49 protein-coding genes and 1 pseudogene (2 of these 50 cut by a window edge) are annotated in these 56,434 nt (G+C 72.5%); 20 read left to right on the top strand and 30 right to left on the bottom strand.

Annotation, left to right across the window (positions count from 1 at the left end; all coding sequences use genetic code 11):
- From ABZ822_RS19155 to ABZ822_RS19115, 9 genes are all read right to left on the bottom strand, one after another.
- Positions 1-547, bottom strand: partial view of a sugar isomerase gene (locus ABZ822_RS19155; RefSeq protein WP_360854941.1) — the 5' portion only. Its footprint begins 401 nt before the window's first position; 547 of the gene's 948 nt are visible here — the first part of the coding sequence; the start codon lies at positions 545-547; its stop codon lies off the left edge, out of view.
- Between the two features lie 478 nt (positions 548-1,025).
- A complete protein-coding gene (locus ABZ822_RS19150; RefSeq protein WP_360854938.1) occupies positions 1,026-1,817 on the bottom strand; it encodes a DeoR/GlpR family DNA-binding transcription regulator in 792 nt (263 codons plus the stop codon).
- 291 nt (positions 1,818-2,108) lie between these two features.
- Positions 2,109-3,197 (bottom strand): cytochrome P450, encoded by a 1,089-nt coding sequence (locus ABZ822_RS19145; RefSeq protein ID WP_360855109.1) that lies wholly within the window; start codon positions 3,195-3,197, stop codon positions 2,109-2,111.
- A gap of 74 nt (positions 3,198-3,271) precedes the next feature.
- Positions 3,272-4,702 carry a cytochrome P450 gene (locus ABZ822_RS19140; RefSeq protein WP_360854935.1) on the bottom strand — a complete coding sequence of 477 codons (1,431 nt, stop codon included), beginning with the start codon at positions 4,700-4,702 and terminating at the stop codon, positions 3,272-3,274.
- A gap of 168 nt (positions 4,703-4,870) precedes the next feature.
- Positions 4,871-5,473, bottom strand: coding sequence for an ATP/GTP-binding protein (locus ABZ822_RS19135; RefSeq protein ID WP_360854932.1), 603 nt, complete (start codon positions 5,471-5,473; stop codon positions 4,871-4,873).
- Positions 5,454-5,771, bottom strand: coding sequence for a DUF742 domain-containing protein (locus ABZ822_RS19130; RefSeq protein WP_360855106.1), 318 nt, complete (start codon positions 5,769-5,771; stop codon positions 5,454-5,456). Before ABZ822_RS19130 ends, ABZ822_RS19135 begins: the two co-directional genes overlap by 20 nt.
- A gap of 47 nt (positions 5,772-5,818) precedes the next feature.
- Entirely contained in the window at positions 5,819-6,241 is a 423-nt protein-coding gene (locus ABZ822_RS19125; protein ID WP_360854929.1) for a roadblock/LC7 domain-containing protein, read from the bottom strand.
- Positions 6,238-8,001, bottom strand: coding sequence for an ATP-binding protein (locus tag ABZ822_RS19120; protein WP_360854926.1), 1,764 nt, complete (start codon positions 7,999-8,001; stop codon positions 6,238-6,240). The genes ABZ822_RS19125 and ABZ822_RS19120 overlap by 4 nt, the downstream gene beginning before the upstream one ends.
- Positions 8,002-8,357: 356 nt before the next feature.
- Complete coding sequence (locus ABZ822_RS19115; protein ID WP_360854923.1) at positions 8,358-9,641, bottom strand: YcaO-like family protein; 1,284 nt, start codon at positions 9,639-9,641, stop codon at positions 8,358-8,360.
- A gap of 834 nt (positions 9,642-10,475) precedes the next feature.
- Here ABZ822_RS19115 and ABZ822_RS19110 point away from each other — a divergent pair.
- The 3 genes from ABZ822_RS19110 (at position 10,476) to ABZ822_RS19100 (ending at position 12,878) form a co-directional block, all read left to right on the top strand.
- Positions 10,476-10,964, top strand: coding sequence for a GNAT family N-acetyltransferase (locus tag ABZ822_RS19110; protein WP_360854920.1), 489 nt, complete (start codon positions 10,476-10,478; stop codon positions 10,962-10,964).
- A 177-nt stretch (positions 10,965-11,141) separates the two neighbouring features.
- Positions 11,142-11,744 (top strand): extensin, encoded by a 603-nt coding sequence (locus ABZ822_RS19105; RefSeq protein ID WP_360854917.1) that lies wholly within the window; start codon positions 11,142-11,144, stop codon positions 11,742-11,744.
- Between the two features lie 141 nt (positions 11,745-11,885).
- On the top strand, positions 11,886-12,878 hold the full coding sequence (locus tag ABZ822_RS19100) for an NAD-dependent epimerase/dehydratase family protein (RefSeq protein ID WP_360854914.1): 993 nt from the start codon (positions 11,886-11,888) through the stop codon (positions 12,876-12,878).
- Positions 12,879-13,007: 129 nt separating this feature from the next.
- Here the strand turns inward: ABZ822_RS19100 and putP are convergent, their stop codons facing one another.
- Together putP and ABZ822_RS19090 are read right to left on the bottom strand one after the other, a co-directional pair.
- Complete coding sequence (gene putP / locus ABZ822_RS19095) at positions 13,008-14,534, bottom strand: sodium/proline symporter PutP (protein WP_360854911.1); 1,527 nt, start codon at positions 14,532-14,534, stop codon at positions 13,008-13,010.
- 236 nt (positions 14,535-14,770) lie between these two features.
- The gene (locus tag ABZ822_RS19090) at positions 14,771-15,079 is read right to left on the bottom strand and encodes a GNAT family N-acetyltransferase (RefSeq protein ID WP_360854908.1); all 309 of its coding nucleotides are present in this window, start codon (positions 15,077-15,079) and stop codon (positions 14,771-14,773) included.
- 240 nt (positions 15,080-15,319) lie between these two features.
- Here ABZ822_RS19090 and ABZ822_RS19085 point away from each other — a divergent pair, with 240 nt between their 5' ends.
- Positions 15,320-15,880, top strand: a complete 561-nt coding sequence (locus tag ABZ822_RS19085) for a hypothetical protein (RefSeq protein ID WP_360854905.1) — start codon at positions 15,320-15,322, stop codon at positions 15,878-15,880.
- A 104-nt stretch (positions 15,881-15,984) separates the two neighbouring features.
- Here the strand turns inward: ABZ822_RS19085 and ABZ822_RS19080 are convergent, their stop codons facing one another.
- On the bottom strand, positions 15,985-16,419 hold the full coding sequence (locus ABZ822_RS19080; protein ID WP_360854902.1) for a nuclear transport factor 2 family protein: 435 nt from the start codon (positions 16,417-16,419) through the stop codon (positions 15,985-15,987).
- A gap of 429 nt (positions 16,420-16,848) precedes the next feature.
- Between ABZ822_RS19080 and ABZ822_RS19075 the strand changes: the two genes are divergently transcribed.
- Positions 16,849-17,955 (top strand): PP2C family protein-serine/threonine phosphatase, encoded by a 1,107-nt coding sequence (locus tag ABZ822_RS19075; RefSeq protein ID WP_360854899.1) that lies wholly within the window; start codon positions 16,849-16,851, stop codon positions 17,953-17,955.
- Between the two features lie 77 nt (positions 17,956-18,032).
- On the opposite strand, the gene ABZ822_RS19070 is transcribed toward ABZ822_RS19075, so the two are convergent.
- The 3 genes from ABZ822_RS19070 to ABZ822_RS19060 form a co-directional block, all read right to left on the bottom strand.
- The gene (locus tag ABZ822_RS19070; RefSeq protein WP_360854896.1) at positions 18,033-18,845 is read right to left on the bottom strand and encodes an SAM-dependent methyltransferase; all 813 of its coding nucleotides are present in this window, start codon (positions 18,843-18,845) and stop codon (positions 18,033-18,035) included.
- Positions 18,846-18,962: 117 nt separating this feature from the next.
- The gene (locus ABZ822_RS19065; protein ID WP_360854891.1) at positions 18,963-19,205 is read right to left on the bottom strand and encodes a DUF397 domain-containing protein; all 243 of its coding nucleotides are present in this window, start codon (positions 19,203-19,205) and stop codon (positions 18,963-18,965) included.
- Positions 19,206-20,066 (bottom strand): helix-turn-helix transcriptional regulator, encoded by an 861-nt coding sequence (locus ABZ822_RS19060; protein ID WP_360854887.1) that lies wholly within the window; start codon positions 20,064-20,066, stop codon positions 19,206-19,208.
- A gap of 425 nt (positions 20,067-20,491) precedes the next feature.
- Here ABZ822_RS19060 and ABZ822_RS19055 point away from each other — a divergent pair, with 425 nt between their 5' ends.
- A complete protein-coding gene (locus ABZ822_RS19055) occupies positions 20,492-20,983 on the top strand; it encodes a hypothetical protein (protein ID WP_360854884.1) in 492 nt (163 codons plus the stop codon).
- A gap of 231 nt (positions 20,984-21,214) precedes the next feature.
- Here the strand turns inward: ABZ822_RS19055 and hemC are convergent, their stop codons facing one another.
- Complete coding sequence (hemC, locus tag ABZ822_RS19050; RefSeq protein WP_360854881.1) at positions 21,215-22,153, bottom strand: hydroxymethylbilane synthase; 939 nt, start codon at positions 22,151-22,153, stop codon at positions 21,215-21,217.
- Positions 22,154-22,467: 314 nt separating this feature from the next.
- Here hemC and ABZ822_RS19045 point away from each other — a divergent pair, with 314 nt between their 5' ends.
- Positions 22,468-23,394 carry an aminoglycoside phosphotransferase family protein gene (locus ABZ822_RS19045; RefSeq protein WP_360854878.1) on the top strand — a complete coding sequence of 309 codons (927 nt, stop codon included), beginning with the start codon at positions 22,468-22,470 and terminating at the stop codon, positions 23,392-23,394.
- A gap of 212 nt (positions 23,395-23,606) precedes the next feature.
- Positions 23,607-25,508, top strand: coding sequence for an ABC transporter ATP-binding protein (locus tag ABZ822_RS19040; protein ID WP_360855103.1), 1,902 nt, complete (start codon positions 23,607-23,609; stop codon positions 25,506-25,508).
- Positions 25,509-25,581: 73 nt separating this feature from the next.
- Here ABZ822_RS19040 and ABZ822_RS19035 read toward each other — a convergent pair whose 3' ends face one another.
- From ABZ822_RS19035 to ABZ822_RS19020, 4 genes and pseudogenes are all read right to left on the bottom strand, one after another.
- On the bottom strand, positions 25,582-26,478 hold the full coding sequence (locus ABZ822_RS19035) for an SMP-30/gluconolactonase/LRE family protein (protein WP_360854875.1): 897 nt from the start codon (positions 26,476-26,478) through the stop codon (positions 25,582-25,584).
- Between the two features lie 318 nt (positions 26,479-26,796).
- Positions 26,797-27,942: a galactonate dehydratase gene (dgoD, locus tag ABZ822_RS19030; protein WP_360854872.1), complete on the bottom strand. Its 1,146-nt coding sequence runs from the start codon at positions 27,940-27,942 to the stop codon at positions 26,797-26,799.
- Between the two features lie 215 nt (positions 27,943-28,157).
- Positions 28,158-28,904, bottom strand: a pseudogene (locus ABZ822_RS19025) (FCD domain-containing protein); the annotation flags it as partial.
- A 109-nt stretch (positions 28,905-29,013) separates the two neighbouring features.
- On the bottom strand, positions 29,014-29,787 hold the full coding sequence (locus ABZ822_RS19020) for an SDR family NAD(P)-dependent oxidoreductase (RefSeq protein WP_360854869.1): 774 nt from the start codon (positions 29,785-29,787) through the stop codon (positions 29,014-29,016).
- 404 nt (positions 29,788-30,191) lie between these two features.
- Between ABZ822_RS19020 and ABZ822_RS19015 the strand changes: the two genes are divergently transcribed.
- On the top strand, positions 30,192-30,401 hold the full coding sequence (locus ABZ822_RS19015) for a hypothetical protein (RefSeq protein ID WP_360854866.1): 210 nt from the start codon (positions 30,192-30,194) through the stop codon (positions 30,399-30,401).
- Between the two features lie 172 nt (positions 30,402-30,573).
- On the opposite strand, the gene ABZ822_RS19010 is transcribed toward ABZ822_RS19015, so the two are convergent.
- Positions 30,574-31,863 carry a damage-control phosphatase ARMT1 family protein gene (locus ABZ822_RS19010; RefSeq protein ID WP_360854863.1) on the bottom strand — a complete coding sequence of 430 codons (1,290 nt, stop codon included), beginning with the start codon at positions 31,861-31,863 and terminating at the stop codon, positions 30,574-30,576.
- Between the two features lie 323 nt (positions 31,864-32,186).
- Here ABZ822_RS19010 and ABZ822_RS19005 point away from each other — a divergent pair, with 323 nt between their 5' ends.
- Positions 32,187-32,552: a hypothetical protein gene (locus tag ABZ822_RS19005; RefSeq protein ID WP_360854860.1), complete on the top strand. Its 366-nt coding sequence runs from the start codon at positions 32,187-32,189 to the stop codon at positions 32,550-32,552.
- 285 nt (positions 32,553-32,837) lie between these two features.
- Positions 32,838-33,362, top strand: a complete 525-nt coding sequence (locus ABZ822_RS19000; protein ID WP_360854857.1) for a pyridoxamine 5'-phosphate oxidase family protein — start codon at positions 32,838-32,840, stop codon at positions 33,360-33,362.
- An 86-nt stretch (positions 33,363-33,448) separates the two neighbouring features.
- Here the strand turns inward: ABZ822_RS19000 and ABZ822_RS18995 are convergent, their stop codons facing one another.
- Positions 33,449-33,664: a hypothetical protein gene (locus ABZ822_RS18995; protein ID WP_360854855.1), complete on the bottom strand. Its 216-nt coding sequence runs from the start codon at positions 33,662-33,664 to the stop codon at positions 33,449-33,451.
- A 777-nt stretch (positions 33,665-34,441) separates the two neighbouring features.
- Between ABZ822_RS18995 and ABZ822_RS18990 the strand changes: the two genes are divergently transcribed.
- Complete coding sequence (locus ABZ822_RS18990) at positions 34,442-35,356, top strand: S1 family peptidase (RefSeq protein ID WP_360854852.1); 915 nt, start codon at positions 34,442-34,444, stop codon at positions 35,354-35,356.
- Positions 35,357-35,762: 406 nt separating this feature from the next.
- Positions 35,763-37,190 carry a DUF1996 domain-containing protein gene (locus ABZ822_RS18985; protein ID WP_360854849.1) on the top strand — a complete coding sequence of 476 codons (1,428 nt, stop codon included), beginning with the start codon at positions 35,763-35,765 and terminating at the stop codon, positions 37,188-37,190.
- Positions 37,191-37,269: 79 nt separating this feature from the next.
- On the opposite strand, the gene ABZ822_RS18980 is transcribed toward ABZ822_RS18985, so the two are convergent.
- Together ABZ822_RS18980 and ABZ822_RS18975 are read right to left on the bottom strand one after the other, a co-directional pair.
- Positions 37,270-38,169 (bottom strand): cytochrome c biogenesis CcdA family protein, encoded by a 900-nt coding sequence (locus ABZ822_RS18980; RefSeq protein ID WP_360854846.1) that lies wholly within the window; start codon positions 38,167-38,169, stop codon positions 37,270-37,272.
- An 18-nt stretch (positions 38,170-38,187) separates the two neighbouring features.
- Positions 38,188-38,754, bottom strand: coding sequence for a redoxin family protein (locus ABZ822_RS18975; protein ID WP_360854843.1), 567 nt, complete (start codon positions 38,752-38,754; stop codon positions 38,188-38,190).
- A gap of 259 nt (positions 38,755-39,013) precedes the next feature.
- Between ABZ822_RS18975 and ABZ822_RS18970 the strand changes: the two genes are divergently transcribed.
- The 3 genes from ABZ822_RS18970 (at position 39,014) to ABZ822_RS18960 (ending at position 43,552) form a co-directional block, all read left to right on the top strand.
- Complete coding sequence (locus ABZ822_RS18970) at positions 39,014-39,340, top strand: hypothetical protein (RefSeq protein WP_360854840.1); 327 nt, start codon at positions 39,014-39,016, stop codon at positions 39,338-39,340.
- Positions 39,341-39,829: 489 nt separating this feature from the next.
- On the top strand, positions 39,830-40,159 hold the full coding sequence (locus ABZ822_RS18965; RefSeq protein WP_360854837.1) for a GH36 C-terminal domain-containing protein: 330 nt from the start codon (positions 39,830-39,832) through the stop codon (positions 40,157-40,159).
- Positions 40,160-40,321: 162 nt separating this feature from the next.
- Entirely contained in the window at positions 40,322-43,552 is a 3,231-nt protein-coding gene (locus ABZ822_RS18960; protein WP_360854834.1) for an amidohydrolase family protein, read from the top strand.
- A 79-nt stretch (positions 43,553-43,631) separates the two neighbouring features.
- On the opposite strand, the gene ABZ822_RS18955 is transcribed toward ABZ822_RS18960, so the two are convergent.
- Positions 43,632-44,963: an MFS transporter gene (locus ABZ822_RS18955; protein WP_360854831.1), complete on the bottom strand. Its 1,332-nt coding sequence runs from the start codon at positions 44,961-44,963 to the stop codon at positions 43,632-43,634.
- Positions 44,964-45,071: 108 nt separating this feature from the next.
- Positions 45,072-45,569, bottom strand: a complete 498-nt coding sequence (locus tag ABZ822_RS18950) for a MarR family transcriptional regulator (RefSeq protein WP_360854828.1) — start codon at positions 45,567-45,569, stop codon at positions 45,072-45,074.
- 727 nt (positions 45,570-46,296) lie between these two features.
- Between ABZ822_RS18950 and ABZ822_RS18945 the strand changes: the two genes are divergently transcribed.
- The 3 genes from ABZ822_RS18945 (at position 46,297) to ABZ822_RS18935 (ending at position 50,940) form a co-directional block, all read left to right on the top strand.
- A complete protein-coding gene (locus ABZ822_RS18945) occupies positions 46,297-46,440 on the top strand; it encodes a hypothetical protein (RefSeq protein ID WP_360854825.1) in 144 nt (47 codons plus the stop codon).
- A gap of 242 nt (positions 46,441-46,682) precedes the next feature.
- Positions 46,683-48,161 carry a glutamate--cysteine ligase gene (locus ABZ822_RS18940; RefSeq protein WP_360854821.1) on the top strand — a complete coding sequence of 493 codons (1,479 nt, stop codon included), beginning with the start codon at positions 46,683-46,685 and terminating at the stop codon, positions 48,159-48,161.
- Positions 48,162-48,339: 178 nt separating this feature from the next.
- Positions 48,340-50,940 carry an ATP-dependent Clp protease ATP-binding subunit gene (locus tag ABZ822_RS18935; RefSeq protein WP_360854818.1) on the top strand — a complete coding sequence of 867 codons (2,601 nt, stop codon included), beginning with the start codon at positions 48,340-48,342 and terminating at the stop codon, positions 50,938-50,940.
- Positions 50,941-50,978: 38 nt separating this feature from the next.
- On the opposite strand, the gene ABZ822_RS18930 is transcribed toward ABZ822_RS18935, so the two are convergent.
- Positions 50,979-51,779 carry a DeoR/GlpR family DNA-binding transcription regulator gene (locus ABZ822_RS18930; protein WP_360854815.1) on the bottom strand — a complete coding sequence of 267 codons (801 nt, stop codon included), beginning with the start codon at positions 51,777-51,779 and terminating at the stop codon, positions 50,979-50,981.
- Positions 51,780-51,982: 203 nt separating this feature from the next.
- Between ABZ822_RS18930 and ABZ822_RS18925 the strand changes: the two genes are divergently transcribed.
- Positions 51,983-52,543: a GNAT family protein gene (locus tag ABZ822_RS18925; protein WP_360854812.1), complete on the top strand. Its 561-nt coding sequence runs from the start codon at positions 51,983-51,985 to the stop codon at positions 52,541-52,543.
- Positions 52,544-52,719: 176 nt separating this feature from the next.
- On the opposite strand, the gene ABZ822_RS18920 is transcribed toward ABZ822_RS18925, so the two are convergent.
- The 3 genes from ABZ822_RS18920 to ABZ822_RS18910 form a co-directional block, all read right to left on the bottom strand.
- The gene (locus ABZ822_RS18920; RefSeq protein ID WP_360854809.1) at positions 52,720-54,186 is read right to left on the bottom strand and encodes an FGGY family carbohydrate kinase; all 1,467 of its coding nucleotides are present in this window, start codon (positions 54,184-54,186) and stop codon (positions 52,720-52,722) included.
- On the bottom strand, positions 54,186-55,217 hold the full coding sequence (locus tag ABZ822_RS18915; protein ID WP_360854806.1) for an ROK family protein: 1,032 nt from the start codon (positions 55,215-55,217) through the stop codon (positions 54,186-54,188). Before ABZ822_RS18915 ends, ABZ822_RS18920 begins: the two co-directional genes overlap by 1 nt.
- 724 nt (positions 55,218-55,941) lie before the next feature.
- Positions 55,942-56,434, bottom strand: partial view of a UbiA family prenyltransferase gene (locus ABZ822_RS18910; RefSeq protein ID WP_360854803.1) — the 3' portion only. The gene runs 404 nt beyond the window's last position; 493 of the gene's 897 nt are visible here — the last part of the coding sequence; its start codon lies beyond the right edge, outside the window — the gene reads right to left on this strand; it ends in the stop codon at positions 55,942-55,944.

The following is a 56,434-nucleotide window of genomic DNA, read 5'->3' as shown; positions in this document are numbered from 1 at the left end:
CGCCCCCACTGGGGGCCAGGGGCTCGGACAGGGCCTGCGCCCCCTGGCCCGCGAGGTGGCCGAGATCCTCGCCGAGGAGGGCGCGCAGCAGGACCAACTCGGTGGTGGCGAAACGGGTCTGGACGACCGACTCCTCGTCGGCGAAGTCCAGTGCGACCGTCACGCCCGCGAGCGCCGCCAGAGGGCTCCGCGGGTCCGCGGTGACCGCGGTGACCGCGACGCGCGGTGTCACTCCGCGCAGCCGGCGGATCGCGTCCAGCACCTCGGTCGTGGTGCCGGAACGGCTGAGCGCGACCACCCGGTCGTAACTCCGGCCCGGCGGGACCTCGGAGGCCGCGAACGCGTCGGTCTCGCCGTGCCCCGCGGCTTCGCGCAGCACGGCGTAGGAGTGGCCCATGAACCAGGAGGTGCCGCATCCCACGACGGCGACACGCTCGCCTGGGCGGGGCATTCCGGTACGTGCGGGGCCGTCGGGCCGTGCCGCCAACTCGACAGCGCGGCGCCAGCATTCGGGCTGGGTGGCGATCTCGGTCTCGGTCCGGCTCATGGCTGGGCACTCCCGTCTCGGCCGTCGTGGCGCACCTCGTGTCACCGCATCCCTGAGCATGGATGAACAACCCTGTTTGTTTCCAGTGCGATTCACGCAGAAACAAGCATCAGGGGGGTGGTCCGCCAGAGCCGTCCGGCGGGGCACGGTGCGGACAGGGGGATGCGCGAGGGCGGCCAGGGGTGACGATGGAGTGCCGTCCGGGACGCGGGCGGTCACGTGCGGGGCGGGGTAAGGGGGTTGGGTACGGCTCGCCCCGAGGGGTGGACCGGCGTGCCGCCTGGCGCTCTGCCGTGAGACGTTCAGCCCCTGATCAGAGGCGAGTACGCGGCGGGGCTCGGGCCGGGCAGGCTCAAGGGCTGGGGCCCGGGCCCGGCAGGGCTCTGTCCCGGCAGGGCTCAGGCTCGGGGTCGGGCTCGGCAGGGCTCAGACTCGGGCTCGGGAGGCGGTCAGGCTCGGGCTCGGGCTCGGGAGGCGGTCAGGCTCGGATGACCTCGACGCCGGCCGCGGCGAACGGGTCCGTCAAGGCGCGGGGCGCGTGCTGGTCCGTGACCAGGACGTGGATCTCCTCCACCGGGCAGATCCGCGCGAAGGCCCGCTCCCCCAGCTTCGAGGTGTCCGCGACGACCACGACCTGCCGGGCCCGGCGCGCCAGGGCCCGGTTGATGCTCGCCTCGCCCTCGTGCCCGGCCGTCGCCCCCTGCGTGGCGTCCAGGCCGTCGACCCCGAGGAAGACGTGGTCGAGGGTGATCTCGACGAGCAGGTCGGTCGCCAGCGGCCCGATCAGCTCGTACGAGGCGGGGCGCGCCACGCCGCCGGTGACGACGAGCTTCACATGGCGGCGTACGACCAGCTCGTTGGCGATGTTGAGGGCGTTGGTGACGACGGTCAGCGAAGGGTCCTCGCCGGACTCCATCAGGTCGCGCCGTGTCGCAAGCGCGCGGGCGACCTCGGTGGTCGTGGTCCCGCCGTTGAGGCCCACGACCGCCCCCGCGCCGACCAGCCCGGCAGCCACGTGCGCGATGCGCTCCTTCTCGCGGGCGTGCTTCGAAGCCTTGTAGCGCAGGGGGAGGTCGTAGGCGATGGCGTTGATCACGGCTCCGCCGTGCGTGCGGGTGACCATCTGCTGACGTGCGAGTTCGTCGAGATCACGGCGGATGGTGGCGGCGGAGACGCCCAGGTCGGCCGCCGCGGTCTCGACCTCGATCCTGCCGTCCCGGGTGGCCTTCTCCAGCAGCGCGCTCCACCGGGCCTGCGCCGATCCGGCCATGCGATCGCCCCCCCCCTGTACTGCGGCGTGCGCCCCCGGAGCGGCAGGCCACCGGGCCTGCGCTTCCGAGCGAGGGCGGCCATTGAAACACGTCGTCGTGCGGTCACCAACACGTTCGCACGGCCGTCCCGGAAAGGGCCGTGCACGGTGCCGTACGGGCCGGTCACCGGCGGCGCGGCCGGATGCGCCGCCGGTTCCGTATGCCGCGCCGCGAGCGTCCGCGGACACCGTGGGTACGGTCCCCGTACGCCGCGGGCTCGCCCGCCCCCTGCGCAGCCCCCGTACGGTCGGCTACCCGACCGGCGCCTGGTCCGCGCTCCCGTGGAGGCGTACCGGCAGGACCTGGTGTCCGTTCGAGATGAACGAGGGGACGGGGACCAACGTGTCCTGTTCCACGGCCAGTTCGAGGTGCGGGAAGCGATCGAACAGGGCGGACAGGGCGATCCGGCCCTCCAGACGGGCGAGTTCGGCACCGAGGCAGTAGTGGACGCCGTGCCCGAACGCCATGTGCTCGCGGCGCGAGGAGCGGGTGCTGTCGAAGACCTCGGCGTTCTCCCCGTGGAGGTGCGGATCGCGGCCGACGGCCGCGTAGTTGATGACGATGGCTTCGCCTTGACGGAACGTCAGACCGCTCTCGGCGTCGTGGACGTCCTCGACGGGGAACCGCATGATGATGTTGGCGATCGGCGCCTGGTGGCGCAGGGTCTCCTCCACCACGTCGCTCCACGCGACGTCTCCCCGGCGGACCGCGGCGAGTTGTCCGCGGTCGCCGAGCAGGTTGACCACGGCGTGGTCGAGGAGGTTGACGGTGGTCTCGTGCCCGGCGCCGATCAACAGCAGGAGTGAGTCCAGGAGTTCCTGGTGGGAGAGGCGCGAGTCGGTCGCGTCGTCGTGGGCGTCGATGAGTGCGCTGGTGACGTCGTCGCCGGGCGTACGGCGCTTGGCGGCGACGAGGTCGTCGAGCAGCGCGTAGACCGCCAGGGCGTTCGCGGTGGCCTCCTCCTCGGAGAGGTTGGTGGCGAACAGGCCACCGATGGCACGGCGGAAGTCCTGATGCGTCTCGTCGGGAACACCGAGCAGGGTGTTGACGACCATGAGCGGAAGCACCCAGGCGTACCGGGCCCGCAAGTCCACCTCGGTACCGGCCGGTTCGTCCTCCAGCCGGTCCAGGAGGCCGGAGGCGAGGGACTCGATCACGGGGACGAGCGCACGGACGCGGCGGGTGGTGAACGCCGAGCCGATGAGACGGCGCAGCCGGGTGTGCTCGTCGCCGTACGCGGTCAGGGCGTTGCGGACGTCGACCCACGGGCGCAGCGGCCAGGCCGCGGGGATGTGTTCGTCGATGTGGTCCGGCCAGTGCCGGTGGGCGTCCTTGGATATGCGGGCGTCGGTGAGGAGCCGTTTGATGAGTCCGGTGTCGGTGACCGACCACGCCTGGACTCCGCCGGGCAGCTCTACCCGGGTTGCCGCCCCCGCGGCACGGAGACGTGCGGTCTCACCGTGGATGTCCGCGGCGTGGGGGTCGAGCCGGAACGGGCACCCGGATCCCGGTGCGGGTACGGATGAGGATCCGGGTGTGCGCCGGTTGTCGTCCATGGGGTCTCTCCAGAAGAGGGTGCGACGGGCGGGAAGGTGACGGGCAGGGCGGTCCACCCGGAGTGGAACGTGCCCGGCCTCCGGGTCAGTTGGTCGCGGCGGCAGGCGAGCGTGAGGTCGGGCAGGCGGTCGAGCAGGCGCTCGACCGCGGTCTCGGAGATGACCCGTGCCAGATCGGGCGCGGGACAGCCGTGCACACCGGCGCTGAAGGCGAGGTGCGCGCGGTTGCCCCCGCGCAGGTGCCGGCCGGCGGCGAGGGCCGGATCGCTGTTGGCGGCGGCGAAGCTCACCAGCACGGGTACGCCGGGCTCCAGCTCGATCCCCTCGTACGTCTCGTGGTTGCGCGGATAGAGGGGGCAGTAGTTGGCCACGGGCGGGTCCTCCCACAGCACATGGTCGAGGGCTTCGCCGACCGGCTGGACACCGTCGTGGACGTTCCCGCCGAACTGGTCGTCGTCGATCATCAGCAGCAGGGCGTTGGAGATCAGATCGGTGCTGGGCTCCGTACCGGCACCCACGACGAGCAGGATCTGCTGGATCATCTCCGCGTCGGTCAGCCGGGCCGGATGGTCCAGCAGCCACGACGTCATGTCGGCGCCGGGGCGCCGGCGTTTGAGGTGGGTCAGCTCCAGACAGGCCGCCTCCAGCTCGGCGTTGGCCTCAGCCGCGTCCTGAGCGGTGTCGAACAGCTTCGCGATGGCGTGCACGATGCGCCGCCCGACCTCGGGCGGGCTGCCGAACATGCTGATGAGCACGCGCATCGGCAGCGGCGCGGCGAAGTCCCGTACGAGGTCGGCCTCTCCGTCCGCCGCGAAGCCGTCGACGAGGAGGTCGGCGATCCGCGTGACGGTGTCGGCCAGCGCGTGGGAGTCGACGAGGTCGAGGCTGCCGGTGATGGACTCCCGCAGCCGCGCGTGGTCGGAGCCGTCCATCCACAGCGCGTTGTCCCGCGGCTGCATCATCATCAGCGCCGGACTGTCGGCCGGTACGCGCCCCTCGCGCAGCGCCTGCCAGTTGCGCGGGTCCTTGGCGAACCGGCCGGGGGTGTTGCGGAGGAGGTGGAGCGCCGCTCGGTAGGTGGTGGTGATGCGGCCGTGGACGTGTGGGGCGATCTCGACGGACGCGATGGGCCCCTGTGCGCGGAGGCGGTCATACGTGGTGCGGGGATCGGCGCTGAACTCCGGCCCGTGGATCGGGATCGGCCGGGCGGACTCCGAGGGGCGGCTGCTGCCGCGGGGGCAGGCGGTGGGGCGCGGTTCGGGGTGGGAGGACGGCGGCGGACTGGTCATCGGACGGGCTCCGGGTCGTGGGGCGGGCACGGCACGGTCAACGGGCGGGCCGGGGGCGGACGAACGGAATCGTGGACGATCGACGGGCGTGACGAGACAGGCCGTCACCAGGCGCGCGGACGGCAGGCAGGCACGCGGGCGGGGCACCGGCACGGCGCGCAGGGACCGTCAACAGGCGGGCTCGGGTTCCAGCGTGAGCAGATACTCGACGAGCCGGATCAGGGCTTCCTTGGAGCTGTCCCGGTCGCGCGCGTCGCAGATGACGAGCGGGGTGTCAGCTGCGAGGTCCATGGCGTCACGGAGCTGCTCGGTGCCGTGGTCGGGGGCCTCGTCGAAGTCGTTGATGGCGATGGCATAGGGCACGGAGAGGTCCTCCAGCAGGCCCATGATGTGGTAACTGTCCGCCAGACGACGGGTGTCGGCCAGCACGAGCGCCCCCATCGCGCCCCGGGTGAGATCGGCGAACACCGACCAGAACCGCGGCTGTCCCGGCGCGCCGAAGAGGTACAGCACATGGGAGTCGCCGAGCGAGAGCCGGCCGAAGTCCATCGCGACCGTCGTCTCGGTCTTGTCCGGCAGTCCGGAGACGTGGTCGGTCCCCACGCCCGCCTCCGTCATCCGCTCCTCGGTGCGCAGCGGGCGTATCTCCGAGAGCGTGCCGACGAACGTGGTCTTGCCTGCGCCCAGATGACCGGCGATCACGATCTTCGCCGGTATCTCGTCGCCGCGCAGATAGGTGCCGGCGGCCGGATCAGAGTGCGCGGAGTCCACTGAGGACAGCCTCCAGAAGCTCTCGGTTGCGGATCGGCCGGTCCCCGGTGGACGGGATCCGGGTGCGGGAGGTGACATGGCCGCTGTCCAGCAGATCGTCGAGCACGATGCGCAGGACGCTGGGCGGAAGGCCGAGATGAGAGCTGATCTCGGCCACCGACAGCGCCCCGCGCAGGCATAAGTCGACGACGCGGCGCTCCTCGGGCGTGAGCCCCGTCGTCGCCGCGTCGCGCCTGGACATCACCAGCGTGATGAGGTCGACGTGTCGACGGCTGGGTGCGGACCGGCCGCCGGTCACCACGTACGGCCGCACCAGTCCCCTGTCCCGGCCGCGCCGGGGCGGGGTCACGCCGAGCTGCCGGCGGAGTCCCGTGCGGGGAGGCTCATCTCGTGCCCGAGCCGGTCGATGGCCTTCTCCATGGCGTAGGACACGGCCTCGACGTCGGCGTCCGCGGTGGTGGCCACCGCGAGGAAGGTGCCGGGGCCCGCGGCCATGGTGAAGATGAACCCGTCGGTGTACTGAATCATCGTCAACTCCCAGGGGGATTCCTGGCAGTCGGCGAACTCGGCGGCCTCGCGGCTCAGGGACTGCATCCCGGAGACCGCGGCGGCCATACGGTCGGCCATGTCACGGTCGACCCCGTCGGAGGAGGCGGCGGTCAGACCGTCGGCCGACAGCAGCAGGGCACGGAGCGTGTGCGGGAGTCGGAGGATGTTCTCGTCCAGGATCCAGCCGAGGCCGCTGAGATCGGTGCCGGGGGTGGTCATGACTCCGGGTTCCTTTCGTTCTGGTCTTGCTGTCGCTGTGCGGCTCGGCGCCGGCCCCGTACGACCGCACCCACGCTGCCCGCCGGGTTCGACGGCGTCTGCATCGCGGGCCGGGGCGGCGCGGCAGGACGTCGGGGCCGGTTGCGGCGGCGCTGCGGGAGGCCGTCGGGGCGCAGGGGGAACGACGGGTCGGCGGCTGCGGGGGCCACGGCCGCGGCTCCGGACTGCGGCTCGGTGACGGGGGCGGGGGTGTGCGCGCGGGGCCCGGACTGCGGCTCGGTCGCGGGCTGTTGCTCGGCAGCAGGCTCCTGTGCGCCGGGCCCGGACTCCCGCCCGGCGGCGGGCTCCTTCTCGGCCGCAGACTGCCGCGCGGCGGCGGGCTCCTGCGCACCGGGCTCCGGGCGCTGTTCCCGCACTGCGTCGGGACGCGGATCATGCCCGCCGGAAGCGCCCGTCTCCGGCGCGGCGGTGTCGTCCCCCGTGCGGGCGGTGGTGTCCGCGGTCCGCGCCGGGGCCCCGGACCCCTCGGCGGTCTCGTCGGATCCGCGGGCCTCGGCCTCGTCCGCCGACGTCCCCGTCGCGGACTCCGCGTGGGGCACCCCGACTGCCGGAGCGGGAGCGGCGCCTGCCTCTGCGGGCGCGGAACCCCGCGCTGCGGACGGGGGCTCATCCGCGGGCGCTGCGCCGTTCCCGGCCCCGGCGGTCCGGGTCCGTGCGGCGGACGACGACTGCCCGTCGAGGTCGGTGGTCAGAAGCTCCTTGGGGAGGTAGACCACGGCCCGTACGCCGCCGTAGTCCGACTCCTGCTCGACGCTGGCCCGGAACCCGTACCGGGCGGCGAGCACGCCCACGGCCGAGAAGCCGAACTTCGGGGGGTTGCGGAGCTGTGTGAGGAGGACCGGTTCCCGGCCGGAGAGCTGACGCGCCGCCAACTCCCGGTCCTCCGGCTTGAGTCCGACCCCGGCGTCGTCGATCACGATGCTGACGCCGTTGTGGCCCTCGACGAACCACACCCGTACGTCCGAGCCAGGCTCGGAGTGGCGCGCGGCGTTGTCCAGCAGCTCTGCGACGGCGAGCACGACGGGCTCGACCACGCGGCTGACGACCGCGGCGGCCGGCCGTCCCGTGACCTTGACCCGCTGGTAGTCGCGGATGCGGGAGATGCCTCCGCGGACGACGTCCTCGAGCGGCGAGTTGGTCCGCTGCCGCAGCGGCCTGGACCCGGTGAGGACGCCGATGACCTGGGTCCTGCGGCTCAGTTGGCTGCTGGCGTGGTCGATGGCGTTGGCGTCGTACAGGACCTTCTCGTCGTGGTGCCGCTCCAGCATGTCGAGGATGGCACGCTGCTGTTCGTTGAGCAGGGCCTCCATCGACCGCGTGACGGTCTTCACCGCGGCGCGCGCCGCGGACTCCGCTCGTTCGGACGCCTCCGCGGGCACACCGCTGAACATCTCGAGCACCGTGTACTGGGCCTGCGCGAAGGGCGTGCCCGCCAGCTCGTCGTGCAGCAGCCCCGGCGTCTCGGTCGGCCTGCCCTGCCACAGGCCCTTCATCAGGGCCGGTACGCGGTGCTCGACCAGGTGGTGCGCTTCGGCGTCACGCATCCGAATGGCCTGTTCGCGGTCCTGGACGGTTGCCTCGAGAGCCGCGATGCGCTTCGCGCGGGCGGCGGCGATGCCGCGGTAGCGCAGAGCGACCGCCCCGGCAGCGGCCAGGCCCGGGAGCAGGAGCCAGATCGGTGCGTCCGGTATGGGTGTCATCAATTCCTCGGACAGGAGCGGAGGGCGGGCCCGGGCGGGCGCGCTCCCCGTGCGGAGCCCGTGAGGACGCCCCGTCCTCACGAACTCCCGACGCGCCGCCGACCGGTCGTGAGATCGATCTTGCGGGTCGCCTCAACGATACGGATCCGGACGGGTGTCGTGGTGCAGCCCGGGTGAAGGATCGTCAAGTTCCGGCCAGATATGACCAGTTGAACGCCCCTGGAGTGGACACCTGTCGCAGGATTCCCACGCAGCCCTGCCCGGCGCTCGCCGAGAGACACCGCCCGGCCCCGGCCGCATACCGTCCGGCTTCCCCGGAGGAAACGGTTCAGCACCGCGCGACCCCGACAGGTCCGCTAGACGAAGGGGTGCGGCACGTCCCCGGGCAGGATCCGTCCGAAGCCCCCCGACGCCCCGAAGCCGAGCAGACGCGGCGTGAACACCCGCAAAGGCTCGGCGAGATGCATCGGCTGCAGATCCGGCACCACGACCTTCACCACGGACACCCCCATGTCGCGCAGGTCGTCCGTCGTCACATCGCAGACCACCACATCCCCGACGCGGTCGAGGACCTGGGCGACCAGGCGTCGCATCGACCCGGCCCGCGGTTCGAGGTCGGCGGGGTCCAGCGCGGGGCCTTCCAGGTGCAGATACGGGAGTTCGCGGGACCGGCCGGGCTGCGCCCAGTAGCCGATGCGGTCCTCCCGGCAGCCGATGTCCATGCCGGTGGTGACCCAGGTGTCGGCGTGGCGCACGGCGTCCTCGTAGCGGTCCCGCAGTCCGCGGCGGAAGCAGAGCGCCTCGAGGACCGCACCCGCCATCGCGTCGTTCAGCGACAGGGACGCCTTGGCGCCGAGCGTCATCTCGGGGCCGGTGCCCGACGGGCCCGTCACCTGGGCCACGGCCACATGGGCGGGGAGATCGGTGGGGGCGCGGAACAGCCGGACCTCGAGGCCGTCGCGCCGCGCCGCGGCCAGGAGTTCACCCAGCCGTCCTTCGCGACAGCGCCGGAGGTCGAGCCGGTCGGGCGAGAGCTGCAGATAGTGCATGATCATCAGCGCGTCCCGCTCGATCACTTCGAGGAGCCCGCGGCGCGCGGCGGCCGACCAGGAGAGTCCGGACGCGGCCCCGGTGGCGACGGGGTCGCGGAGGTAACCCTCCCCCTCGGGCGCGAAGTACGGGAGGTGGACGGACTGGGCGGGGACCAGGCAGTCGGAGCCCGTCGAGAGCGAGACACCACGGACCCACGACCGCGTCACCGCGTCGGCTCTCCGCCGGTCGGCCACGGACGAACTCCGGGCACACAGGAGCCGGGAGGGCGCGACCGCGTCGAAGAGCTGCTCCTCCAGCGACCAGTAGCTCTCGGTGAGCATCAGGTCGTCACGGTAGACCGACAGACTGTGGCGCTCGAAGACCTCGAAGGCGGCGCCCACGACGGTATCGGCGTGCTCCGCACCCCGGTCCTCCGCATGGCGCAGCAGCATCGCGCTGCCGCTCTCACCGCAGAAGTCGTGCTCCTCCTCCAGGAGGCCCGTGCCGCCCACGAGCGGGCCCATCGCCGTCATGAACATCGGGACCAGCTCCCCGGCATCGGGCTCGTCGCCGCTGCAGAAGCACTCCATGACCTTCTGACCTTCCATCAGGCCACCTCCCGCCGCTCCGCATACGTCATCGCGTTCCCTGCTCGCGGAATTCCGAACTCTTTCCGCCGCCCCGAATCGGGATCAGGATTTCTCCGGGCCGCTAGGGATCTCCGTGCCACCCGGCGCTCTGTTCGGGGAATGGCGACTCCGGCGTTCGGCCCATGAAGAAGAGTGTCGGCGAAAGGAATGCGGAAACCGCGGTCACCGCACTCCGTAAAAGCGGCGCACGCTCCGGCTCCCGGGACTGAGTGGGACCGCAAGAGCCTGTCTCCTCGTCTCGATCAGTTGATGTGAGCGCGCGTCATGAAGCAGTCGAAGCCTTCACTTGTTCACCTGTTCCCCGGCATCGGGAATGGATGCCGAGGTGAGGATCGCAGTTCACCCGAAGATCCACAACCCCCGGGAAGGGCCTGCCGACTACACCCTCTTGACCGGTCTCGTGAGGTTCCTGTAAGTCGCACCGAACTGCACCGTCAGGCCCGGAGATCAGCGGGTGGCGGCACTTGTGAACGTTGTGATCACGGATGGTTCACGATGGAAACGCCGTGAATCACCGAGGCGCGCGTTACCGTGAGTAGCAAACGGCACGTCAACATACGGTGCGTGACCACGAGTTCGCAAGTGTGGCGCGAATCATATGCGGTCGGCCCATGCCCCGGTCCGGCCCTCTTCGGACTCCGCCGCCATTTCATTGCACGGAGAAATACTGACCGTTGAAATTCTCCGCTTCCCCGGCAGCCCGGGAAACGGACCCCCGGCGCAGGAGCCCGGGCACCGGACGCGCAGGGAAAGCACTGGCTTCCCGGCACCCGTCCCGACATGCTGGAGCACATGCTGATCAAGGAAGCCACCGCGGAGGACTGGCCGGACATCTGGCCGTTCTTCCGCCGCATCGTCGCCGCGGGTGACACCTTCACCTTCCCGCCCGGCCTCGGACGGGAAGAGGGCCGCGGATGGTGGATGCTTCCGCCGCCCGACCGCACCGTGATCGCCGTCGACGACAGCGGCACGGTCCTGGGCTCGGCCAAGATGAACCGCAACCAGCGGGGCAACGGCGCCCACGTGGCCAGCGCCAGCTACATGGTCGACCCCGAGCACGGCGGACGCGGAGTCGGGCGGGCCCTGGTCGAGCACACCCTGGAGTGGGCCCGCGCCGCAGGCTTCCGGGGCATGCAGTTCAACGCCGTCGTGGAGACGAACACACGCGCCGTGGAGCTGTACGAGTCGCTGGGCTTCGAGGTGATCGGCACCGTCCCGGAGGGCTTCCGGCATCCCGAGCATGGCTACGTCGGGCTGCACATCATGTACTGCGCCCTCTGAATTCCCGCATACGGCGCAGGTCGCCACAACCACGCGCATCCCCCGGAACGGAATGCTCCGTTTCATTCCCCGACCTGTAACGACTCTGTCTCGGAACGGTGTTCGGCGCCCCTCCTCGGGCTTTACTGGGGCGCCGCCCCGCCCAGCCCAGCGACGTCACCGGGAGACACGAGCGAGATGGGCAGACACAGCCGACCCAGCCGCATACGCCAGACGCGCTCCACCGCGCTCAAGACCGTCGTCGCCATGAGCGCGGCGGGCGCCATCGCCTTCGCGCTCCACTCGACCGCCGGGGACGACGCGCCCGCACAGGCACGCCCGGGCCTCGACTCCCGTCAGGCCGAGGACTCCGGCCAGGACGAACTGCGGGGCGCCGAACCCACCGCGGCGGATTCCACCCCGGCGCGCCCGGCGCTCGAACCCTCGCACTCCGCCGAGCCCGAGCTGGTGCGGGAACACGGCGACGCGCCGCGGACGAGCAGGTACGCATCGCACCCTCAGGCCGACGCGGGGACGCCCACCGCGGCCGCCACGCCGACCGCCACCCCCACCCCGGCACCGGCTGCCCGCCCCTCCGAGCGGGATCGCGGCACCGGTTCCTCCACCGCCGGAGCACCGGGCAACGAGAACCCGGCCTCCACCGGCACGCCGGGCGGCGGACAGCCGGATGACGAGAGCGACGAACGAGGCGGGGGTCTGGTGAACGGTCTCGTCGACGGTGTCGGCGGCACGCTCGACGACGTGGTCGGCGGGCTGGTCGGCGGACTGTCCGGCACCTGACGCCGCACGCCCCTCGTCTGACGTAGCCGCGCCCGGGACGCCTCCGTACACCCGTACCCCGGTGCGGAGTCCGCCCACGGCGAATCTGCTGACAGCAGGACGACGTTCCCGGGGGCGCGGCGAGCGGGCAGAGTCTGCGGCATGAAGCTACTGATGCTGGGCGGAACGCACTTCGTCGGACGCGCGGTCGTGGAGGAGGCCGTCGCCCGGGGCGCGGAGGTGACGGTCTTCCACCGCGGACACCACGAGCCGCCGGACGGTGTCACGGTGCTCCACGGCGACCGCCGGACCTCCGGCGGCCTGGCAGCGCTGGAGCACGGCGCGTGGGACGTCGTCGTCGACACCTGGTCGGGGGCGCCGTCGGCCGTACGCGACACCGCCCGGCTGCTGGCGGGCCGGGTCGACCGGTATCTCTACGTCTCCAGCCGGTCCGTGTACCGCTTCCCGACCGCCGCCGGACTGGACGAGGGCGCCGCACTGGTGGACGCCTCACCGGACCTCGACGGCGACGACGACTACGCGGAGGCGAAGCGCGGCGGGGAGATGGCGGTGACCGATGCGTTCGGCGACCGCGGACTGCTGGCGCGCGCGGGGCTGATCCTCGGCCCCTGGGAGAACGTCGGACGGCTCCCCTGGTGGCTGAACCGGATCGCGCGCGGCGGCCCCGTCCTCGCTCCCGGCCCCCGCGACCTGCCGTTGCAGTACATCGACGGGCGGGATCTCGCCGCCTGGCTCCTGGACGCCGCGGATGCCGGGCTCGGCGGGCCGTACAACCTCGTCAGCCCTCCCGGCCACGCGACGATGGGCGAACTGCTCTGCGCCTGCACACGCGTGACGGGCAGCGACGCCCGGCTCCGCTGGGCGGACCCGGAGGCGGTACTCGCTGCGGGCATCGAGCCGTGGACGGAGCTCCCGGTCTGGCTGCCGCCGGGCGATCTGCACGACACCCTGCACGGCGCGGACGTGTCCAAGGCCCTCGCGGCGGGGCTGCGGTGCCGGCCCGTCGGGGAGACCGTGGCCGATACGTGGGCCTGGATGCGGAAGTCGGACGTTCTGCCGCCTCGGCGGCCCGGCCGCCCCGCCATCGGGCTGGCCCCGGAGAAGGAGGAGCGCGTCCTGCGGGACCTGACCTGACCCCTGGCCTGATCCCGGCGTGCGTGAGCCGGGGGCGCGTGAACCGGGGGCGCGGAGACTTCTCCATGAGCCCGGAGTTCTCCTGCCCTCAGGCCAGGGCCACGGGCCGAGGCTCCGGTCGCGGTGGCCTCAGCCCACCATGACCTTCGTGCTGCTGCGGTTCTGCATCGGACCCGACCATGCGCGCATCGGCGGGCGGCCGACGAACCGGCCGAAGAACAGCGCGGCGAGCGTGGCGGCGATCACGCCCGGCACCATCTCGTAGACGCCGGTCTGCAGCGGCCCGAGGAGCGGGTCGATGTCCTTCCAGAAGACGACGGTCAGGGCGCCCGTCACGATGCCGGCGAGCGCCCCGGCCCACGTCATGCGCGCCCAGTAGAGCGAGAGGATGAGCACCGGGCCGAAGGCCGCGCCGAAGCCCGCCCACGCGTACGCGACGATGTCGAGCACCGCGCCGCCGCTGAGAGCGATGATGTACGCGACCACGGCCACGACCACGACGGTGGCCCGGCCGACGAGCACCAGCGTGGCGTCCGAGGCATTGCGCTTGAGGAACGCGCGGTAGAAGTCCTCGGTGAGCGCGGTCGCCGACACCAGGAGCTGGCTGTCGGCGGTGGACTTGATGGCGGCGAGCACCGCCACCAGGAGCAGACCCGCGAACCACGGGTTCACCAACTGCGCGCACAGCGCTATGAAGACGGTCTCGGGGTTGTCCAGCGGTTCGTCGAGCGAGGCGATGCCGACCAGGCCCACGAGCGAGGCCCCCGCCAGGACCATGATCACCCAGGTCGTGCCGATGCGGCGGGCGCGGGGTATCTCGTTCGTACTGCGGATACTCATGAAGCGGACGAGTATGTGGGGCTGCCCGAAGTAGCCCAGGCCCCAGGCGAGGAGGGAGACGACCGCGACCGCGGTGAGCGGCTTGCCCGACGCCCACTGGCCGCCGTCGAAGCTCGCCTCGGCCCCCATGTCCAGCAGCGCCGGGGTGTTCGCGTTGATCACGTTCTCGAACGCGGTCCAGCCGCCCAGGAGTCCGATGCCGATCGCGGGGAGGACGACGGCCGCGAAGCACATCACGCTGGCCTGCACGGTGTGCGTCATACTCACCGCGCGGAAACCGCCGAGGATGGTGTAGGCGACGATCACCACGGCGAAGACGGTGAGCGCGAACTCGAAGCCGCCGCCGAAGATCTCCTCGAACAGGACGCCGCCCGCGAGCAGGCCGCTCGCGACGTAGACGGTGAAGAACACGACGATGACGGCCGCCGAGATGAAGCGGAGCAGGCGGGTGTTGTCCTCGAAGCGCTCCTCCAGGTAGGCGGAGAGCGTTACGGAGTTGCCCGCCAGTTCGGTGTACGTGCGCAGACGGGGCGCCACCAGGCGCCAGTTGAGGTAGGTGCCGACGACGAGCCCGACGGCGATCCACGTGGCGCCGATCCCGGTCGCGTACACGGCGCCGGGCAGTCCGAGGAAGAGCCAGCCGGACATGTCGCTCGCGCCCGCGGAGAGCGCGGCCACCGGCGCACTCAGCCGACGGCCGCCCAGGGCGAAGTCGGAGAAGGTGGTGGTCTCCTGGTAGGTCCAGATACCGACGAGGATCATGGCGAGCAGGAACAACCCGAAACTGATCATGACCGGTACGGTCAGGATGGTCATCCGCCTCTCCCTTGGTGCTGGCGCTGCCGTCACATGGAGCCGTCACACGGAGCCGTCACGTCGGGAATGGCCTCTCCGGTTCGGAACCCCAGAGATTAGAGACCCCCGGGCGAGCCGACAATATGGAGGCGGCCCCAATATCGGGTCCAGGTTTGACCGATGTCCAAGCTGGGAATCGCGCTGATCCGGCGGTAGGCCGGACGAGGATCACCGAGGCCGGATCCGCTCGTACGGAGTCACCAGCCGAAGCGGGCCCGGTGCTCCTCCCGGACCAAGCTCTCGTACGCCGGGTGCCGTTCCATCCATCCCCGTACGAAGGGGCAGTGGGGCAGGACGGTCAGGCCGTCCTCGCGGGCGGCGTCGAGCGCGGCGCGGACGAGCCGGCCGCCCAGGCCACGACCCTCGAAACGCGTGTCGATCTCGGTGTGGAGGAAGGCGATCTCGTCGTCACCGAGCCGGTACGTGAGGAACCCGGCGATGTCGCCACCCTCCTCATGGATCTCGAACCGCGAGCGCTCCGGATTGTCCGTCACTCCTGGCTCCATGACGTTCCTCCCGTCGCGGGGGGGGGCCGAGCCCTGCCGTGGGGCGGGCGCCGGGTGCGGGACCGCGGTCATGATCGCACGCTGCCCGTCCGAGGCACGGTAGGCGGAACCGGCGGCCGTGAAGGGGGACGACCCGTCACCCGGCATGGGAGAGGACTCCCGCGCAGCCTCCTTTCCTCCGGGCCCGGAACGGGGCAGAGTTCGGCTCGACCCCCCATGACGCCATCTCAAGGAGCGGCCGTGAGCGTGAGATTCCGGAGCGGTACGGCGGTCGCGCTGGCGGCGGCCGTCGCGCTCCTCGCGTCGAGTTGCGGCGACGGTCCCGACGCCTCCGCGACGCCGAGCGCGTCACCCGACCGGCCCTCGGCCACCGCCTCCTCCCCCGCTGCGTCGTCCCCGGACGGCAAACAGCCCGGTCCCTCCGCATCCCCGAGCGCCTCCGATGACCGCAAGGTGCCCGCCCCGGTCCTCGTCGAGATGTTCGTCAGCGGTGGTTTCGCCGGACGGAAGGAACAGCTCCGCGTTCTCGACGACGGCACGTACACCACCGTCGAAAAGGGGAAGGCCGGACCGGACGGCACCCTGGACGCCCCGGGGCTGCGCTCGCTGCGCCGGGCGCTGGACGCCGCGGACTTCCCGAGCCTCCCGCCGCGCACGATCAACGAACAGGCGCGGGACATGATCAACTACGTGGTCGTCCACGATCACGTCACCGTCACGACCGACCAGTCGCGGCCGGTGGACGGGCTGGACCAGGTGATCAGCCTCCTCTCCCCCCACCTGCCCGGCCGCTCACGCTGACCGGCCCGGCGGTCCGGCGGTCTGGCGGCCGTTCAGCGGTCAGCGGTCAGCGGTCGACAGGCGGCGAGCACCGGCTGGGAGGGATCGGCGCAGCGGTCCGCCGCTCAGGGGGCGAGGTCGAGTGCGGCCTTCCCGGAGCCGTCCATGTAGAACGGGGTCGACTGGTGCTCGTGCGTGATCAGCCAGCGGCCGTCGACGCGCTGCAGTCCCAGCGTCGTCCGGAACCACAGATCGGTCGTGGCCCCTGACTGGCGGCCGGACATGTGGTCCAGGCTGTGGGTGAACGCCACGTCGCCCGCCGCCGAGACGGCGAGTTGCTCGACCTCGTAGCCCAGCGGCCCGTCCCAGGTGTCCAGCCATGTCGCGACGGCGCCCGCGTCGACTCCGGTCGTCGCCAGCGGAGGGGCGAGGTCGAAGGCGACGACGCCCGGTGCGTAGTGGGTGACGATCCCTTCGGGGTCCTTCTCTCGCAGCGCGCGCGTGCGTGCGTCGATCACGTCGTGGATGGCCGCGACATCGGCGGAGATTCCGGTGGTCATGGTTCGAGCCTCCTTCTGCGTACGGTCTGCTCATGTGCGTCCGGTCGGGTCCGGTGGGTCCGGTGGGTCCGGTGGGTCCGGTCGTGCTGGGGCGCTCCTCTGCCGCGGAGCCCTTGATGCGGCGCCCCGCTCCGGAGGCCCCCTGCTCTCTAGGACCCCGCCCGACCGACCGACTCATCGGCGGCCCGTCCGCGGGAGGGGGACGGCGCCGCTCCGCCGCAGGTCAGGGTGGTGATGCAGGATCCCGCCCCGCAGCCGGGGTCCCGGGTTCCTTCGGGACCTTCGGCCCGGTCGTCACGGTCTTTCGGCCGGTCCGCCGCCCTGCGCGTCCGTCTAGCGTGGTGGCGTCCCTGATGCCCGTACGCGTCGCTCACCCATGGCGGCTGTCCGTACGCGTCCGCACACCCCAGGCGGTTGGAGGAAGACCCCGTGTACGAGAGCACGGCGCCCCCCGCCGCCGGCACCCCCGCGACGCAGACCTGGCTGCGGCGGCTGACGCCCCTGTCGCCCTTCGCGCTCCTCGCTGTGATCGCGCTGGTGGAGCTGGTCACGCCGGACTGGCTGCGGCTCGGTCCCGTCCTCGCCGCCGTGCCCGTGCTCGCCGCCGCGATCTGCGGGGTCCGCGCCACGGCGGCCGTCGCCGCGTCGACCATGGGGGTCAACGCGCTGCTCGACGTGGCCGACCACCGCCTGGGGTCGTCCTCGTCGCAGATCACCGACATCGCGCTCGTGGCCGTCGGCCTGATGAGCCTCCTGGCCTCGTCCATCCGGCAGCGCCGCGAGCGGGAGCTCCTGCAGGTGCGCTCCGTGGCCGAGACGGCGCAGCGCACGCTGATACGCCCCCTGCCCGGCCGCGTCGACTCCGTGCTGCTCCGGGGCACGTACATGGCGGCCGAGTCGGAGGCCCGGATCGGCGGAGACTTCTACGAGGTCCTGCACACGCCGCACGGCGTGCGCCTCCTCATCGGCGATGTGCGCGGCAAGGGCCTGCCCGCCGTCGACGCGAGCGCCGCGCTGCTCGGCGCCTTCCGGGAGGCCGCCCACCACGAGCCGTGCCTGGGCGATGTGGCGCGCTGGCTGGAGGGCAGCGCCCACCGCAACATCCAGCGGCTGTACGGGGAGGAGTTCACCGAGCGGTTCGCCACCGCGCTGCTCGTGGAGATCCCGGAGGAACCCGTGGTGCGCCTCGTCCACTGCGGGCATCCGGAGCCGCTGGCCATCCGGGACGGCATCATCCACGGCTGCGGCTCCGCGGAGCCCGGACCGCCGATCGGACTGGCCGGGCTCGTCGACGGCGGGCCGGTGGTGGAGACCGTCCCCTTCGACGGCGGGGACCGTCTGCTGCTCTACACCGACGGGGTCATCGAGGCACGGGACCGGTCCGGGCGGTTCTACCCGCTGCCCGAAAGGACGGCGCTGTGGGGCGCCGATCCCCTGGACCGGCTCGTGGAGCAGGTACGGGCGGACCTCCTCCGGCACGCCGGTGGTGACCTCGACGACGACGCCGCGCTGCTGGCCATAGAGCGTCTGCGGTAACGAGCGCGTCCGGAGTCACGGCGGGCGCACTGCTGTCACAGAGGGCGTTCTGCCGTCACGGCGGAAGCGGCGGGCGGTCAGGGCTTCCGCGCCACCGCCGCGTACACCGGAACCGGCTCGCGTCCCGGCGCGTCCGGCCGCCCGTCCCCCAGTTCCGGGTGCCAGTGCGGGGCGGGTGTCAGTCCGGGGTCGACGAGTTCGAGGCCGTCGAAGAACACGGCGACCTCGGCACGCGTCCGCGGTCTGAGCGCGACGCCGCCCTTCCCGTACAGCGCGACCACACGCTCGGCGGACGCGGGGTCGAAGTCCCCCGTGACATGGGACAGGACGAGATGACTGCCGGGCGCCAGGGCGTCGAGGAGGCTGCGCACCAGTCCGTACGCGTCGTCCTCGTCCGGAACGAAGTGCAGCAGCCCGATGAGGGACAGGGCGACGGGGCGGGATAAGTCCAGGACGCGTCCCGCCAGTTCGGTCAGCAGACCGGGGTCGCGCACATCGGCCTGGATGTAGTCGGTGGTGCCCTCGGGCGCGCTGCGCAGCAGCGCCTCGGCGTGGCGGAGGACGATCGGGTCGTTGTCCGCGTACACGATGCGCGCCGCCGGGGCTATGCCCTGCGCGACCTGGTGGAGATTGGGTTCGGTGGGGATCCCGGTGCCGATGTCGAGGTACTGGCTGATTCCGGTCCCTGCGAGCCACCGCGTGGCCCGGTGCATGAACGCGCGGTTGGCCTTGGCGGTGCCGGCTGCGTTCGCGTCGACACCGAGGATCTGCTGCGCCAGCGCCTCGTCGACGGGGTAGTTGTCCTTTCCGCCCAGGAGCCAGTCGTACACGCGTGCAGGATGCGGCCTGCTGGTGTCGATCCGGACGGACTCGGCCTCGCGTGCGGTCATGGGAGAGCTCCTGTGGATGATGTCCCGCGCCCTGAGGGGCGGTTGATGACAGACACTACGGTGCGTGCGCGGCGGTGTCGTCCAAGTGACGGTGACAGCCTTGCCGTTGAGGGTGCGTCAGGACAGTAGGAAGTCGGCCTGGCCCGCCTTCGCGCCCTGGACGAACGCCAGGATCTCGGCGCCGGTGCAGATGAGGGCGGGGCCGTCGGGATCGTTGGACTGGCGCAGCGCGACCCGGCCGTCCTCCAGCTTCATGGCCTCGACGCAGTTGCCGCCGTTCCCTCCGCTCCAGGGCTTCTGCCACCCCTCGGTGCCGAGATCGGTGGCGCGCATACCGTTGTAGATGCCTTCGCGATCCATTCAGATCTCCTTGCGGAATTCCCTGAGGATGTCCCGAGTGCGTTGTGCGGTGGCGGCCTGGGCCGCCATGCGGTCCAGGACTTCGAGGTGGGAGGCGACCTCGCGCCGCTCGTCGAGGTGGACGGCGCCGGTGAGGTATTCGACATAGACCATGTCGGGGAGTTCGGGGAGGGCGAACCGGAAGAGGACGAACGGCCCGTAGGTGCCGGGGTGGTGCCCGGTGGTGAACTCCGCTATCTGCAGGGTCACTTGAGGCAGGGTGGCCGCTTCGAGCAGCCGGTCGATCTGTGCCCGCATCAGGTCGGGCGTGCCCACCGGGCGGTGCAGAATCGTTTCGTCCATGACGACCCACAGCCGTGGGCCCCCCGGGCGGGACAGCAGATTCTGCCGCTCCATGCGCAGCGCCACATGACGCTCCAGGTCCTCGGGCCTGGACTCGCCGAGCGCACCGGAGCGGAGCACCTCGCGGGCGTAGTCCTCGGTCTGGAGCAGTCCGGGGACGAAGTGGGGCTCGTAGGCGCGTATGAGGCTCGCCGCCCCTTCCAGGCTGACGTGCAGGCTGAACCAGTCCGGCAGGATGTCGTGGAACCGCCGCCACCAGCCCGGCTTGTTGGCCTCCTCGGTGAGTTCGATGAAGGCGTCGGCCTCGTCCCCGGCGACGCCGTACGCCTCGAGCAGCATCCGCACGTAGGGGACCTTGAGCGCGACCTCGGCCGTCTCCATCCTCCGGACCGTTGCGGATGCGACGCGCAGCACCCGGGCAGCCTGCTCCCGTTTCAGCCCCGCCCGCTCGCGCAGGTCCTGAAGACGCTTGCCGAGAACGACCTGACCCACGGTCGGCGCGGAGCGCGGCTCGCTCACGCGGGACCTCCCCACACGTTCATGTCGGCAGTCTGCCACGGCCCGGCTGGGCATGGACACACTGCAATCTCAACTCTGCAATGTTCAGAGTGGGTCTTGCCAAGTGTCAGCGCACACAACCATATTGGTCTTGGTGACGTTCGCGCAGTTCACGTCGCTGCGGCACAGAGAGTGCGGCACACCCCCACCGTTAGGAGCCGCCGTGGCCTTCGCTCGGGCAATGACGACTCGTACGACGACACGTTTCTTCACCGGCACGGGAACCGGAGTTCGCCATGTGCCGCCGGCCGCGAGGCCGGAGTGAGGATGCCTGCCGGACGCCGTACGGACAAGAGGGCACGGAGACACGAAGCGGGCGCACGGGCCCGTGGATGCCGTGCGGAGGAGAGAAGACGGACGGCTCGGTCCCGCCACGGGGCCGGTTCATGAATCACCCCAAGCCGTACACCGCCCGGGATCTGGTCTCCCTGCTCTCCCGCGGGCTGCTCGGCGAGCGGAACCGCCACCCGGCCCACGCCCCACGGCGGCGGCTGGACGTCCCGTCCGCGCTGCCGCTGTCCCTCGGATGCGACGCCGTGGGGCTGCCGCGGCATCTCGGGCCACGGATCCTGGAGGCCCTGCCCAGTGTGGGGTGCGTCTTCGACGACGGCGAACGGTGGTGGTGGGTCGTACCGTCCGGCTCGCACCAGGGGGTCACCTGGCCTGCGGAGTCCCGCTACGCGCCGGGGGGTTACGTCCCCGCGCCGCGGCAGCCGCCGACGGGCGTTCGGCCCGGCGGACCCCGGCTCATCCACTGGCCGGACGACACCATGCCGTACACCCACCCGATCCTGCTGTACATCGCGGTGTGCCGGGCGACGGGGTCCTCGCCGACATGGTCGGACGACTGGCTGGGGCAGCAGGTCCAGGCTCGGTGAGCCGGTAGGGGCCCGTACCGGTGCGCGGCTCGACGGGCCCGCCGCCCCGCACGGTCTCAGGGTCGTGCGGGGGTGCGCACGGGGTCGTGCGTGCGGCGCTGTGCGCCCGCGGTGCACCGATGCGCCCCTTGGCCATCCGATGCGGCGGGGTGATCCGATCACCGCGTGAGGCACCCGCTCAGTGCGGGTGCCCGGTCAGCGGCGGGTTCCGCTCGGCGCGATGTGGCCTGCTCAGTGGGGAGCGATGCCGTCGATCAGCTCGCGCGCGCCCTGCCGCAGCAGCGCGACGGCCACGGACGTGCCGAGCGTCGCCGGGTCGAGCGGGCCTGCCCACTCGTGGGCGTCCAGCACGGTCTTGCCGTCCGGGGTGAAAACCCGGGCGCGGAGGGAGAGTCCGCCGTTGCGCTCGGCCCGGGCGAAACCGGCGATGGGCGAATTGCAGTGGCCCTGCAGCACATGCAGGAACATCCGCTCGGCCGTGGTCTCACGGTAGGTGTCCGGGTCGCCGAGTCCGCACACCGCGTCGATCGTTGCGGTGTCGTCCTCGCGGCACTGCAGGGTCAGGACCCCGGCGCCGATCGGCGGGCACATCGTCTCCACGGACAGGATCTCGGTGATCACGTCTGTGCGGTCGATGCGTTCGAGCCCGGACACCGCGAGCAGCAGGGCGTCGGCGTCGCCCGCGTACATCTTCTCCAGACGGCGGTTGGCGTTGCCGCGCATGGGGACGCACTCCAGGTGCGGGTGGGTGGAGGCCAGTTGGGCCACACGGCGCACCGACGACGTACCGATGCGGGTGCCCGGAGGCAACGCGTCGAGGGTGAGTCCATCGGGGTGGATCAGCGCGTCGCGGATGTCGTCGCGCTTCAGGAAGGCGGCGAACGTCGTACCGGCCGGGAGCGGGCGGTCCGCGGGGATGTCCTTGACGCAGTGCACGGCGAGGTCCGCCTCGCCGGCCAGCAGGGCGGCGTCCACCTCCTTGGTGAACGCGCCCTTCCCGCCCAGCTTCGCCAGGTCGCCCATCCAGCGGTCGCCCGATGTCGTGACCGGCACGACCTCGGTACGGATTCCGGGGTGCAGAACGGCCAGTTCGGCGCGGACGCGCTCGACCTGTGCCAGGGCCATGGGCGAGGAGCGGGAGACGATGCGGATCAGCTCAGGGGCGGACATGGCGTACACGATAGAGCGTCAGATCCGGGGCTCGTGTACCGGACCCGTCGGCCCGTCGGCGGATGACGGACGCCGGTGCAGGCGAAGGCTCCGCGCGACGTCGCGCCGGGGTCGGTGCTCCGGTACGCGCCGGAGCACCGGGCCGGAACAGGACTTCTCGGCACCAACACCGCCGTACTGCCCCCGGATGTCAGTGGCGGTTGGCATCCTTCTTTCAGTACCCGATGACCACGGGTGCGCGGCGTGTCACGCAGGGGCGCCGTTCGGCGGCTGAGGCAGCCCATGGGGATGCCTGATCGCAAGGGGGAGAGGTCATGTCCGACATGCCCAGGGAGATCCGTCACCTGGTGGTTTCCGTGGCAGGCGAGTTCACCGTCGGCGAGCGCGCGTGGGGAGGGCACGGGCGGGCCACGAGCTGGGAAGTGAAGGGGCCCGACGGCCGGCAGTGGATCGCCAAGCGCCATGGGGAGGTTGCGGCGTACCACCGCGAGGCCACCGCGTACCGCAGATGGACGGGATGCCTCGGCGAGGGTCGCGCGCCCGAACTGGCCGCGGCCGACCCCGAGATGAGAGGGATCGTCCTCACCGCGCTCCCCGGCCGCCCGCTCAGCACGTTCAGGCTCCCGCCGGAACAGGAGCGGGAGGCGTACCGGCAGGCCGGAGAGCTGCTGGCGCGTCTGCACTCCGCCCCGGTCGGCGCCCCGGCGGGCGCAGGGGCCGCGGATCGGGCGGCCCGCGCGAGGCCGGTGGCGGCGGCGACCTGGGCCGTTGACGTCGAGGAGATGCTCAACGGCGCGGCCCTGTATCTGGCGTCGGAGGACGAGGCCCTGCTGCACGCCATCGCCGAGGAGCCGCCGCCGGTCCTCCCCGACGTGCCGTCGCACGCCGACTACCACCCGCGGAACTGGCTGTGGGACGAGGCGAACCAACTCATCCGTCTCACCGGATTCGAGGAGAGCTGCGCCGAGCCTGCGGTGCGCCGCGATCTCGCGGGCCTGGAGTACGGCCCCCTGCGGGCCCGTTCGGACCTGCGATCCGCGTTCTACGCGGGGTACGGACGCGAGCTGACCGACGACGAGCGCCGCGCCTGCGCCTCGTACGCCGCGGTGGACGCCCTGAGCTCGCTGCGGCAAGGCATCGAGTACCAGGACATCGAGAGTGTCGAGCGCGCCCACGGGATGCTGGCCGCTCTGCGATCCGAGCGCGCGGAGCGCCATGTGCGGGGCGGGTGTCCGTCATGAAAGACCACGCCGCGGCGGACTCCGACGCGGCGGCTTCGGACGACACGGCGGGGTCGGACAGGGCGGTGGGGGCGGACGCCGTGAGCTCGGACGACGCGGCGGGCTCGGACGATGCGGGCTCGGACGCGGCGGGCTCGGACGATGCGGGCTCGGACGATGCGGCCGTGTCGGATTCGGAACAACTGCTGTTCGGCGGCCCTCTGCGCTACGACATGGGCTGGTCGCAGCACGAAGAGGCGTTCATGCAGCTCAACTTGCGCGCCCTCGTGCTGCGTCTGCCGGACCTGCTGGCGACCGGCTTCCGGCTCGCGTGGCGGGCCGACCGGAGCGCGGCCAGGATCGTCATCGGCGCGGAGATCGGACGCGGTGTCGCCCAGGCCGTCAGCCTGCTCGCGGTCAACACGCTCCTCGCCGGGCTGCTCAAGGGGGCCGGGATCGAGGAACGCCTGCGCGCCGCCGCCCCTGCCCTGATCGTGATGGCCGTCGCCATGCTGGTCATCACGCTGCTCCGGGCCGCCTCCACGTATGCGACGGGGCGGTTGGAACCGAAGGTCGAACGGGTCGCGACGGAGCTCTATCTGGAGAGAGCGTCGTCCGTGGAGCTGGCGGCCATCGAGGACGACGCGTTCCACAAGCTGCTGGACTCGGCGCAGTACGGGGCCGCTTCGGCGCGACGCATGATCGGCATCTCCACACGGGTGGTCAATGCCATGATCTCCCTCGTGGCGGCGGCGGGTGTCCTGACCGTGCTCCACCCCCTGCTCCTGCCGCTGCTGGTCACCATGACCCTGCCCAGTGCCTGGAGTGCCCTGACCACGGCCCGGCGGCGGTACCGGTCCTTCCACGCCTGGGTCCAGCACGCCCGTGCCGGCCGGCTGCTGAGCAGTCTGCTGACGGATCCCGGTGCGGCACCCGAGATCCGGGTCCACGGGGTCGCGCCGTTCCTGTTGGGGCACTTCCGTTCGATGTCGGAGACAGCGGAGGCCGAACAGGCGCGGCTGGCACGGCTGGAGGCCAGGACGGGGCTGATCGCCGCGGGCTGGACGGGAGTTGCCGCCGCGGCCACGTATCTGACGCTCGGAGGGCTGCTGCTCAGCGGGGCGATGGCGCTGTCGGTGGCAGGGACGGCCGTGATCGCGCTCCGTACCGGCGGATCGAACCTCGACAGTCTCGTCCTGGAGATCAACTCTCTGCACGAGGAGGCCCTGTTCGTCGGAGACCTGGAGCGGCTGTACGAGGAGGCGGGGCACTGGGCGATCCCCGTCGGAGGTGCGGCGCTGCCCGCGGCTCCCCGGGCCATCCGCTTCGAGGACGTCACGTTCACCTATCCCGGCGAGAGCAACGAGCCCGCGCTGCGGGACATTTCACTCACGATCCCTTCGGGCAAGATCGTCGCCCTGGTCGGGGAGAACGGCTCCGGGAAGACCACGCTGGTGAAGCTGTTGTCGGGGCTCTATGCCCCGGACCGCGGCCGCATCATGTGGGACGGCGTGGACGCGGCCGACGCCGACCGGGAACAACTGACCGGGCGGATCGCCATGGTGGCGCAGGATTTCCACCGGTGGCCGTTCACGGCCCGTGTCAACATCGCCATCGGCCGTGCCTGCGCGCCCATCACCCCGCAGCGGCTCGAGGAGGCCGTGGCCCACGCGGGCGCCGGGGAGGTCCTGGCCGACATGCCGCGCGGCCTCGACACGTTGCTGGCCCGCGGCTTCCGGGGCGGACACCAGCTCTCGGGCGGGCAGTGGCAGCGGCTGGGCATAGGCCGCGCCACCTACCGGCGAGGCGATGTCCTGATCGTGGACGAGCCCACGGCCGCGCTCGACGCCCGCGCGGAGCTGGAGGTGTTCGACAAGATCCGTGCCCTCGCGGGTTCCGGCCAGACCGTCATCCTCATCACCCACCGGCTGGCCTCGGTGCGCCACGCCGACCTGGTCCATGTCCTGGAGAGCGGCAGGCTCGTCGAGTCGGGATCACCCGACGAGCTGCTGGCGGCGGGCGGGATCTACGCGGAGCTGTACGGCCTTCAGGCCAGCCAGTTCACCCCGTTCACGACGAAGGGGATCGTGACATCGAGCAACGGAGATCATCGAGCGGGCGAGACAGTGGGGTGAGGGGGGCGGAGTCCGGGGCGGATGGCTCGGGGCGCACGGCCGAGTGTGTCGTTCACCCTGATGTGGCGAGCGTTCAGGCAGCTTCGGCACGGCGGAAGGAGGAGGCGGGCGGGCCAGGGGTGTCCACGGGCAGGGCGAACACCGCACCGTCGAGCGGCCCCGGTTCGTCCAGGCCCACCCGGGCGCTGGTGACGAACAGCGTCCGGCCGTCCGGCCCACCCAGGCAGACCCCGGCAGGCTGGGCCGCCGGTACGGGGACGACCCGATCGAGCGTGCCGTCCTCGCGGTAGCGGTGCACGGCTCCGGCGCCCCATACGGCAACCCACAGGCTGCCGTTCCGGTCCACGGCCATCCCGTCGGGAGCGCCGTGGCCGATCGTGGCGAACGGCTCGGGTGTCCCGAGGGCGCCGGAGAAGGCATCCACGGAGTACCGCCGGATGACGCCGCGGGCACTGTCGGCCAGATACATGACGGTTCCATCGGCGGTGAACGCCGGCCCGTTGGGCACGGTGATGCCGTCGAGAACCCGCGTGACGGATCCGTCGGGCCCGACCCGGTACAGCGATCCGGCGTCCTCGGTGGCGTCGTAGGCCATGCTGCCCGCCCAGAAACGCCCGTGCGGGTCGGCGACGCCGTCGTTCATACGGGTCGGCAGAGGGGTGGCGTCCTCGGGCCTGGCGAGCCAGTCGAGGACGCCATCGGGCGAGAGGAGGCAGATTCCCGTGCCCGCGGCGGCGACCCACCACCCGGGACGGTCGGCGAGCGGTGCGACAGCGCCCAGCGGGACGGGGAGTCGGAGGACTTCGCGGAGGGCGGCCCCGGGGACGGCGCCGCCGTCGTCGGGTGCCTGGAGGAGGCGTCCGGCGAGGATGTCGACCAGGACAAGGCGGCCGTCGAACCAGCGGACTCCCTCGCCGAGTTCGAGCCGGTCGGACCAGCACGGCCGGGGCTGCTGCGCGGTGTCGGTCATCGATTCTGCTCCCGGGATCGGTGTCGGAACGTGTCAGCGGTCAGCGGACAGCGGACAGCGGTCAGCGGTCAGCGGTCAGCGGTCAGCGGTCAGCGGACGAGGGTCCACCCTGCGCCGTACCGCGAGGAGCCCCCGCCAGGGCCCTCTCCGCTGGGACCCGCCACCGTCTGCACGTCCACGGCACAGGCCGAGACGCGTCACCCGGCCGAGGCGCATCGCAGCGCCGGGCGCTTGAAGGACCCGGGCCCAACACAGGACCCGGGCGCATCGCAGGACCCGGGCGCATCGCAGGGGCCGTCGCGTCGCAGCCCGAGAGCCTCACCATTCGGCGAAGGAGCCGTCGGCGTGCCGCCACACCGGATTGCGCCAGGCGTGGCCACTCCGGTCGGCCGCGCGGACCGCCGCTTCGTCGACCGTGACGCCGAGGCCCGGCAGTTGAGTCCTCCGGGCGTGCCCGGCGGTGAACCGGAACGGCTCGGGGTCGACGACGTACGACAGCAGATCGGCGTCCTTGTTGTAGTGGATACCGAGGCTCTGCTCCTGGATGAGGAAGTTCGGGACGGTGAAGGCGACATTGAGGCTCGCGGCGAGCGCGATGGGACCGAGCGGGCAGTGCGGTGCGAGCAGGGCGCCGTAGGTCTCCGCCAGTGCGGCGATGCGCACGGTCTCCGTCACCCCGCCCGCATGGGAGAGGTCCGGCTGCGCGACCGCGATCCCGGCCGTGAGCGCGGGTAGGAAGCCGGCGCGGTCGTAGAGCCGTTCCCCGGTGGCGATGGGCACCGGGCTCGCCGCGACCAGGTCGCGGAGGAGATGCGTTTGCTCGGGCAGCACCGGCTCCTCGACGAACAGCGGGTGGAGCGGGGCGAGTTCGGCCAGGAGGCGCCGCGCGCTCGCCGGGGTGAACCGGCCGTGGCAGTCGACGGCCACGTCCCGGTGGGGGCCCAGCACCTCGCGGGCCGTCGCGACACGTTCGACGACGGCTGCGGTCTCCGCGGAGGTGGCGATCGGAGCGACCGCGCCCGCCGCGTTCATCTTCACCGCGGTGAAGCCAGCCTCGATCTGCGCGGCGATCTGCTCGGTGAGCCGGGCCGGTTCGTCACCGCCGACCCAGGCGTAGACGCGGACGGTGTCGCGTACGGGACCGCCGAGCAGGGCGTGGACGGGAGCACCGTACGTCTTGCCGGCGATGTCCCACAGTGCTTGGTCGAGTCCGGCGACGGCGCTGGCGAGGACGGGGCCGCCCCGGTAGAAGCCGCCTTTGGTGAGGACCTGCCAGTGGTCCTGGATGCGCAACGGGTCCCGCCCGAGGAGGTGTTCGGCGAGCACGCCGACCGCTGTGCGGACGACCTCGGCGCGCCCCTCGACCACCGGCTCGCCCCAGCCGACGACGCCGTCGTCGGTCTCGATGCGGCAGAACAGCCAGCGGGGCGGGACGAGAAAGGTCTCGATCCGTGCGATCTTCATCTGCCGCCTCCTGCGCCCCGGCTGTTCACGGCCTTACCGTCCGCGCCCTGTCCGTCCAGGCCCCGGTTGTCCGCGCCCTGTCCGTCCGCGGCCGTACCCTCCGCGTCCCGGCCGTCCGCGGCCGTACCCTCCCCACCTTGGCCCTCCGCGCCGCCGAGAGCCGAGTCCCCGGAAGACGCGCGGGGGCCACCGTCCCCGCCGAGGTCGCGGAGCGCCTTGTCGAGATCGCGCAGGGACTGGTCGAGCAGCACCCGTACCGCCGCCTCGGCACGGTCCGGGTCCCGGTCCCGTACCGCGTCGAGAACCGCCCGGTGGCTGGGCACCGGGTCGCCGTGGTGAGGCGAGCTGTGCACGATGTGGTCGCGGTGCGCGAGACCGGACTCGATGACCATCTCCATCCGCACCAGCAACTCGTTGTGCGTGGCGGCCAGAAGGGCCCGGTGGAAGGCGAGGTCGGACGCCACGGCATGCGCGGGATCCACGGCAATCGCGGGATCCACGGGGTGCGCGGGATCCTCGGCGTGCGCGTGCTCCTCCCCCTCCCCCATCGCGACGAGGGCGCTGTCCATCGCGACGAGGTCGGCGTCGGAGCGGCGGACGGCGGCGAGCCGCGCGGCAGCCGGTTCGATGACGGCGCGTACCTCGGCGAGGTGGCGCAGCATGCGGTGCTCGTCGTGGACCGGCCCACCGGCGGCGAACTGCCAGCGCAGCACGTCCGCGTCGAGCAGATTCCAGTCGGCACGGTGCCGTACGAACGTCCCGCGCTTCTGCCGGGCGTCGACCATCCCCTTGGCGGCCAGCACCTTCAGCGACTCACGCAGAACGGTGAGGCTGACGTCCAACTCGCGCTGGAGCACGGGGAGATCGAGCGTCGCGCCTTCGGGGAACTCGCCACTGAGCACCCGCCGAGCCAGGGTCTCCACGGTCTGGCCGTGGACTCCGCGCCGCGCATACGGTGTCATGCCCGCCCCGCCTCTCCGCGACCTTTTCGGCGACCGCACGGCGTCGCGGGTTCCGGCCTCATGCGCGGCGGCGTCACCGCTTCCGGCGTCATGCTTCCCACCTCCGCACTCAGGCCGAAGCCTTGACGACGCTCCAGCCCCCGTCGACGACGAGGCTCGCCCCGGTGATGTAGGACGCTTCGTCGGACGCGAGGAAGGCGATGGCCGCGGCGACCTCCTCCGGTGTCCCGAAGCGGCGCGCCGCGGTACCGGCGACGCTGCGCCGCCGGTCCTCGTCCCCGACACCGTCCCACGCGGCCGTCAGGACGGGGCCGGGCAGGACGGCGTTGACCCGCACCTCGGGCCCGTATTCGACGGCCAGTTGGCTGCAGAGCGAGAGCAGTCCGCCCTTCGCCGCCGCGTAGGCGGGATGGCCGGGGATGCCGTGGTGCGCGTGGACGGAGGAGGTCAGCACGACGGCGCCGCCACGTTCACGGAGGTCCGGGAGGACGGCGCGGACGCCGAGGAAACCCGCGGTCAGATTGACCGCGAGCTGCCGGTCCCAAGAGGCGCGCGACGTCCGATGGGCCGGGGTCACGTCGTCGACGAAGGCGTTCCCGACGAGGACACCGACGGGGCCCAGCGCGTGAGCGGCCCCAATGACGCGCCGCCAGTCGTCCTCGTCGGCGACATCGGCCGCCACGAAGGCGGCGCGGGCGCCGTGCGCCCGCAGTGCCTCGGCGACGCCCTCGCCGCGCTCGGCCGCGACATCGGTGACGACGACGGCGGCGCCCTCGTCGGCCAGGCGGGCGGCGGTGGCCGCTCCGATACCGGACGCCCCGCCGGTCACCACGGCCACACGGCCGGTGAAGCGGGCGCCGTTCCGGTGTGCCGGTCCGCTCATGGGAAGGGGACTCCTTCGCTGGGACGGGTGGGCTCGGTCCCGGGACCGGCGCCACAGCCCGGACGGCTTTAATTACGAATTTACTGGGCCGGGACGCCGCCGTCACTCCCTGCGGAGCGGACTCGCCACCGCCCGGCCGGGCCCCACGGGGCCGCCGTCCTCCGGCGCGCCCCGTCGTACACCGCCCGCGCCGGGCCGGCGTCGTACGCCGAGCAGCCGTCGCGCCTGCCGCTCCGCAGTCACGCAAGGCCCAAGCGAAGCCAGGAAAGTGGACGGTCTCCTGACGTGCTGTCATCCGACACGCCGACGGACCGTCACCTCCGCAACCCGGTCGCAGTACGTCCGGGTGCGGCGGGTTGATCAACGGGACACCGTGGTCTCACGCGCTCTCACAGGAGGTTTCCATGCGCAACGTCATCCGTCTGTCTGCCGTCGGCGTCGGGCTCTTCGGTGCTCTCGCCCTTGCCTCGCCCGCCATGGCCGAGGGCCCCAACGGCACGATGCAGATGTGCTCCAAGCACATCACCCCCGGCATCCTCGGCGGTCTTCTGCCGAACGCCGGCAACCAGGCGGAGTCCTGCGTCAGCAGCAGCTCCATCAACCCCGGAAGGTAAACGCACACCGCCTTCCCCTGCCCGCCGGGGCGGCCGCGACGCGGCCGCCCCGGCTCTTGTCGTTCCGGACGGACGGCCTCGTCGGGGGCAAGTGGCGCGGTCCGGGTGCAGGCGCGTAGGGGACTCGGGGACGGCGGCCAGGGGCGCGTCCCCCGCGACGGCCGACACTCCGTCAGGAACGCACCTGGATCAGCGCATGCCGACCGTTCGTGCGCCACTCCTCACCCGAGGCGTCGAGCGCTGCGACGGTGCGGTCCGGCAGTCCGGTCACCACGTCCGACTTCAGGGTCCGCAGGGCCGCGACCGGTCCGGGGAAGTGGCCCGTGACCTCCGCGAAGGAGGTTGTGGCGGGCCAGTGCCGGTCCCCCACAAGACGCCGGTAGTTCAGATCGCCCTTGAGGATCGTGAGCGACGCCGAGGCGAAGTCCTGCCGCAGGTCGCCGGGCATGTCCTCGTACGGCAGCGGGGCACAGAAGAACCGGTGCGCAGAGAGTGTCAGCTGCTCCTCCCGCATCGCCGTCAGGAGCCGGTCGCCGGTGCCACCGGCCCGGCCGGGTGCGTCGGCCAGTCTCTGCAGGCTCGCGAGGACGTCGGCGGTCGTGGCGTCGGAGACGTAGTAGGGGTGCGGCTTGATGTGCAGCGTGACGGTGGCCGCGCGGCCGGTGGTGAGCAGGTGATCGGCGAGGACGAGGTCGGGGATGAGTTCGCGGCCCGCGTTGTCGGCGACGACGGCGACGCGCCCGCCCTGCCGGGACGATGCGCTCAGCAGGGTGTGGAGGGACGCGCGGTCGTCGGCCACGAGGGGCGTCCCGTCGTCGGTACGCCCGGAGCCGTTAGCCGTGATGAGGAACCCGAGGTCCGCGCGGTTGCCCCAGAGCGCGGCATGGAGCAGTGCATCGGTCAGAGGCTCGTCGGGTGCGGCGGCGCGGGTCGTGCCGGCGGCCGCGGGAACCGGGGAGTCCATGCGGTCCGCGTGGTGCGGGGAGTCCGTGCGGTCCGCAGGGACGGGACCGAGTGTGTCGAGAGCGGCGAGTTCCTCGTCGACCGTCCCGCTCCTCAACTCCGCGTCCTTGGACGGCCCGAAGGGGTCGATGCCCTGCCACGGCCCGGGCCCGAAGTAGCCGATGGCACCCAGCAGTCGGCGGTAGAAGTAGCTCTCCGCCCACAGGAACGGGGCGTCGGTCCAGCGTGTGCCGTAGTGCCCGCGGTCCCACGGTCCCGACCACAGCCCGTGGTCGTGGTCGGTCTCCGGAAGCGGCTCGATCACCCCGCTGAGCGTCTCCTCCAGCAGCGCGTCGAGCGCTCGCCGCTGGCCGGGGCCGAACGGAAAGGTCTCCTTGAGTCGCCGGAAGAGCGCGGGATGACGCTCGTGCCAGACGCCGTACGGGAAGGAGCCCGGTTCGTTGCTCACCACGGGGGGCTGACCTCCGCCCGCACCGGGCGTCCCCTGGGACCCGCTCATCGTCGGCCTCCTCCCGTCGGCGCTCCGTCCGTCACCTCGTGCGGCCGTCGCGTTCCACGCCGTGATGACACCTCATCACCTGGCGCTTCATCAGATCACGGTGACCCGGGCGGCACAGAGGCCGGATCGACTGACGAGTCATCAGTGAAGTGGAAACACCCGGTCAGCGCGGTGGCTGGCCCCTCCTCGTCCGACGGTCCGTCACCCCAGCCGTGGTCCGTCACCCCAGTCGCAGTAAGCCCGCGTGCGGCCCCGTGATCTCCGCGACACGGTGGAGACAACGCGCTCTCGATCAGGAGGTTTTCATGCGCACGTTGATTCGCATGTCCGCAGTCGGCGCCGGGTTGTGCGGCGCCCTGTTCCTCGCCTCTCCCGCCGTCGCCGATGCTCCGGGCGGCAGCATGCAGATGTGCTCCCGGCACATCACCCCGGGAATCCTGGGGGGCCTGCTCCCCAGCCTCGGTGAGCAGAACGAGTCCTGTGTGTCGTCCACGTCCGTCAATCAGGGCGGGCGTCCCGGCGGTCGCCCTGGACAGGGCGCCGATCAGGGGCAGGGGCAGGGCCAGGGCCAGGGGATGAACCAGGGCCAGGAGCAGGGCCAGAACCAGGGTGACAACGCGGCCGACGGGGCTGAGCAGGGCGAGACCGCGAACCTCGGCGAGGTCGGCGCCGCCGGTCCCGGTCAGTAATACCGCGCGCAAGCCGGGGCGGCCCACAGCGGCCGCCCCGGCTTGCGTCGTCCGCGCGCCGGTCTTCCCTGATGCGCGCACCGCGCGGTCCGGCCGGCACCGATGAGTCCGGCGGCCCCGGACGGTCTCCCCTACAGCGCCCCCGGCCGAGGGGCGTCCCGCGCACGGACCCGCGCACCCGCGCACCCGCGCACCCGCGCACCCGCGCACCCGCGCACCCGCGCACCCGCGCACCCGCGCACCCGCGCACCCGCGCACCCGCGTACAGCAGAAAGAGGGAGATCCATGGCAGCCAGGGAACCGGTCACCGAACTGGACGAGCGCTACAGCATGGCGGACGTGGCCGCGACCCCGTGGCCGACCGCGCGCGAACATCTCGAGCGGGCCGAGTTGTTCTGGCTGACCACCGTGCGCCCCGAGGGCCGACCGCACGTCACCCCCCTCCTGGCGGTCTGGGTCGACGACGCGCTCCACTTCTGCACCGGCCCGGAGGAGCGGAAGGCGAAGAACCTGCGCACCAACACCCACTGCGTCCTGACCACCGGGTGCAACAGCCTCGGTGACGGCCTGGACGTAGTCGTCGAGGGAGACGCGGCGCAGGTCACCGACGACGCCGCGCTCCGGAAGCTGGCCACGGCGTACGAGACGAAGTACGGCAAGGAATGGCACTTCGACGTACGCGACGGTGCCTTCCGTCACGACGCGGGCAGGGCCCTGGTCTTCCGGGTCGCTCCGGCGACGGCCTTCGGATTCGCCAAGGGCCGGTACGGCCAGACCCGCTGGCGCTTCCCCGCGACCACCACCGGGTGACGCGCCCCGCCCCGCTTCCCCTCCCCCGCCCCGTCGCCCGCCCCCAGCCCTCCCCGCATCAGCTCCAGCGCTCGACGGCCACCGGCTCAGAGCGACCAGGTGTACTTGTCGCCACCCATCCACCTGACGACGGCCGGATCATCGAGATCGACATGCCGGAACCCGGAGCGCTGCGCCAGCCGGACCACGTCGAGCATGTCGTGGGCGGTCCCCACCATCTCCGCGTTGATTTCCACGATGCGGAAGGGCGGATCGCCCGGCATGACCCGCGACACGACGATCGGGGCCCGTGCGTCAGTCATGTTCCCAGCGTGTGACAGCGGCGCCCCCCACGCATGTCCGCCCCCGTGCCCCACCGCCCGGGAACCGGCCGCCACGGACCCGGCCGCCTCGGGCCCGGAGGGCGCCCGCTCCGGGGATCACCACGAATCCCCCCTCGGGCGCGGACGGTCCGGCGGTTGCACGGCGTCTCCATCTCATCGCCCACGGCCACAGCGCAACGTTGAATTCCGGACAACCGAAAGCGCGGCGCGAAGGGTGGCGATCGCCGCAAAAGCGCCCTCCGCATGGGGCGTTGACCCGCGCCCGCACGGCTGCGCACGCATCGCCCGGCGATCTACGCGAGTCACCTGGGGCCACCTGGGGTGCGGCTCTCCTCGTGGCGCGATTTGCACGACGAGAAGGCCGCGCGCGGGCGCGCAACGGGGCGCGCGCAGCCACCGATGCGCGGTCACCCCCCAGCCCGGCACGGGCGGCGGCGCCTCGGACACCCGCCACGGCTCCGCACCCCGGACCTGTACGTCGTCGCTGTGACAAACGCTTTCACGCGGGTGCGGCGGGACTCCTCACGAGCGTCGGCCGCGTACGGAGAAAGCGACTGCGCCCCTCCCTCGCCGCGGAGCCTGGCAACGCGCGTAGAGCGACCGAAAGGCGACCTTGTAGACCGTTCAACCGGAGCCGAATATTCCCTCGGTGCGGTTGTCAGGGGCACGACGGAACTCGAGGCCGTCGCATCCCATGACCGCGCTTGACGGGCCCGTCCACCCAAGCGGGCCCCCCAACCCCCATCGGAGGATGTTGTGAGCATCAAGCGCCTGTCCCCCCTCGGCGGTGTGCCCAGACGCGTGCGGCTGATCGCCGTCGCGTCCGGCCTGCTGGCCGTCTCCGCGCTTGCCACCCCGACCGCCCTGGCCCAACCGGCCGACGTCGGCCGGGCCACCACCCAGCTCGCCCAGGCCGGCGACGCCGTGCGCGACGCCGACGTCGCCGGTACGGCCTGGTACACCGACACCACGTCGGGCAAGGTCGTCGTCACCGTCGACAAGACCGTCTCCGCCGCCGAGATAGCCGAGATCAAGGAGGCCGCCGGCAACCGTGCGGGCTCCCTGCGGATCGAGCGCACTCACGGCACCTTCAGCAAGCTCATCGCCGGCGGCCAGGCCATCTACACGGGCGGCGGCCGCTGCTCGCTGGGCTTCAACGTCCGCAGCGGCACCACGTACTACGCCCTCACCGCGGGCCACTGCACCAACATCGGCAGCACCTGGTACACCAACTCGGCCCAGACCACGCTGCTCGGCTCGACCGCCGGTTCCAGCTTCCCGGGCAACGACTACGGACTCATCCGGCACTCCAACTCCTCCGCCGCCGACGGGCGGGTCTACCTCTACAACGGCAGCTACCGCGACATCACCGGCGCGGGCAACGCCTCCGTCGGCCAGTCCGTACAGCGCAGCGGCAGCACCACGGGCCTGCACGGCGGCACCGTCACCGGCCTGAACGCGACCGTCAACTACGGCGGCGGCGACATCGTGTCCGGCCTCATCCAGACCAACGTCTGCGCCGAGCCCGGTGACAGCGGCGGCCCGCTCTTCGCCGGCAGCACCGCGCTCGGCCTCACCTCCGGCGGCAGCGGCAACTGCTCCTCCGGCGGCACCACCTTCTTCCAGCCCGTCACCGAGGCGCTGAGCGCGTACGGCGTGAGCGTCTTCTGAGGCTCCTGAGCAACTCGTGAGCGGTTCCTGAGGACCGGCGGGTCCGCCCTCGAGGCGGGCCCGCCGGTTCGTTTCCGCGCGGACCCGCCGGCTCGCTTCCGTGCGACGGCGCACCACCCGTCCGCGGACCGCGCGCCGCGCCGCAAGTCACCGCGGATGCCCGCCGGTTCGTCCGCGAGCGGCCCATGGTGCGTCTGCGCGCACCCGGCGCGAACCGTGCGCCGTGCGCCCCGGACACACCCGACGAAATTCTCTGCCCCGTCATCGAGCACGAACGCGTCCCCATCCGTATATCTCCATGCACCGAACCGTCCCCTCTGGGCCAGGGGACGGTTCGGTGCGTATCGAGCCGGGCCCGACCCCGTACGTCGGCACCGGCGTGGACGACGATCGGAAAGGGGCCCCCGTGAGGAACAAGGGCCACAGACGCTCCCGTGTCATCGGTACGGCCATCGCCGCCGTAGCCGCTCTGGCGCTGGGCGGAGGCGGGATCGTACTGCTGAATGACAACGCCTCGGCGGGCTGGGGCGGTAATCCCGCTCCCGCGTCCACCGCGGCCGCCGGACCCCAGGCCGGGACGACCATCGTCTGCCCGGACGTCACGATCCGGCTCTCGCGGGTTCCGCAGCGGGCTCGGTCCGCCGTGGACACGGAACTGGCGCGCATGGACAGCCAGGTCGCCGACGCCTACCAGCGGCTCGCCACCTCACATACGGCGAGCGACCGCCAGTGGGTGAAGGCGCGGGTGCTGGCGCCGCTGGCCGATCAGCGCGAGAGCGCGCTCGACCGCATCGGTACGGCCCTGGACCGGGCCGGGGACCGTCCGGACTGGCTCACCTCGCTGGCCTCCTGCAAGGTCCAGCAGGACCCCGAAGTGGCCTCCGCGCAGGGCACGCCCGCCCCCAACGCGTCCGCCCCGGCGCCGAACGCCTCCAGCTCCGCGCCGCCCGCCAGTGGCCCCGTCCGGTCCGACTTCGTCGACATCAGGAAAGTGCGGCCGAACGTCGTCAAGCCCGCCAAGCAGCGCGGCGCCTCGGTCGGCACGTTCCGGACACGCTGCGGTCGCAACGGCAACAAGCACTTCAACTCGGACAACGTCATCGCGGCCCCGGGTGTGAGCAACGGTGCCCACCACAAGCACGACTACGTCGGCAACCTCGACACCAACGCGTTCTCCACGAACGACAGCCTTGCCGCCGCCGGGACCACCTGCTCCAACGGTGACCGCTCCACGCACTACTGGCCCGTGCTCCGCCTCCGCAACGGCCAGCAGGAGGCCGACGCCGACCAGCCGGGCGGCGGTCAGGACGGAAACATCGGCCGCATCCTCAAGCCCGCGTCGGTCAAGCTGACCTTCAAGGGCAGCCCGGCCGGCAAGGTCGCGGCCATGCCCCGCTTCCTGCGGATCATCACCGGCGACGCCAAGTCGTTCACCAACGGCCCGGCCAACGCCAACGCCTCCTGGAGCTGCACCGGCTTCGAGAACCGGCAGCTCAAGGACAAGTACCCGCTGTGCCCGAGCGGCAGCCGCGTCGTCCGTACGTTCAACTTCCAGAGCTGCTGGGACGGTACGAACATCGACAGCGCCAACCACCGTACGCATGTGGCCTTCGCCAACCGCAACGGCAGCTGCCCGCAGGGCTTCCGGGCCGTCCCGCAACTCGTGCAGCGGATCACCTACGACGTGAAGCCGGGCACGGTCTTCGCCGTCGACAGCTTCCCGGAACAGCTCCACAAGCCGGTGACCGACCACGGCGACTTCATCAACGTGATGTCCGACCGGCTGATGCGCAAGGCGGTGTCGTGCATCAACGGCGGCCGCACCTGCGGCTGACGGCGCTGCCCGGGCGCACTCCGCGCAGCGCGGAAGGGCCGCCCCTCACGGTCCGCTGAAACACCCGCTCCCGGCCCGGTCACTTCCGTGCCGGGTCGTGCCACCGCCCCACACGGCCGCGGCCGGTTCCCTGGCGTTCAGGGGACCGGCCGCGGTGGTACGGCACGACGGCTGCGGCGAGCAGCAGGGCGAACACCGCGGCGACCAGCGGGACACCGGTGTGGTCGAGGCCGTCCGCGATCCACCGCTGGACGGCGGTCGCGCCGTCCACGAGGGGATCGGCCACTGTCTCGCCGCGCAGCACCCGGATCTCGTACCAGCCGTAGTACGCGACGTATCCCCCGACGGCCAGCAGCAGGGCACCGCCCAGACGCCCTGCCGTCGCGCCCAGCCTGCGGATGCCGCCGACCGCGGTGGTGCGGGTGAGGGCGACCGCCACGGCCGCCGCACCGGTGATCACGCCCATGCCGAGCGCGTAGCAGAGGAACAGCAGGACGCCTCCCGCCGTCGATCCGCCGCGGAACGCGGACAGCACGATCGCCAGGAACGGGGCGATGGTGCAGCCGATGGAAGCGATGGCGTACGCGGCGCCGAACAGCGCCATGGACGGCACGGACCGGGTGACGGCGGGGGCCCTGCGGAGACGCGGCAGCAGGGACGGCAGCGGGCGGCCGGTGAGGAGCCACGCGCCGACCGCGGCCAGCAGGGCCCCGAACACCACGGTGAACCAGGGCAGTTGCTGCTGCACGGCGGCCGCGCCGGGCGCGATGACCAGCCCGAAGACCGCGAACACGACCGCGAAGCCGAGGGTCATGGACGCCGTGGCGGCCAGCGCACGCCCGACGGCCGTGGCGCGCGTCGTCGAGCCGTCCCCCAGGACGAGCAGCGACAGATAGGCGGGCAGCAGGGCGAACCCGCAGGGGTTCACCGCGGCGAGCATGCCCGCGCTGAGCGCCAGGGCGAACGGCAGGTCCGTCATCGGTCGCCACGGGCCCCGTCAGCCGGCGAGCTTCGCGACGAGGTCGTCCAGCTCCCCCGGTCCCGCGGGAACTCCGCTGTGGACGACCTTGCCTTTCCCGTCCAGAAGGACGAAGGAACTCTGCTGTGTGATGCCGAACTTCTTCCAGACGGCACCCTGTTCGTCCGCGACATGCGGGAACCCGCCGACCTTCCGGGACGAGACGAAGGACTTCATCGCGCCGGTCGCGTCGAGTCCTGCGACGCCGACGACGTGGACCTTGCCCTGGTAGGTCCTGGCGAGTTCGGCGGCCTGGGGTGCCTGGCCGCGGCAGGTGCCGCACCACGGCGCCCAGAACCAGAGCGCCACCGGCTTCCCGGCCAGCGTCGCACCGTCGAAGGGCTCGCCGTCGAGGGTGGTGCCGCGGAACCGCAAGGTCGCCGGAACTCCCTTGGCCCCGGCGGCCGGAGTCGGGTCGCCGGCGGCCTCGGCCCGGTCCGGTGAGGCCCCGCCGCTCCCGCTGTCCGTGCCGCACGCGGTCGTGGAGAACGCGGTGGCGGCGAGCAGCGTGGTGACGAGGACGCGGAAGGGGCGGCGCATGCGCATGACGGGCTCCCTGGTGGTGTGGCGCTCCTGAGCTCCCCCAGCTATACGGCCCGCGCCGGGGAATCGTTCGGCGTACCCGGGAGTCTCGTCGCGCGGCGGCGGAGGCCCTCTCCCGTGGAGCGCGGGCCTGCGCTGCTTCAGGAGGGACAAGTGGCTGAACAGGTCCGGGCCGCGCTCCGTATCACTGGACACACGTCCGCGGTGCGACGGGCGGACCCAGCCCGCCGTGCCGCTGCCGACCCCCCTGGAGGACCGCCGCATGAGCGACCCGCAAGCCCTTCAACTGCAAGCCCTCCCCGACGGCAAGGCCGAGCTCCGCCTGGTGCTCCGCCTCCGCTGGGAGGACATCGCCCTGCTGGGCCATGAAGCCGGCCGTCTCGCTGCCCAGATGGGGCGCCCGATCAGTCTCGACGAGGCCGCCAGCCACAAGCTGAGCACCCGCCCCGCCCCCGCGGCCGCCACAACGAGCGTAAAGGAGACCGCGAAGGACGCGGCCGATACGCCGTCGGTCGTGCACGCGGTCCGCAACCAGGAGGCGCCGCGGCACGCTCTGCAGCAGCCAGGAGAGCAGCCCCGCACGGCGTAACGGCGGCGCCCTGCCACCGGCCGGCCGGGGACCGGTCCACGGCCAGGGCGGCAACGGCCGCCCTGAGCGCGAGCGATGGCCAGGGTCGGCGGCGGGAATGGGGACAGGGGCCAGGACCGGGAGGCACGGGTACGCGCCTGCGCGCGCACCCGTGCCCGGGCGGGACCGGCCACTACTCTGACGGGCCCACGCCACCGATCAAGGGGTCCGCGTGGGCAACGGCAACTCCCCCCGCCCCCACCACGGCCACGCCCCGGAGCGGCCCCAGGGCGACTCCCCCGAGCGGCCCGACCGCGACTCCCCCGACCTGCTTCATCTCCGGGCCGCCGGCACCAGCCTCGTCCTCGACTGCTCGGGGAAACTGCTGCCCCGGGTCGTCCACTGGGGCGCCGATCTCGGCGCGACGGACGAGGCGGCGCTGACCGCGCCCGGCTGGCGGAGTGGATCGCCGCGTACAAAGAGCTGTGGCCGCTGCTGCACAGCGGGACGGTGGTCCGCGGCGATCATCCCGACCCGGCCCTGTGGGTGCACGGTGTGGTGGAGCCCGACCGCTCCCGCGCGCTGTACGCGTTCGTGCAGACGGCGACGGGCGTGGTGGCACCGCCCGGCCGCGTCCGCCTTCCGGGTCTGGACGAGGACGCGGTGCACCGGCTCGCGCCGCTGCCGCCGGGTGACCGCGCCGAGGGGCCTTCTCGTACGCCGCTGCCGTGGTGGGGCGAGGGCGTGGAGTTGACGGGCCGGGCACTCGCCACGGTGGGGATCCAGGCGCCGATGCTCCACCCGGAGCGTCTGGTGCTGGTCGAGGCCGTACGACTCTGAGCCCGCACGCGGCGCAGGTCCAGGGCCGCCGCACGCCGTACCGGTGTGCTTCCCGTGGCGGTGTTGACCACGGCCGGGTGACGGATGCGACGATCAAGCGCCGGGCGGACCCGCCCGTCGCGCCTTCCCGGGGCATCGCCCCAACTCCCTGATGCAGGAGGCATGTTGGCGACATCCGATGACTCCCGCGGCGCGCTGTCCAGGCGCCGGTTCCTCCAAGCCGCGGCGGTGACCACAGCCGCGGCGGGCACCGCGACGGCCTCCGGTGCCGCCCTGGCCGCTCCGGCCGCGGCGGCCTCAACGTCCACCCCGGTCTCCGTCACCCTCACATCCGCCACCAACGGCTCCGGCACCCTCAGTCCCGGCGGGGACCGGCTCGTCGCCGAGGTGCAGAACATCCTGTGGTCGATCCCGGGGAACGGCGGGCGCGCCGAGCCGCTCACGCCACCCGATCTCGAACCCACACGGCCCGTCCACTCCCCCGACGGCGAACTCCTCGCCGTCTGCGCGTACCGGGGCGGCGGCTTCCACATCTGGACGCTGCGCCCGGACGGGTCGGAGCTGCGGCAGCGCACCGACGGACCGTGGGACGACCGCGGACCGGCCTGGTCGCCCGACGGCACGCGGATCGCCTTCTCCTCGGAGCGGGGCGGCGACCCGGTGGCCGGAAGCCCGTACCGCATCTGGGTCCTGGACGTGAACTCCGGCGGTCTGACCCGCATAACCGGCGTGCCCGGACAGGACGGTCCGTCACAGGACGGGCCCTGGGAGGACTTCGACCCCACATGGTCGCCGGACGGCGCGCGCGTGCTGTTCGTGCGTGGTCGCGCGACCGGGACCACGCTGGAGGCCCGTACCGTCGCGTCCGTACGGGCCGACGGTTCGGGCGCGGTGACGGTGGAGCGCAGCGAGACGGACCCCGTCCAGATCATGACGCCCGCGCTGTCGGCGGACGGGCGCCTGGCGTATCTGCGGACGACGCCTGCTCCGCAGGCGTCCTGCGCGCTCGTCGTGGACGGTGAACGGGTCGCCGTCGAGGGCGATGTGGCGCCCGTGCCGCCGCGGTGGACCGCGGGTGGCGAGCTGCTGCTGACGATCGGCGGGCAGTACCGGTTGCTGCGCCCTGAGGCGCCGGGCGACGGCCGGGAGATCCCGTTCACCGCGACGATGCGCCTGGACCGTCCCCACTATCCCGTCAAGCGCTACGACTTCGAAGGAGGCGGGGTGCGTGCCGTCCGCGGGGTGCACCTCCCCGCCCTGTCCCCCGACGGGAAGCGGGTGGCGTTCGCCGCCCTCAACTCCCTCTGGGTGGCCGGTGTTTCCTCCGAGGGCGAGGGCGGCGTCCCACGGCCGCGGAGGGTCGTACGGGCGAGCACCACCACGTACGTCCTCGGGCCCTCGTGGACCTCCGACGGGCGCGCGCTGCTCTACGCCGACGACCGCGACGGCCTCTACGCGGTCCGCCGCCACGACCTGACGTCCGGCGAGGAGACGGTGCTCGCCACCGGCGGCCGGGTGCAGCCCGCGCTCTCCCCCGACGGCACCCGCCTCGCGACGCTGGACATGACGGGGAACCTCGTGCTGCGCGACCTCGCCGCCGGTACCGACCGGCTGCTCGCTCAGCCCCTCGGCGCCGGAGGGCTGCCCGGCCGGCCGAGCTGGTCGCCGGACGGCCGGTTCGTCGCGCTCTGCGACCGCAACCGGCTCGATCAGCGCTTCCGCGAGGGCTACAACCTGATCCGCGTCGTCGACACCCGCGACGGGACGGCCCGGTTGCACGCCGTCGCGCCGCACCAGTCGATCTCGGACCGCTACGACTCCGGTCCCGCGTGGTCCCCTGACGGCCGCCACATGGCGGTGATCTCCGAATCCGCGCTGTGGCTGCTGCCCGTACGGCCGGACGGGACGCCCGACGGGGAGCCGCGCCGGCTGACCGACGAGTCGGCCGACCATCCCTCGTGGTCCGCCGACTCCCGTTCGCTGCTCTATCTCTCGGGCGGCAGGCTGCGTCTGCTCGACCTGGCGTCGGGCCGTGCCCGTACGGTCCGGATCCCGCTCGACTACCGGCGTCCGGTACCGGAGGACACGGTCGTGCATGCCGGGAAGTTCTGGGACGGGACGGGCGAGGCCACTCGCGAGGACGTCGACGTTGTGGTGCGGAACGCCCGGATCGCCGCCGTCGAACCGCACCGCGCCCGGCGCCGGGCCGCGCGCCGCGTCGACGCATCGGAGCGCACCGTGGTCCCGGGCCTCTGGGACGCGCACACCCACCCGTGGCAGTACACCTACGGCGGCCGCCAGACGGTGACCCAGCTCGCGTACGGCATCACCACGGCGGTCTCGCTGGGCGGCTTCGCCTACGAACAGGCCCGGCTCCGCGAGGCGATCGCGGCCGGAGCGCTGGCCGCGCCCCGGCTGCTGGCCACCGGCGAACTCCTGGACGGCGCCCGCGTCGCATACAGCATGGGCAGGGCGCACCGTACGAGGGAAGGGCTCCGCCGCTCCCTGGAGCGGGCGGCCGCACTGGACTGGGATTTCGTCAAGACGTATGTCCGGGCGCCCGGTTGGATGATGGAGGACGCCGCCCGGTTCGCGCACCGGCTGGGGGTGCGCGCGGGCAGCCACCTGTGCACCCCGGGTCTGCAGCTGGGGCAGGACCTGACGACGCATCTGCAGGCCACGCAGCGGCTGGAGTTCGGACACGCCACGACGGCGTCCGGCCGGGCCTACCGGGACCTCGTGGACCTCTACGCCTCCGGGAACCTGTCGCTCGTCGCGACGCCGTTCACGGCCATGCCGCTGCTCGGGACCGATCCGTCGCTCGCACGGGACCCGCGGGTCACCGCCCTGATGCCTCCGTGGGACGTGGCGCTCGTCGAGCAGCTGGCCGGGAAGCCGCCCACGGACGGTGAACTCGCCACGCTGCGTACGGAGATGGGCGTCTACCGCTCGGTGCTCGACGGCGGCGGGATCGTGGCGCTCGGGACGGACACCCCGCTCGTGCCGGTCGGCCTCGCGCTGCACCTCGGCCTGCGGGCGCTGCACCGCCACGGGCTCTCCCCGGCCCAGGCGCTTCGCACCGCGACCGTGCTGCCCGCGCGGGTCTTCGGCGCGGACCGCGATCTCGGCACACTGGAGGAGGGCAAGCTGGCCGACCTGACCGTGGTGGACGGTGATCCCTTCACGGACTTCGACGCGATGGTCCGGACGGTGTCGGTGCTGCGCGGCGGCGTTCGGTACGAACAGGCAGAGCTGGTAAGGGACTTCACCGTCCCGGATGCCGGGGCAGGCGTCCGGGCGGGCGGAGACGGGAATCGGGGCCGCGACGCCGAGAAGTGGCTGGAGGTCGGGCGGCAGCTGCGCCGGGACACCTGCTGCGACACGGGGATGTGAGGAGGCGTGAGGGCCCGCCGGCGAACCGGCGGGCCCTCGCGATGTCCGGCCCCCGTACGGGGCGAGTCGCCGTGCGGCGTCAGGGAGTTGCCGACGCGGCTCGCTCCGCGTGCGGGCCTCCGGCGGACGCGGGCGGCCGCTCTTCCGTATTCGTCGGCGGCTGCTCCGCGTCCGCGGTTTCCATCGCCCGCTCCGCCTGTCCCAGGAGCCCGTGCGCCGTGGAGAGGACCGCGATGCCCAGGACGAGGGCCGCCGCCCCGACGTAGAAGGGCACGTGCACATCGGTCGCCTCGACCAGCTTCCCCGCGGCGAAGGGGGCGAGCCCGCCGCCGATGAAGCGGACGAAGCCGTAGGCGGCTGAGGCGACGGGGCGCTCGACGGGCGAGACGGTCATGACGGCCTGGGTGGTGACCGTGTTGTTCACGCCGATGAAGACACCGGCCACGATGACGGCGGTGACGAGGACGGCCGTGTGCGTGGTCCAGACGGCGATGACGAGTACGACGACCGCGAACAGCGCGAGGTTGGCGTACAGAGTGCGGGCAAGGCCGAGCCGGCGCTGCAGCCACGGGGCGCCGAACACGGAGAAGACGGCGACGAGCAGTCCCCAGCCGGTGAAGACGAGACCGAGCTGGACCGCGCCGAGGTCCATCGGGAACGGGGCGTAGCCGAGGACGGTGAAGAAGGCCCAGTTGTAGCAGAGCGCGGTCAGCGACAAGGTCAGCAGCCCGCGGTGGCGGAGAGCGCGCAGGGGGTCGCCGAGCCGTGTCCTGCGGCGGGGCATCGGGAGGGGTTCGACGAGGACGGCGGTGGCGAGGAGCGCGACGGCCATCAGGGCCGCGACGCCGTAGAACGGGCCGCGCCAGCTGATGCTGCCGAGGAGACCGCCGAGGAGCGGGCCGACGGCGATGCCGAGGCCGAGCGCGGCCTCGTAGAGGATGATCGCGCCGGAGAAGCCGCCGCTGGCGGAGGCGACGATCACGGCGAGGGAGGTGGCGATGAAGAGCGCGTTCCCCACGCCCCAGCCCGCCCGGAAGCCGACGATCCCGGCGATGCCGTCCGCGGTTCCGGCCAGGGCGCTGAACGCCACGACCATGGTGAGCCCGGCGAGCAGCGTGCGCTTGGCGCCGATGCGGCTGGAGACCCAACCGGTGATCAGCATCGCGACCGCGGTGACGACGAGATAGCTGGTGAACAGCAGCGTCACCTGACTCGGTGTCGCGTGCAGGTCGTGGGATATCGCGGGCAGGATCGGGTCGACGAGGCCGATGCCCATGAAGGACACGACGCAGGCGAAGGCGACGGCGAAGACGGCCTTCGGCTGCCGGAAAGGGCTTGCGGCGAGGCCGGTCGATGCGGGGCCGGTCGCGGCGGGGCCGGTCGCGGCGGGGCGGGTTGAGGCGCCGGTCATACGGGTGCTCCGTTTCGGACGCTTTCCGTGCGGTGGGCGGTGCGGGGGGTGGGGTACGGGCGGTGCCGTGGCAGGGCGATGCGGTCGGGGGACGCGGTCGGGGCGATCTCAGGGCGAGGAACGAGGGGCACCCGTACGGCTCTCGGGCTCCAGCCGGGTCAGGGTGTCGATGGCGGGGAGGGCCGCGGTGAGCGCGGCGCGATCGTCCGGGCTCAGCCGTTCCAGCAGATGACCGAGGCGCTCCGCGCGAGCCGCCCGACGGCGGGCCAGCGCGTCGCGACCGGCGTCGGTGATGTGCACACGGACCACCCGGCGGTCCTCCGGATCGGAGGCCCGTGTCACCAGTCCGGATTCCTGCAGGCGGGAGATGAGCTGGGTCATCGCCGGCTGGGTGACGCCCTCCCGGGCGGCGAGCGCGGTGAGGCGGCCGGGCCCCGTCCGTTCCAGGTCGCTCAGCGTCGACACGGCGGTGAGGGAGAGGTCCGTGGGCGTGCCGAGCCGGCGGAACAGACGGAAGAGGCGTTCCAGCGCCGCCGCCACCTCCCCGGCCTCGGGGTCGCCGTCGAGAACCGAGGGGGCGCCTTCACTGTCCGAACGGATTTCCATAACCCACTTATATCATTGGGTTATACATCCACCCAGAGATGCCGCTCGCCCCTCCCGCCCGCACCGGCGCCGATCCGCCAACACCCCGGGCCCGTACGCGCATCGCCCCCTCCGCACATCGGGACGAAATGCGGAGGATCCCCCTCCATGCGGTGTGACTTTGCTCACCGACAGCGCCGCCCAGGCCACAGCAGCCCCACCCGTCACCACCGTTCCGCAACCGCGCCCCCGGGCTCCGGCACGCCCCACGACCGGGGGCTGGACCGACCTGAAGCCGGGCATAGGCAAGAAGGCTGAAGCGACCGTGGCGAATGAGGGGAGGACGAGGGGGTCGGTCGCTGATGAGGTGAAGAGCGGACCGTCCACGCATGCGCCGCGCCGGACCGGGCAGTCGCCCCGCCGGCAGTGCTCGAGGAAGGCGAGACGCTCATACTTCCGCAGGTGACGGGCCTGTTGCAGACCGTGATCCGTCGCAGCGTCAGATGAGCGCCCGGGAACGGCCATCCGTAATGTGCCTACGGAGAGCATTGTTCAGGCCAAAGGTTGACCATGAGAGCGGCGGATGGAACCTGTGACGTTCCCGTGCGTCTCCACTAATGAACGGACGACGGGAGTTCGCTGTGAGAATCGATCCGGCAGAAACCCGGAATCAATGCCCTCAGTGCGGCGGCCAGATGCAACAGAGTCCCAACGGCGGCTGGCTCTGCGGGAATTGCGGGGCGCAGCGTTGAGCAACGAGACGTACTCGACCACCACCTGCCCAGCCTGCGGAGCGCAGATAGACGGCCTGCAGAACCGCTATGTCTGCGGCCTCTGCGGCTGGGTCAGCCCGCCCGACGGCCGGGCGCCGGAAGCCTCCGCCGAGGAGTGACGCACTCCGCGACCACCCCCTCCCCGCTACGACCACCCCCGCCGCGGCCGTTCGGTCCCACCCCGTCAGACCCGCGCCCCGCCACCGCACGCCCGTCCGTTCCGTGCGGCGAGGCCGGGTCACCCTGAGCTTCCGCGCGTACGCCGTCCGTACCGGGTCCGGCGGTCGCTGGCAGGCGCGGGCGGGTCGTGGGACGCTGACAGGCACAGGGAGTGTCCGCCGAGCAGGCCTCGGGAGGACAGATGGGACGCGACGTCCCCGCGCGGGTGTTCACCCGCGAAGACCGCCGCGAGTACCGGCAGAAGATGCACCGGTGCCTGGACGCCTTCGCCCACATGCTGCGCGAGGAGCGCTTCGAGACCGAACGCCCGCAGGTCGGCCTCGAGATCGAGCTCAACCTCGTCGACGACTCCGCCGAGCCCGTGATGCAGAGCACCGAGGTGCTGCAGGCCATCGCGGACCCGTTCTGGTCCAGTGAGCTGGGCCGCTTCAACCTCGAGATCAACATCCCGCCGCGCCGGCTGACCACCGGCGGCCCGGGCGCCTGGGAACAGGACGTACGCGACGCCCTCAACCACGCCGAGGACCGAGCCGCGACGGTCGGCGCCCATCTGATCATGGTGGGCATCCTGCCCACGCTCCAGCAGGACGACGTCAGCGAGGACGCCCTCGTCGACAACCCGCGCTACCGCCTCCTCAACGAGCAGATCTTCCAGGCCCGCGGCGAGGACCTGCGCATCGCCATCGACGGCGTCGACCGGCTGCGCACCTACGCGGACACGATCACGCCCGAGGCCGCCTGCACCAGCACGCAGTTCCATCTCCAGGTCAGCCCGGACGAGTTCGCCGACTACTGGAACGCCGCGCAGGCCATCGCCGGGGTCCAGGTCGCCATGTCGGCCAACTCCCCCTTCCTCTTCGGCAAGGAGCTGTGGCGGGAGACCCGCATCCCGCTGTTCGAGCAGGCCACGGACACGCGCGCGGTGGAGCTCAAGGCGCAGGGCGTACGGCCCCGGGTCTGGTTCGGGGAACGCTGGATCACCTCGGTCTTCGACCTGTTCGAGGAGAACGTCCGCTACTTCCCCGCGCTGCTCCCCCTGTGCGAGCCCGGGGACCCGCTGGAGTCGCTCAAACGCGGCGAGATCCCCGACCTGCCCGAACTCACCCTGCACAACGGCACGATCTACCGCTGGAACCGCCCCGTCTACGCCGTCGTCAACGGCACGCCCCACCTCCGTATCGAGAACCGGGTGCTGCCCGCGGGCCCCACCATGGCCGACACCACCGCCAACGGGGCGCTCTACTACGGTCTGCTGCGCGCACTGGTGGACGAGGAGCGGCCGGTCTGGTCCCGCATGTCCTTCGCGGCGGCCGAGGACAATCTGCACGCCGCCGCGATGCACGGCATGGACGCCCGCCTCTACTGGCCCGGGATGGGCGAAGTGCCCGTCTCCGAGCTGGTGCTGCGGCGGCTGCTGCCCCTCGCCCACGAAGGGCTGGACCGCTCCGGCATCGACTCCGCGTGGCGCGAGCCGATGCTCGGCATCATCGAACAGCGCTGCGTCACCCAGCGCAACGGGGCCCTGTGGCAGGCGGAGACGTACCACCGGATCGAGTCCACCGACCATGTCGGGCACCACGAGGCGCTGCGCCGCATGACCCTGCAGTACATCGACTTCATGCACCTCAACGCCCCCGCACACACCTGGCCCGTCGAGTGAGGAATCGTGTGAGGAATCCCCCGGCGGCACAGCGAAAGGTGGGCGCCCATCGAGCGATGTGACGGAAGAAGCCCCACGACGACGTGTCGCCCGGGCGGACGGGGAAACCCGCCCCGCAGCCGCACCGCACACGACGACAGCGTGGCCCGGTGCTTCCGGGCCATCGGGACGGATGCCTATGAACAGCGGGTACAGGGGTCCCGAGGAGTACGGCCGGGACCCGCTCGGAGACTTCCTTGCACACTTGCTCGGCACAGGGCCGCAGAACCGGCGGTCCGACTCGAGATACATGGACTTCGGTCGCCTGATGAGCGAACCGGCGCGGCAGCTCGTATCGGCCGCCGCCTCGTACGCCGCCGAGCACGGCAGCACCGACCTCGACACACAGCACCTCCTCCGGGCCGCGCTCAGCGCCGGCCCGACGCGGGCCATGGTGTCCCGCGCCGGGGCCGACCCCGACGCCATCGCGGCCCAGATCGACCGGAAGGCGGGCGAGGGCCCGCCGCGCCGCTCCATCGCCGTCACGCCCGCCGTCAAGCGCGCCCTGCTCGACGCCCACGACATCGCCCGGTCCACCGGCGCCTCGTACATCGGGCCCGAGCACGTCCTGGTGGCCCTGGCCGCCAACCGCGACTCCACGGCCGGGCAGATCCTCAACGCCGCCCACTTCGATCCGCGCACGGGCACCCCCGGCGGCGCGCCCGGCGGCTTCGCGTCCCCGCCCCGCTCCCCCGAGCAGCGCCCCGGCGCGGGCGACCAGGGCACGCCGACGCTCGACAAGTACGGGCGCGACCTCACCGCCCTGGCGCGCGACGGGCGCATCGACCCGGTGATCGGGCGCGACGAGGAGATCGAGCAGACCGTCGAGGTGCTGGCCCGGCGCGGCAAGAACAACCCGGTGCTCATCGGCGAGGCCGGGGTCGGCAAGACCGCGATCGTCGAAGGGCTCTCCCAGCGCATCGTCGAGGGCGACGTCCCCGGCATCCTGCTGGGCCGGCGGGTCGTACGGCTCGACCTGTCCGGCATCGTCGCGGGCACCCGCTACCGCGGTGACTTCGAGGAGCGTCTGACCGCCGTGATCAACGAAATCCGTTCCCACTCGGACGAGTTGGTCGTCTTCATCGACGAACTGCACACGGTCGTGGGCGCGGGCGGGGGCGGCGCCGAGGGCGGGCCGATGGACGCGAGCAACATGCTCAAGCCCGCGCTGGCCCGCGGTGAGCTGCACGTCATCGGGGCGAGCACACTGGAGGAGTACCGGCGCTACATCGAGAAGGACGCCGCGCTCGCCCGCCGGTTCCAGCCCGTCCTGGTCCCCGAGCCGAGCCCGGAGGAGGCCGTCGAGATCCTGCGCGGGCTGCGCGACCGCTACGAAGCGCACCACCAGGTCCGCTACACCGACGAGACCCTGCTGGCCGCCGTCGAACTCTCCGACCGCTACCTCACCGAGCGCTTCCTCCCCGACAAGGCGATCGACCTCATGGACCAGGCCGGGGCACGGGTGCGGCTGCGCTCCTCAACGCGCGGCACGGACGTCCGCGCCCTGGAGCGCGAGATCGAGCAGCTCCGCCGGGACAAGGCGCAGGCCGTGGCGGCCGAGGACTTCGAGACCGCGGTCCAAGTACGCGACCGCAGCGCCGAGTTGGAGAAGCGGATCGAGGAGAGCAAGCGCAAGGAACAGCCCGACACGGACCGCATCCCCGAGGTCACCGTCGAGGACATCGCCGACATCGTCTCGCGGCAGACCGGCATCCCCGTCAGCAGCCTCACCCAGGAGGAGAAGCAGCGTCTGCTGGGCCTGGAGGACCATCTGCACCAGCGGGTCATCGGCCAGGACGAAGCCGTCACCGCCGTCGCGGACGCGGTGCTGCGCTCCCGCGCCGGGCTGTCCAGCCCCGACCGGCCCGTGGGCAGCTTCCTCTTCCTCGGGCCGACGGGCGTGGGCAAGACCGAACTCGCCCGCGCCTTGGCGGAGGCGCTGTTCGGGAGCGAGGACCGCATGGTCCGCCTCGACATGAGCGAGTACCAGGAGCGGCACACGGTCAGCCGACTGGTCGGAGCCCCGCCGGGGTACGTCGGGCACGACGACGCGGGGCAGTTCACGGAGGCCGTGCGCCGGCACCCGTACTCGTTGCTGCTGCTCGACGAGATCGAGAAGGCCCACCCGGACGTCTTCAACGTCCTGCTGCAGGTGCTGGACGACGGGCGGCTCACCGACTCCCAGGGGCGGACGGTCGACTTCACCAACACCGTCATCGTGATGACCAGCAACCTGGGCTCGGAGGCCGTCTCCGGGCGCGGCGCGACGCTGGGCTTCGGGTCCGGCGGCGACGGGGAGGCGGACGAGGAGGCGCGGCGCGAGCGGGTGTTGAGACCGCTGCGCGAGCACTTCCGGCCTGAATTCCTCAACCGCATCGACGAGATCGTGATCTTCCGTCAGCTCACCGACGAGCAGCTCCGGCGGATCACCGACATGCTGCTCGACGAGACCCGGCGCCGGCTGCGGGCCCAGGACGTGACCGTCGACTTCAGCCCGGAGGCGGTCGACTGGCTGGCGCACCGCGGCTACCAGCCGGAGTACGGCGCACGGCCACTGCGGCGCACGATCCAGCGCGAGGTGGACAACCACCTGTCACGGCTGCTGCTCAGCGGCAGACTCCAGCCGCACACGCGCGTGATGGTCGATGTGGCCGAAGGGAAGCTGACGCTCCACACGGAGCGCCCGGACGAGGTGGAGTCCCCGGCGGGAACGGAGGCCCGCGACCGGCTGACCGGCTGAGTGCGCGCGGAGGGACGGTCCCGCTGCTGCCGACGGCCCTACCGGAGGCGGCCGCCGCCCTCCGCGGCGCTCCCCTCCCCCGCGCGGCGGTCCCGATCCCCCGTGCCGCGGACCGTCCAGTGGGCCTCCGCGAACGCGGCCAGCTCCTCCTCGTCCCCCGCCGCGACCAGGCCCGTCCCCGGAGGCACCGTGGCCCAGTACGGGAAGGAGGCGTCCGCGCCCGCGTGGTCCGTCAGCACCCACGTGGCGCGGGCGCACTCGGCCATCAGCTCCTTCAGCGCCGCCTGTTCGGGGTGCGGGCAGTTGATGCCGCGCGCCGGGTCGAGCCCTTCGGCACCGAGGAACGCGAGGTCCGGGCTGATCCTGCGCAGCGCCTGTTCCGTCCTCGTGCCTTCCAGGGCCGCGTGGGGGCGGCGCAGCGTTCCGCCCAGCACGACGACGTCCACGGACGCGTCGGCCAGTTCGAACAAGGTCGGCAGACCGTTGGTGACGACCGTGATGTCGGTCCGGTCGCGCAGTTCGCGCGCGAGCCGGTCGACGCCGGGTCCGGCGTCGAGGAGCACCACCTCGCCGCCCCGTACGAGGCCCGCGGCTGCCGCCGCGACCGCGTCAGGACCGCCCGGCGCGCCGCCCCGTTCCGCGCGGCGCGGGTCCACCGCGCCGCCGTACGTACGGGTGATGCGGCCGCGGTCGGCGAGAACGGCCAGGTCCCGGCGGATGGTCGACAGCGAGACCCCGAACTCCGCGGCCAGTTCGCGCACGCTCGTGGCGTCGTCGCCCAGCAGTTCCACCAGGCGGCGGCGCCTGTTCCTGGTGGAGGTGCGCTCCCGACCGGCCACGTGGCGGTCCCCTTCCGTTCCGCCGGCCACCCGGCACCGCAGGAGACGACTTCTTGCGCGAACCGCGCAATTCCGACGGTAGCAGGGCATCCGCCTGCCGGACGGCTCGCTGCGGGGGACGCCCTCCGCGCCCGTTGTGCGAAGATCCCCCCGCAGTGCGCACGGGGTCCGTGTGCACGGACGGGCCGACCCGGAAGGTGACGATGTACGCGATATCCCTGGGCGACGACGGCGCGGAGCTGCGCCCGCTGGAACCGTGGCAGGCCGAGGAATTCCTGGCCCACATGGACCGGGGACGGGAGTTCATCGGGCAGTACGTCGGACTGCCCGACGTCGTCACGGACCTGGAGTCGAGCCGCGCGTACCTCCAGCAGTACGCCGAGAAGACGGCGTCGGACACGGGCCGGATCCACGGCATCTGGTCGGACGGCACGCTGGTCGGCGGCGTTCTCTTCCGGACGATGAACGTCGAGCAGGGCACCGCCGAGGCAGGCTGCTGGCTCGAACCGTCGGCGGCGGGCCGGGGGCTGGTGACCCGCGCCGTGCGCGTGATCATCGACTGGGCCGTGCGGGAACGCGGCATCCACCGCGTGGAGTGGTGGGTCTCGTCGGAGAACGCCCCGAGCATCGCCGTGGCCCGGCGGGTCGGGATGCGGCGCGACGGCGTGCTGCGGGAGAACTACCTGTACCGGGGCAAGCGGCAGGACACCGAGATCTGGTCGGTGCTGGCACGGGAGTGGACGGGGGGCGAGCCGGAGTCCTGAGCGGGCCGGGCCACCGTGGCGGTACGGGCGCGGCCCGGGCGGCGATGCGGGCTTGGCGCCGCGGCGTTGCGGGCCTGATGCCACGACGGTACGGACATGACCGCGGCGGTACGGGCGGTACGGCGACGGCGACGGCGACGGCGCCAGGGCAAGCATCCCCGTGGCAGCACCGGCCGTCAGCCGCCCGCCCCGCCCGCCTGCACGGTCGGCAGGAACTCCCGTGCGTGAGCGGCCCGGTGGGCCCGGGCGATCTCCGGCCGGGGCCGCACCTCGTACCGCTCGCCCGTCACGGCCGCCGGATCCAGGCCGAGCGCCGCCCCCGCCCAGGCCGCGGCTCCCAGGCAGGCGACGTCGGGGACAGCGCACACCAGGGTGCGCCAGGGCGAGACGGCGGCCTTGACGGCGGTCCACGCCTCCAGACGTACGGAGCCGCCCAGCAGCGTGACGGTCCGCGGCGGCCCTCCGCCCGTCAACTCGCCCTGCACATCGGCCATCCAGCGCGCCTGGTGCGAGGCGCCCTCCAGCAGCCCCCGGGCCAGCTCGGGCAGTCCGTGCCGCGCCTCCACCCCGTGCACCGCGAGACGCCGGTCCCGGTCAGGGCGCGGCGCGGACCTTCCGTACAGGTACGGCTCGACCGTCAGGCCCGTCGGTCCGTCGCCCGCCTGCCCGACGAGGTCGGCGAAGCGCCCGTAGCGCTCGTCGGCGGGCGCGTCCCCCAGGCCCAGCACGCGGTCGCAGAACCACTCCACCAGCGCACCCGACCCGGACATCCCCGCGACGACGCACCAGTGCCGCCCGTCCACGTGCCGCCCGTACGACATGCCCTCACGCGCCGCGGCTCCCGCGTCCGGCGGTCCGTCGCCGACGGTCACGACCGCCTCCGCCGTGCCCATCGAGTCGGCCGCCTGGCCCGCTTCGCGCACCCCCGCGGCCCAGGCGCCGACGAGGTGGTCGTGCCCGGCGACCACGACCGGCACCCCGGCCGCCACGACAGCGGTGGCGGTGGCCGTGCCGGTCCGGCCTACCGGCTCGCCCGGGGCGCGGACCGTGGGCATGCGCTCCGGGGCGAGGCCCGCGCGGGCGAGCAGGTCCTCGCGCCACGTCCCCGTCCGCACGTCCCACGCCATGGTCCGCTGGGCGAACGTGGCGTCCGTCCCCACGGCGCCGGTCAGCGCCTGGGCGACGAGATCGGCGGCGCCCGCCCAGACATGGGTCCGGCGCAGCACGGCGGGGTGTTCGTCGCGCAGCCAGTGCCATTTGGCCAGGGGCACCTTGGGGCTGGGCAGGATGCCGGTGGACGCGTGCAGCGCGGCGGCGCCGGGGTCGCCCCGGAGCCGTTCGGCCTGGGCGGCGGGGCGCGGGTCGGACCAGGACGACGCGGGCAGCAGCGGCGTCCCGTCCCGGTCGAGCGGGGCGCCCGTCTCGGCCATGCCGGTGACGCCCACGGCGTCGGGGGTACGCCCCGCGGCGGCCGTGCAGGCGGCCAGCGCGTCCAGCGCGGCCTGCTGGAGCCGGGCCACGTCGTGGACGTGACCGTCGGCGGGGGTACGGCGCTGGGCGTGCGCCAGGACGGTCCCGTCGGGTGTGCACAGCACCGCCTTGCAGTGCGTCGTCCCGACGTCGATCCCCGCGAGGACAGCCATCAGGCGTCGTCCCCGTAGCCGGGGAAGCCGGTCCGTTCGAAGGCCACGGCGGCGGCACCGACGACGCCGACCCGGTCACCGGTGCGGGCCGCCACGATGCGTACGGCACGGGCCGCCGGCCCCATGGCCTGGTCGCGGACGAGACGGCGCACGGGCGCGAGGAGTTGTTCACCGGCGCGGGTCACGCCTCCGCCCAGGACGACGCGTTCGGGTTCGAAGACATTGACGAGCGAGGTGATGCCGCAGGCCAGGGCCTGTGTGGTGGCGATCCACACCTCGGCCGCGACGGGATCACCCGCCGCGGCCTCGCGCGACACGTCGGCCGCGGTGAGCGGCTCGTACGCGGCGAGTGCGGTGCGGCCTCCCGCGGCCTCCGCCTCGGCGACGGCTTCGCGGGCGCGTTCGGCGATCGAGGTGCCGGAGGCGTACGCCTCGAGGCAGCCGGTGCGGCCGCAGCCGCGGCAGTGGCGCCCGGTGCGGTCGACCGTCACATGGCCGAGTTCGCCGCCGTTCCCGGCCGCGCCGCGGTAGGTGCGGCCGTCGATGACGACACCGCCGCCGACACCGGTGGAGAGGGTCAGATAGAGCATGTGGCGGGCCCCGGCGCCCGCACCGAAGCGGTGCTCCCCGGCCGCGGCGGCGGTCGCGTCGTTGTCCAGGACGGCCGGTCTGCCGTAGCGCTCCTCGGCGAGGCGGGTCACCGGTACGTCGATCCAGCCGGGCAGGTGCGGCGGGCAGAGAAGCATGCCCGCGCCGGGGTCGAGGGGGCCGCCGCAGCCGATGCCGGTCGCGGCGATCCGCAGCGGATCGGTGCCGGACTCGTCGACCGCCTTGCGGCCGAGGTCGAACAGGCGGTTCAGCACGGCCTGTACGCCTTCCTGCGCGAGCGTGGGTGCCACCAGGAACGAGCGCACGGCACCGTCCGCGCCGACGACGCCGGCGGCCAGCTTGGTGCCTCCGATGTCCAGGCCGAGCACGGCATCCGGCGCCGCGCCGGTTCGGTCCGCCCGGCCCGCATGGGGGTGTGCCATGGGTTCATCCGTCCGCTGTCGTCGTCCGTGCACGGCGTGCCCGTACGGCGAGCCTGCCACGGCCGTCGCCGAACCGGGCGGCGCACGCGGGAACGGGCTGCCCGGTTCGGCGCTGGGTGTTTCTCCTGAACCAGCCCGGGCCCGCGATGTCCGCCACGGCTCCCCCAGAGCTTCGCCCGGGAAGCACCCCACCCCAGCCACGACCGGGAGTTGGCCGGGGCTCCGGGGCGGAGCGCGGCATGTGCTCTTCAGGCGGGGGCGGTGCGGCGCGATGGGCGCGGAGCGGTTTCGTCTCGCGGCTACGGCGCACAGCAGAGCATCGGCCCCCGCCGAGACCGCGTACGGTCCGCATCCGAAGCAACGCCGTCGGCAGCCGGAGCCGGGGCCTCAACTGGACGGGGCCTTCGGCACGGAGCGGTATCGACTCGCCCATGCGGCGGACAGCGGAAGCAGCCGGATTCGGATCGGGACTCACGTCCCTTCGCAAGAATGCTTGCCCCAGGTCAAGCATTCAGAAAACGGCACCCCGCGAGACCCGGGACACTGCACGGGAGCCGACACGCAACCCCACGACCGGCGCACTCCGGGCACATGGTTCGACCGACCACCCGCCGCCCCGATGCTCACAACCCACCCACGAACGAGCACACAGCACCGCACCCCACGCTCCCAACCAACAGAACGCCCTCCCCGCACGTTCTGTTCAGGAAAGACTGCGCGCCCTTCAGGACAGTCCAGACCCGCGCCACAGCAGCAGGATCACATCCAGCCCGGCCACACCGAGGGCCGCGCGGAACGGCACCCGCGGCCGTGTCCTGCCCAGCAGCGCCGCACCGGCCACCGCCGCCCCGACGCCCAGCAGCAGGACCGTCCCGGTCCGCCCGACGGCTCCCGGGACGGCGAGGATCAGCAGGGCCGACGCGGCCACCAGTGGTACCGGCAGCAGAAGCCGCACCCGTACCGGCCCCAGCCGCTGCGGCCATCCACGGACCCCGGCCTCCAGGTCGTCCCCGATGTCCGGCAGCACATCGGCCAGATGCGCTCCCACGCCGAGCAGTGCGCCCGCCGCCATCAGCCACCACGGGGGCCAGGGGCTGCCGGGCAGGGAGAGCACGACGAACGCCGGAAGGCTCGCGAAGCCGACGGCGTACGGGAGAGGGGACCACGGCGTCGCCTTGAGCCCGAGGTTGTACGCCCACGCCGCCCCCACCCCCGCC

The organism is Streptomyces sp. NPDC047108 (genome assembly GCF_040643575.1).
GTDB lineage: Bacteria > Actinomycetota > Actinomycetes > Streptomycetales > Streptomycetaceae > Streptomyces.
The sequence above is the reverse complement of the archived record's forward strand: the minus strand, read 5'-3'. Positions and strand labels throughout refer to the sequence as shown.

Coding starts and splice junctions, on each gene's coding strand:
- hemC (WP_360854881.1), bottom strand. CDS start 22,153: ATGTCCGCCCCTGAGCTGATCCGCATCGTCTCCCGCTCCTCGCCCATG.
- ABZ822_RS19110 (WP_360854920.1), top strand. CDS start 10,476: ATGCTGATCAAGGAAGCCACCGCGGAGGACTGGCCGGACATCTGGCCG.
- ABZ822_RS19040 (WP_360855103.1), top strand. CDS start 23,607: ATGGGCTGGTCGCAGCACGAAGAGGCGTTCATGCAGCTCAACTTGCGC.
- ABZ822_RS19140 (WP_360854935.1), bottom strand. CDS start 4,702: ATGACCAGTCCGCCGCCGTCCTCCCACCCCGAACCGCGCCCCACCGCC.
- ABZ822_RS19000 (WP_360854857.1), top strand. CDS start 32,838: ATGGCAGCCAGGGAACCGGTCACCGAACTGGACGAGCGCTACAGCATG.
- ABZ822_RS19020 (WP_360854869.1), bottom strand. CDS start 29,787: ATGAGCGGACCGGCACACCGGAACGGCGCCCGCTTCACCGGCCGTGTG.
- ABZ822_RS19065 (WP_360854891.1), bottom strand. CDS start 19,205: ATGGATCGCGAAGGCATCTACAACGGTATGCGCGCCACCGATCTCGGC.
- ABZ822_RS19150 (WP_360854938.1), bottom strand. CDS start 1,817: ATGGCCGGATCGGCGCAGGCCCGGTGGAGCGCGCTGCTGGAGAAGGCC.
- ABZ822_RS18975 (WP_360854843.1), bottom strand. CDS start 38,754: ATGCGCATGCGCCGCCCCTTCCGCGTCCTCGTCACCACGCTGCTCGCC.
- ABZ822_RS19035 (WP_360854875.1), bottom strand. CDS start 26,478: ATGACCGACACCGCGCAGCAGCCCCGGCCGTGCTGGTCCGACCGGCTC.
- ABZ822_RS19070 (WP_360854896.1), bottom strand. CDS start 18,845: ATGACCGCACGCGAGGCCGAGTCCGTCCGGATCGACACCAGCAGGCCG.
- ABZ822_RS19090 (WP_360854908.1), bottom strand. CDS start 15,079: ATGGAGCCAGGAGTGACGGACAATCCGGAGCGCTCGCGGTTCGAGATC.
- ABZ822_RS18955 (WP_360854831.1), bottom strand. CDS start 44,963: ATGACCGGCGCCTCAACCCGCCCCGCCGCGACCGGCCCCGCCGCGACC.
- ABZ822_RS18920 (WP_360854809.1), bottom strand. CDS start 54,186: ATGGCTGTCCTCGCGGGGATCGACGTCGGGACGACGCACTGCAAGGCG.
- ABZ822_RS19015 (WP_360854866.1), top strand. CDS start 30,192: ATGCGCAACGTCATCCGTCTGTCTGCCGTCGGCGTCGGGCTCTTCGGT.
- ABZ822_RS19120 (WP_360854926.1), bottom strand. CDS start 8,001: ATGACACCCATACCGGACGCACCGATCTGGCTCCTGCTCCCGGGCCTG.
- ABZ822_RS18925 (WP_360854812.1), top strand. CDS start 51,983: ATGTACGCGATATCCCTGGGCGACGACGGCGCGGAGCTGCGCCCGCTG.
- ABZ822_RS19010 (WP_360854863.1), bottom strand. CDS start 31,863: ATGAGCGGGTCCCAGGGGACGCCCGGTGCGGGCGGAGGTCAGCCCCCC.
- ABZ822_RS18970 (WP_360854840.1), top strand. CDS start 39,014: ATGAGCGACCCGCAAGCCCTTCAACTGCAAGCCCTCCCCGACGGCAAG.
- ABZ822_RS19005 (WP_360854860.1), top strand. CDS start 32,187: ATGTCCGCAGTCGGCGCCGGGTTGTGCGGCGCCCTGTTCCTCGCCTCT.
- putP (WP_360854911.1), bottom strand. CDS start 14,534: ATGACCATCCTGACCGTACCGGTCATGATCAGTTTCGGGTTGTTCCTG.
- ABZ822_RS19125 (WP_360854929.1), bottom strand. CDS start 6,241: ATGACCACCCCCGGCACCGATCTCAGCGGCCTCGGCTGGATCCTGGAC.
- dgoD (WP_360854872.1), bottom strand. CDS start 27,942: ATGAAGATCGCACGGATCGAGACCTTTCTCGTCCCGCCCCGCTGGCTG.
- ABZ822_RS18940 (WP_360854821.1), top strand. CDS start 46,683: ATGGGACGCGACGTCCCCGCGCGGGTGTTCACCCGCGAAGACCGCCGC.
- ABZ822_RS18935 (WP_360854818.1), top strand. CDS start 48,340: ATGAACAGCGGGTACAGGGGTCCCGAGGAGTACGGCCGGGACCCGCTC.
- ABZ822_RS19045 (WP_360854878.1), top strand. CDS start 22,468: ATGTCCGACATGCCCAGGGAGATCCGTCACCTGGTGGTTTCCGTGGCA.
- ABZ822_RS19100 (WP_360854914.1), top strand. CDS start 11,886: ATGAAGCTACTGATGCTGGGCGGAACGCACTTCGTCGGACGCGCGGTC.
- ABZ822_RS19055 (WP_360854884.1), top strand. CDS start 20,492: ATGAATCACCCCAAGCCGTACACCGCCCGGGATCTGGTCTCCCTGCTC.
- ABZ822_RS18915 (WP_360854806.1), bottom strand. CDS start 55,217: ATGGCACACCCCCATGCGGGCCGGGCGGACCGAACCGGCGCGGCGCCG.
- ABZ822_RS18980 (WP_360854846.1), bottom strand. CDS start 38,169: ATGACGGACCTGCCGTTCGCCCTGGCGCTCAGCGCGGGCATGCTCGCC.
- ABZ822_RS18950 (WP_360854828.1), bottom strand. CDS start 45,569: ATGGAAATCCGTTCGGACAGTGAAGGCGCCCCCTCGGTTCTCGACGGC.
- ABZ822_RS18960 (WP_360854834.1), top strand. CDS start 40,322: ATGTTGGCGACATCCGATGACTCCCGCGGCGCGCTGTCCAGGCGCCGG.
- ABZ822_RS19105 (WP_360854917.1), top strand. CDS start 11,142: ATGGGCAGACACAGCCGACCCAGCCGCATACGCCAGACGCGCTCCACC.
- ABZ822_RS19115 (WP_360854923.1), bottom strand. CDS start 9,641: ATGGAAGGTCAGAAGGTCATGGAGTGCTTCTGCAGCGGCGACGAGCCC.
- ABZ822_RS18995 (WP_360854855.1), bottom strand. CDS start 33,664: ATGACTGACGCACGGGCCCCGATCGTCGTGTCGCGGGTCATGCCGGGC.
- ABZ822_RS19080 (WP_360854902.1), bottom strand. CDS start 16,419: ATGACCACCGGAATCTCCGCCGATGTCGCGGCCATCCACGACGTGATC.